This is a genomic window from Cognataquiflexum rubidum (assembly GCF_022538115.1).
Classification (GTDB): domain Bacteria; phylum Bacteroidota; class Bacteroidia; order Cytophagales; family Cyclobacteriaceae; genus Cognataquiflexum; species Cognataquiflexum rubidum.
In genome coordinates this window covers 1-57,671 of the sequence record NZ_JAKZAL010000009.1, presented here as the reverse complement: position 1 = coordinate 57,671, position 57,671 = coordinate 1, and the positions used below count along the sequence as shown (strand labels likewise).

At 41.1% G+C, this 57,671-nt stretch carries 55 protein-coding genes (1 of these 55 running past the window's edge); 26 read left to right on the top strand and 29 right to left on the bottom strand.

All coding sequences use genetic code 11. From position 1 onward, the window contains the following. Nucleotides 1–1,387 carry the 3' portion of a hypothetical protein gene (locus tag MMU05_RS11360; protein ID WP_241141804.1) on the top strand. Its footprint begins 224 nt before the window's first position, so the window shows 1,387 of its 1,611 coding nt (coding positions 225–1,611); its start codon lies off the left edge, out of view; its stop codon occupies nucleotides 1,385–1,387. 20 nt (nucleotides 1,388–1,407) lie between these two features. On the opposite strand, the gene MMU05_RS11355 is transcribed toward MMU05_RS11360, so the two are convergent. The 4 genes from MMU05_RS11355 to tilS form a co-directional block, all read right to left on the bottom strand. Further along, the gene (locus tag MMU05_RS11355) at nucleotides 1,408–4,131 is read right to left on the bottom strand and encodes a hypothetical protein (protein WP_241141803.1); all 2,724 of its coding nucleotides are present in this window, start codon (nucleotides 4,129–4,131) and stop codon (nucleotides 1,408–1,410) included. Between the two features lie 101 nt (nucleotides 4,132–4,232). Then, nucleotides 4,233–5,171 carry a malate dehydrogenase gene (gene mdh / locus MMU05_RS11350; protein ID WP_241141802.1) on the bottom strand — a complete coding sequence of 313 codons (939 nt, stop codon included), beginning with the start codon at nucleotides 5,169–5,171 and terminating at the stop codon, nucleotides 4,233–4,235. A gap of 222 nt (nucleotides 5,172–5,393) precedes the next feature. Beyond that, entirely contained in the window at nucleotides 5,394–5,918 is a 525-nt protein-coding gene (locus tag MMU05_RS11345; protein WP_241141801.1) for a Crp/Fnr family transcriptional regulator, read from the bottom strand. Nucleotides 5,919–5,921: 3 nt separating this feature from the next. Beyond that, entirely contained in the window at nucleotides 5,922–7,238 is a 1,317-nt protein-coding gene (gene tilS / locus MMU05_RS11340) for a tRNA lysidine(34) synthetase TilS (RefSeq protein WP_241141800.1), read from the bottom strand. A 122-nt stretch (nucleotides 7,239–7,360) separates the two neighbouring features. Between tilS and MMU05_RS11335 the strand changes: the two genes are divergently transcribed. The 8 genes from MMU05_RS11335 to MMU05_RS11300 all read left to right on the top strand — a co-directional run bounded on the left by MMU05_RS11335 (nucleotide 7,361) and on the right by MMU05_RS11300 (nucleotide 16,172). Beyond that, nucleotides 7,361–8,905 carry an OstA-like protein gene (locus MMU05_RS11335; RefSeq protein ID WP_241141799.1) on the top strand — a complete coding sequence of 515 codons (1,545 nt, stop codon included), beginning with the start codon at nucleotides 7,361–7,363 and terminating at the stop codon, nucleotides 8,903–8,905. Nucleotides 8,906–9,128: 223 nt separating this feature from the next. After that, nucleotides 9,129–9,797 carry a T9SS type A sorting domain-containing protein gene (locus MMU05_RS11330; RefSeq protein ID WP_418884469.1) on the top strand — a complete coding sequence of 223 codons (669 nt, stop codon included), beginning with the start codon at nucleotides 9,129–9,131 and terminating at the stop codon, nucleotides 9,795–9,797. A 70-nt stretch (nucleotides 9,798–9,867) separates the two neighbouring features. After that, a complete protein-coding gene (locus MMU05_RS11325) occupies nucleotides 9,868–10,776 on the top strand; it encodes an outer membrane protein assembly factor BamD (RefSeq protein WP_241141797.1) in 909 nt (302 codons plus the stop codon). Nucleotides 10,777–10,803: 27 nt separating this feature from the next. Further along, nucleotides 10,804–11,115 (top strand): DNA-directed RNA polymerase subunit omega, encoded by a 312-nt coding sequence (locus tag MMU05_RS11320; protein ID WP_241141796.1) that lies wholly within the window; start codon nucleotides 10,804–10,806, stop codon nucleotides 11,113–11,115. After that, nucleotides 11,115–12,323: a bifunctional phosphopantothenoylcysteine decarboxylase/phosphopantothenate--cysteine ligase CoaBC gene (coaBC, locus tag MMU05_RS11315; RefSeq protein WP_241141795.1), complete on the top strand. Its 1,209-nt coding sequence runs from the start codon at nucleotides 11,115–11,117 to the stop codon at nucleotides 12,321–12,323. The genes MMU05_RS11320 and coaBC overlap by 1 nt, the downstream gene beginning before the upstream one ends. A gap of 41 nt (nucleotides 12,324–12,364) precedes the next feature. Continuing rightward, a complete protein-coding gene (gene porD, locus MMU05_RS11310) occupies nucleotides 12,365–13,270 on the top strand; it encodes a type IX secretion system protein PorD (RefSeq protein ID WP_241141794.1) in 906 nt (301 codons plus the stop codon). A 47-nt stretch (nucleotides 13,271–13,317) separates the two neighbouring features. Beyond that, a complete protein-coding gene (gene recN / locus MMU05_RS11305) occupies nucleotides 13,318–14,970 on the top strand; it encodes a DNA repair protein RecN (RefSeq protein ID WP_241141793.1) in 1,653 nt (550 codons plus the stop codon). A gap of 386 nt (nucleotides 14,971–15,356) precedes the next feature. Continuing rightward, nucleotides 15,357–16,172, top strand: coding sequence for an enoyl-ACP reductase FabI (locus tag MMU05_RS11300; protein WP_113925107.1), 816 nt, complete (start codon nucleotides 15,357–15,359; stop codon nucleotides 16,170–16,172). Nucleotides 16,173–16,260: 88 nt separating this feature from the next. Here MMU05_RS11300 and truA read toward each other — a convergent pair whose 3' ends face one another. The 10 genes from truA to ilvD form a co-directional block, all read right to left on the bottom strand. Beyond that, the gene (gene truA / locus MMU05_RS11295; protein ID WP_241141792.1) at nucleotides 16,261–17,037 is read right to left on the bottom strand and encodes a tRNA pseudouridine(38-40) synthase TruA; all 777 of its coding nucleotides are present in this window, start codon (nucleotides 17,035–17,037) and stop codon (nucleotides 16,261–16,263) included. Nucleotides 17,038–17,148: 111 nt separating this feature from the next. After that, entirely contained in the window at nucleotides 17,149–18,210 is a 1,062-nt protein-coding gene (leuB, locus tag MMU05_RS11290; RefSeq protein WP_241141791.1) for a 3-isopropylmalate dehydrogenase, read from the bottom strand. Beyond that, complete coding sequence (locus MMU05_RS11285) at nucleotides 18,179–19,798, bottom strand: alpha-isopropylmalate synthase regulatory domain-containing protein (protein ID WP_241141790.1); 1,620 nt, start codon at nucleotides 19,796–19,798, stop codon at nucleotides 18,179–18,181. Before MMU05_RS11285 ends, leuB begins: the two co-directional genes overlap by 32 nt. A 206-nt stretch (nucleotides 19,799–20,004) precedes the next feature. Next, nucleotides 20,005–20,595 carry a 3-isopropylmalate dehydratase small subunit gene (gene leuD / locus MMU05_RS11280; RefSeq protein ID WP_241141789.1) on the bottom strand — a complete coding sequence of 197 codons (591 nt, stop codon included), beginning with the start codon at nucleotides 20,593–20,595 and terminating at the stop codon, nucleotides 20,005–20,007. A gap of 17 nt (nucleotides 20,596–20,612) precedes the next feature. Continuing rightward, complete coding sequence (leuC, locus tag MMU05_RS11275) at nucleotides 20,613–22,013, bottom strand: 3-isopropylmalate dehydratase large subunit (RefSeq protein ID WP_241141788.1); 1,401 nt, start codon at nucleotides 22,011–22,013, stop codon at nucleotides 20,613–20,615. A 6-nt stretch (nucleotides 22,014–22,019) separates the two neighbouring features. Continuing rightward, a complete protein-coding gene (locus tag MMU05_RS11270) occupies nucleotides 22,020–23,531 on the bottom strand; it encodes a 2-isopropylmalate synthase (RefSeq protein ID WP_241141787.1) in 1,512 nt (503 codons plus the stop codon). 7 nt (nucleotides 23,532–23,538) lie between these two features. Further along, a complete protein-coding gene (gene ilvC, locus MMU05_RS11265; RefSeq protein ID WP_241141786.1) occupies nucleotides 23,539–24,582 on the bottom strand; it encodes a ketol-acid reductoisomerase in 1,044 nt (347 codons plus the stop codon). A gap of 11 nt (nucleotides 24,583–24,593) precedes the next feature. Continuing rightward, on the bottom strand, nucleotides 24,594–25,103 hold the full coding sequence (gene ilvN, locus MMU05_RS11260; protein ID WP_241141785.1) for an acetolactate synthase small subunit: 510 nt from the start codon (nucleotides 25,101–25,103) through the stop codon (nucleotides 24,594–24,596). A gap of 16 nt (nucleotides 25,104–25,119) precedes the next feature. Next, nucleotides 25,120–26,802, bottom strand: a complete 1,683-nt coding sequence (gene ilvB / locus MMU05_RS11255; protein ID WP_241141784.1) for a biosynthetic-type acetolactate synthase large subunit — start codon at nucleotides 26,800–26,802, stop codon at nucleotides 25,120–25,122. Between the two features lie 18 nt (nucleotides 26,803–26,820). After that, a complete protein-coding gene (gene ilvD, locus MMU05_RS11250) occupies nucleotides 26,821–28,497 on the bottom strand; it encodes a dihydroxy-acid dehydratase (protein WP_241141783.1) in 1,677 nt (558 codons plus the stop codon). Between the two features lie 645 nt (nucleotides 28,498–29,142). Between ilvD and ispE the strand changes: the two genes are divergently transcribed. Then, entirely contained in the window at nucleotides 29,143–29,949 is an 807-nt protein-coding gene (ispE, locus tag MMU05_RS11245; protein ID WP_241141782.1) for a 4-(cytidine 5'-diphospho)-2-C-methyl-D-erythritol kinase, read from the top strand. Between the two features lie 40 nt (nucleotides 29,950–29,989). On the opposite strand, the gene MMU05_RS11240 is transcribed toward ispE, so the two are convergent. After that, nucleotides 29,990–31,195: a 6-bladed beta-propeller gene (locus tag MMU05_RS11240; protein WP_262917663.1), complete on the bottom strand. Its 1,206-nt coding sequence runs from the start codon at nucleotides 31,193–31,195 to the stop codon at nucleotides 29,990–29,992. Nucleotides 31,196–31,222: 27 nt separating this feature from the next. Next, the gene (locus tag MMU05_RS11235; RefSeq protein WP_241123831.1) at nucleotides 31,223–31,420 is read right to left on the bottom strand and encodes a hypothetical protein; all 198 of its coding nucleotides are present in this window, start codon (nucleotides 31,418–31,420) and stop codon (nucleotides 31,223–31,225) included. Between the two features lie 482 nt (nucleotides 31,421–31,902). On the opposite strand from MMU05_RS11235, the gene MMU05_RS11230 reads away from it, so the two are divergent. Both MMU05_RS11230 and MMU05_RS11225 read left to right on the top strand, forming a co-directional pair. Beyond that, the gene (locus MMU05_RS11230; RefSeq protein ID WP_241141780.1) at nucleotides 31,903–32,145 is read left to right on the top strand and encodes a ribbon-helix-helix domain-containing protein; all 243 of its coding nucleotides are present in this window, start codon (nucleotides 31,903–31,905) and stop codon (nucleotides 32,143–32,145) included. Beyond that, nucleotides 32,132–32,464, top strand: coding sequence for a type II toxin-antitoxin system PemK/MazF family toxin (locus tag MMU05_RS11225; RefSeq protein ID WP_241141779.1), 333 nt, complete (start codon nucleotides 32,132–32,134; stop codon nucleotides 32,462–32,464). Before MMU05_RS11230 ends, MMU05_RS11225 begins: the two co-directional genes overlap by 14 nt. Before the next feature lie 98 nt (nucleotides 32,465–32,562). Here MMU05_RS11225 and MMU05_RS11220 read toward each other — a convergent pair whose 3' ends face one another. The 4 genes from MMU05_RS11220 to tgt form a co-directional block, all read right to left on the bottom strand. Continuing rightward, nucleotides 32,563–33,690 carry an ATP-binding protein gene (locus MMU05_RS11220; RefSeq protein WP_241141778.1) on the bottom strand — a complete coding sequence of 376 codons (1,128 nt, stop codon included), beginning with the start codon at nucleotides 33,688–33,690 and terminating at the stop codon, nucleotides 32,563–32,565. 147 nt (nucleotides 33,691–33,837) lie between these two features. Next, nucleotides 33,838–34,755 carry a DMT family transporter gene (locus MMU05_RS11215; RefSeq protein WP_241141777.1) on the bottom strand — a complete coding sequence of 306 codons (918 nt, stop codon included), beginning with the start codon at nucleotides 34,753–34,755 and terminating at the stop codon, nucleotides 33,838–33,840. 1 nt (nucleotide 34,756) lies between these two features. Beyond that, nucleotides 34,757–35,830, bottom strand: coding sequence for an LptF/LptG family permease (locus MMU05_RS11210; protein ID WP_241141776.1), 1,074 nt, complete (start codon nucleotides 35,828–35,830; stop codon nucleotides 34,757–34,759). Nucleotides 35,831–35,832: 2 nt separating this feature from the next. Then, nucleotides 35,833–36,963, bottom strand: a complete 1,131-nt coding sequence (tgt, locus tag MMU05_RS11205; protein WP_241141775.1) for a tRNA guanosine(34) transglycosylase Tgt — start codon at nucleotides 36,961–36,963, stop codon at nucleotides 35,833–35,835. A gap of 132 nt (nucleotides 36,964–37,095) precedes the next feature. Between tgt and MMU05_RS11200 the strand changes: the two genes are divergently transcribed. Beyond that, nucleotides 37,096–38,232: a glycosyltransferase gene (locus MMU05_RS11200; protein ID WP_241141774.1), complete on the top strand. Its 1,137-nt coding sequence runs from the start codon at nucleotides 37,096–37,098 to the stop codon at nucleotides 38,230–38,232. Further along, nucleotides 38,223–38,834, top strand: coding sequence for an RNA polymerase sigma factor (locus MMU05_RS11195; RefSeq protein ID WP_241141773.1), 612 nt, complete (start codon nucleotides 38,223–38,225; stop codon nucleotides 38,832–38,834). The genes MMU05_RS11200 and MMU05_RS11195 overlap by 10 nt, the downstream gene beginning before the upstream one ends. A gap of 15 nt (nucleotides 38,835–38,849) precedes the next feature. On the opposite strand, the gene MMU05_RS11190 is transcribed toward MMU05_RS11195, so the two are convergent. The 5 genes from MMU05_RS11190 to MMU05_RS11170 form a co-directional block, all read right to left on the bottom strand. Further along, nucleotides 38,850–39,692, bottom strand: a complete 843-nt coding sequence (locus MMU05_RS11190; protein ID WP_241141772.1) for a hypothetical protein — start codon at nucleotides 39,690–39,692, stop codon at nucleotides 38,850–38,852. A 170-nt stretch (nucleotides 39,693–39,862) separates the two neighbouring features. Further along, a complete protein-coding gene (nadD, locus tag MMU05_RS11185; RefSeq protein ID WP_241141771.1) occupies nucleotides 39,863–40,429 on the bottom strand; it encodes a nicotinate (nicotinamide) nucleotide adenylyltransferase in 567 nt (188 codons plus the stop codon). 13 nt (nucleotides 40,430–40,442) lie between these two features. Then, a complete protein-coding gene (gmk, locus tag MMU05_RS11180; protein WP_241141770.1) occupies nucleotides 40,443–41,015 on the bottom strand; it encodes a guanylate kinase in 573 nt (190 codons plus the stop codon). A 6-nt stretch (nucleotides 41,016–41,021) separates the two neighbouring features. After that, on the bottom strand, nucleotides 41,022–41,294 hold the full coding sequence (locus MMU05_RS11175; RefSeq protein ID WP_241141769.1) for an anti-sigma factor: 273 nt from the start codon (nucleotides 41,292–41,294) through the stop codon (nucleotides 41,022–41,024). Between the two features lie 65 nt (nucleotides 41,295–41,359). Then, nucleotides 41,360–41,953 carry a sigma-70 family RNA polymerase sigma factor gene (locus MMU05_RS11170; RefSeq protein ID WP_241141768.1) on the bottom strand — a complete coding sequence of 198 codons (594 nt, stop codon included), beginning with the start codon at nucleotides 41,951–41,953 and terminating at the stop codon, nucleotides 41,360–41,362. 122 nt (nucleotides 41,954–42,075) lie between these two features. Here MMU05_RS11170 and MMU05_RS11165 point away from each other — a divergent pair, with 122 nt between their 5' ends. Beyond that, on the top strand, nucleotides 42,076–42,909 hold the full coding sequence (locus MMU05_RS11165) for a lysophospholipid acyltransferase family protein (protein ID WP_241141767.1): 834 nt from the start codon (nucleotides 42,076–42,078) through the stop codon (nucleotides 42,907–42,909). Nucleotides 42,910–42,977: 68 nt separating this feature from the next. Here MMU05_RS11165 and MMU05_RS11160 read toward each other — a convergent pair whose 3' ends face one another. Beyond that, a complete protein-coding gene (locus tag MMU05_RS11160) occupies nucleotides 42,978–43,445 on the bottom strand; it encodes a hypothetical protein (RefSeq protein ID WP_241141766.1) in 468 nt (155 codons plus the stop codon). A gap of 176 nt (nucleotides 43,446–43,621) precedes the next feature. Between MMU05_RS11160 and MMU05_RS11155 the strand changes: the two genes are divergently transcribed. Genes MMU05_RS11155 through murA form a run of 3 tightly spaced genes read left to right on the top strand, consistent with a single transcriptional unit; the run spans nucleotide 43,622 to nucleotide 47,922 of the window. Continuing rightward, nucleotides 43,622–45,874, top strand: a complete 2,253-nt coding sequence (locus MMU05_RS11155) for an ATP-dependent helicase (protein WP_241141765.1) — start codon at nucleotides 43,622–43,624, stop codon at nucleotides 45,872–45,874. 56 nt (nucleotides 45,875–45,930) lie between these two features. Next, nucleotides 45,931–46,617, top strand: a complete 687-nt coding sequence (locus tag MMU05_RS11150; RefSeq protein WP_241141764.1) for a DUF4290 domain-containing protein — start codon at nucleotides 45,931–45,933, stop codon at nucleotides 46,615–46,617. After that, nucleotides 46,618–47,922 carry a UDP-N-acetylglucosamine 1-carboxyvinyltransferase gene (gene murA, locus MMU05_RS11145; protein ID WP_241141763.1) on the top strand — a complete coding sequence of 435 codons (1,305 nt, stop codon included), beginning with the start codon at nucleotides 46,618–46,620 and terminating at the stop codon, nucleotides 47,920–47,922. It abuts the gene before it with no gap. A gap of 115 nt (nucleotides 47,923–48,037) precedes the next feature. Here murA and MMU05_RS11140 read toward each other — a convergent pair whose 3' ends face one another. The 3 genes from MMU05_RS11140 to MMU05_RS11130 form a co-directional block, all read right to left on the bottom strand. Then, nucleotides 48,038–49,057, bottom strand: coding sequence for a TolB family protein (locus MMU05_RS11140; protein WP_241141762.1), 1,020 nt, complete (start codon nucleotides 49,055–49,057; stop codon nucleotides 48,038–48,040). An 8-nt stretch (nucleotides 49,058–49,065) separates the two neighbouring features. Further along, entirely contained in the window at nucleotides 49,066–50,199 is a 1,134-nt protein-coding gene (locus tag MMU05_RS11135; RefSeq protein WP_241141761.1) for a hypothetical protein, read from the bottom strand. 144 nt (nucleotides 50,200–50,343) lie between these two features. Continuing rightward, a complete protein-coding gene (locus tag MMU05_RS11130) occupies nucleotides 50,344–51,303 on the bottom strand; it encodes a TolB-like translocation protein (protein WP_241141760.1) in 960 nt (319 codons plus the stop codon). A gap of 377 nt (nucleotides 51,304–51,680) precedes the next feature. On the opposite strand from MMU05_RS11130, the gene MMU05_RS11125 reads away from it, so the two are divergent. The 8 genes from MMU05_RS11125 (at nucleotide 51,681) to MMU05_RS11090 (ending at nucleotide 57,621) form a co-directional block, all read left to right on the top strand. After that, on the top strand, nucleotides 51,681–53,396 hold the full coding sequence (locus tag MMU05_RS11125) for an IlvD/Edd family dehydratase (RefSeq protein ID WP_241141759.1): 1,716 nt from the start codon (nucleotides 51,681–51,683) through the stop codon (nucleotides 53,394–53,396). A gap of 11 nt (nucleotides 53,397–53,407) precedes the next feature. Beyond that, nucleotides 53,408–54,172: an SDR family NAD(P)-dependent oxidoreductase gene (locus tag MMU05_RS11120; RefSeq protein WP_241141917.1), complete on the top strand. Its 765-nt coding sequence runs from the start codon at nucleotides 53,408–53,410 to the stop codon at nucleotides 54,170–54,172. Nucleotides 54,173–54,297: 125 nt separating this feature from the next. After that, nucleotides 54,298–54,741: a DinB family protein gene (locus MMU05_RS11115; protein ID WP_241141758.1), complete on the top strand. Its 444-nt coding sequence runs from the start codon at nucleotides 54,298–54,300 to the stop codon at nucleotides 54,739–54,741. A gap of 2 nt (nucleotides 54,742–54,743) precedes the next feature. After that, the gene (locus MMU05_RS11110) at nucleotides 54,744–55,406 is read left to right on the top strand and encodes an acetoacetate decarboxylase family protein (protein WP_241141757.1); all 663 of its coding nucleotides are present in this window, start codon (nucleotides 54,744–54,746) and stop codon (nucleotides 55,404–55,406) included. Continuing rightward, nucleotides 55,390–56,172: an SDR family NAD(P)-dependent oxidoreductase gene (locus MMU05_RS11105; RefSeq protein WP_241141756.1), complete on the top strand. Its 783-nt coding sequence runs from the start codon at nucleotides 55,390–55,392 to the stop codon at nucleotides 56,170–56,172. The genes MMU05_RS11110 and MMU05_RS11105 overlap by 17 nt, the downstream gene beginning before the upstream one ends. 78 nt (nucleotides 56,173–56,250) lie before the next feature. Beyond that, a complete protein-coding gene (locus MMU05_RS11100; RefSeq protein ID WP_241141755.1) occupies nucleotides 56,251–56,898 on the top strand; it encodes a hypothetical protein in 648 nt (215 codons plus the stop codon). A gap of 37 nt (nucleotides 56,899–56,935) precedes the next feature. Next, nucleotides 56,936–57,154: a hypothetical protein gene (locus tag MMU05_RS11095; RefSeq protein WP_241141754.1), complete on the top strand. Its 219-nt coding sequence runs from the start codon at nucleotides 56,936–56,938 to the stop codon at nucleotides 57,152–57,154. A gap of 11 nt (nucleotides 57,155–57,165) precedes the next feature. Then, complete coding sequence (locus MMU05_RS11090) at nucleotides 57,166–57,621, top strand: type II toxin-antitoxin system VapC family toxin (RefSeq protein WP_241141753.1); 456 nt, start codon at nucleotides 57,166–57,168, stop codon at nucleotides 57,619–57,621. Nucleotides 57,622–57,671 lie beyond the last annotated feature (50 nt).

Here is a 57,671-nt window from a genome sequence, read left to right as displayed (position 1 = left end):
CCCACTCTATCTTGGAAAATCCGAGGGATATATTGAAATCCCCAATGACCTGGAATCAGACCATTACCTGCTTAGATTCTATACCCGAATCAGTCCCAAGATGAGTGAAAAAGGAGTTTTCAGCCAGTTTATCACTGTCATCAATCCAAAGAAACCCACCAAGTCCAAGGCTACGGTACAAACAGGGAAAATATATCCACCGATAAAACCTTCAACTTTGGATCAAGGAGAGAGGATCTCCCTGCCCAAAAAATCAAAAACAGAACTTGATCTTTCCAATTCAAATTTGGGGGAAGTGTCTTCGATTTCTATATCAATTTCAAATCCATTCTTGCCCGAAACCCATTCAGGCTATTACCAAAGGGAGATTTACCAAGAAATAAAAGAAAACCTCGAACTCATTCCTGAGCCTTATGGCCATATTGTCCATGGAAAAAATTTGAATCCGGAGATCGATACGACAGAAACTTTCTTCCTATCGGCGCATGGTGTCCAGTCATTTTTAAGCTCAGCCAAACCCAAGGAAAACGGGGATCTTTATTTTGAAATCGGAGCCCTTAAAGCATATAACTATCTGATCGCCCAATCATCGGATATCGAAAAACAGCTCAATTTCTCTCCCGAGTTGCCGTTTCTACCCCTGGAGTTCAAAAAGGATTTTAGTTTCCCTGTTCTGAAGTTGGAAGAGAAGGACCGGGATTTTCTTTCTGATTTGATCACTTCAGGTCAGGTCAGCTCTTATTATTATGCCAATGACTCTGTGGAGTTTGCTCCGATTGTGATCGGATTTGATGCTGATAAAACCTATTTGTTGGACGATTACACGCGATTTGAAAATCTTGAAGTTACCCTTAGAGAATATGTGCCTGAAGTATTGGTGAGAAAGCAAGACAAAAAAACACTGTTTAAAGTTTTGAACAGTCCCCTAGGCTCAGTATTTCAGGAAAATCCACTCATTATGATCGATGCCATGCCTGTTTTTGACACGGATGCCTTGGCCGCTTTCGATCCTGCCAAAATCCAAAAACTGGAGGTAATGACCCGGGAATTTTCATTCAATCAGGACAAATACTCAGGAGTGATGAGCTTTACTTCTTTCGCAAATGATTTTGGGAGTTTTCAGCTTCCCTCCAATGCACTTTATCTCAACTACCCTGAAATCCAAAAAACCAAACGCCCGACATCTTCCCATTTGAATCCGGATCCGGCAGAACCTCATTTTCCGGATTTCAGAAGTACTTTGTATTGGAATGCCGGTCCGGATATTTCCGTTCCGTTTACCATCTTTAGCTCCGAAATTTCGGGGAATTTTGAAATCACCATAGGATATAAAGAGGCTTCCGGCAAGATAAAATTTGCATCACAGGCGATTCAGGTAAAAGATTGAGTTTGTAACTTTATAAAAACCTAAAGCGGTAACTTATACGCAGCAAATCCATTAGACCCAATCGCATAAATAGTATACTCATTTTGGCTTTCCGAAAATTCAATTTCTACCTTATTGCTTCCATTGATCGGTATCGGATTCAAAAGTTCCCCATTCAGACCATAAAGGAAGATAAACTCTTGGATGGGATCTATTACCACGAGGATATCCTTATCAGCTCCAAAAGAAAAATACTGAAACTGCAGATCACCGGCCATCAAGGGTTTTGAAAATACCTCCCGATAATCTGAATCCAGCACGGTGATCTTACCGTATTCATGGACCACGTACAAATACCTCCCCTCCTTCTGATCCTTGATGAGATAAAACCTGCTTTCAAGATCAGGCCTCAATAATTGATTTCGGAAAGTAATCTCCCCAAGCAGGTTGACCATGACCACCTCTCCTACTTTGGTCACTGTTACGAGTTGCGTCTCATTGGCTGTCCCTCTTTCCAATAATACATAATCCGAACCCAATTCACCATTGATTTGGATCGGACTTCCGGGCTCTACTTCTCCCCTTCGGCTGAAAAAGTGAATGCTTCCCTTACTCCCCATTGCCACCATTCTGTCTCCAATCCCTGCTACACGATGATGGGCAGGTTTTGTAGCCAATGGCGAACCGATTGATTTGGTATCCCATCCTTCCAAAACAGTCCCGTTTTTATCAAACAGATAAAGGGTTCCTCTGTCTGAAGATGCAAAAATCCTGTAGTTGCGGTTTCCCTCATAATCCAAAAGATTCAAATGAGAAATGGTTTCACCCGCTATTTGAATCGGAAATTCAGGCAGGGAAACCCCAGTCCGGTCCATTGCATAAATTTTTTCTTTGGTAGCAAAGAGAAGTTGTAGTTTTCCATTTTTATAATAATCAAACTGAAAAACTTCGGAAATAACCGGTCCGTCCAAGTCTGACGAAAAAACCTCCTCCCCTTCATTGGTCAAAAGGTAAATCCTGTTCAACTCATCCTGAACGACAAATTCAACACTGTTGTCATTGAAGTTACGGATACTCGCAGGGCCATAGATCAACCTGTTTGGAAATGAAACAGAAACAATTTCAGTCAGGGACATCCTTTCCTCAGATGGCCCTGGATTTACCTGCGCATGACTGATTCCGATATGCAGATTGGTTTTATTGCCATTCTGACCGGTCTTTATATACAACCTGTCAAAGGTTTTTAATTCTTGTTCATGCCTTTTGAAAAAGGACTTCCATCCGGCGGAACTTGCCGTTTCGATGTTGGGCCAAAATTTTTGGATATCCAAAAACATACTGAATCCAGATTCCTCCCCCAACTTTCTGACAGTATTCTCCTGGTTGGCAGCCTTTCCCCAATTCCTTCCGCTTTTCCAATCCTCAATAAAAAGTTTGATGGCTTTGCTGCTGTTGGCCAATACTATGACATCTTCTATTGAGGTGAAATAGGTGTCTCCAAATCCTACAAAACTTCCATTAAAAAGGTGTGCAGGAAATTCATCTGTTCCAATTATGAAAATATCCTTCCCTTGATGGATGTCCGTCAACTTAGAAACATCTGTTCCCTGATTTTCCCCAAAAGCAAACTTTTTGAGCAACTCAAGCTGGACATTCGGATTTTCAGTTTGGAGTAACAATACCTTGTCCTGAGGCTCATTGGGGAGTTTTTCCATATTCAGGAATGCCATATGGCCGGTAAGGTACTTTTTGAAATCTTTTTGGATCAGACCAGTTTCGATATCGCCCATGACTATACTATTGAAGGGAAATTCAGTTTCCAATCCTGAAAAAAGTTGGAATGGTTTCTCGAGTTGGTATTGAAAATACGTTGCAGTCCTGCCGGAAATCAGATTTTTGAAAGAATTAATTGCCGGAGAGGCTAGGTTTTTTAGACCGTTATTTCCTTTTCCGTCAAAAAAAAGCGCACCGATGAGTAGTACACTGTCCTGCTTAAATTCCAGTTGGAGATTTGCAGAGACTTTGCTCTTTCCAAAATTCCAGACATTGGACAAATTCTTGTTTGCGGCAATCCCATCGATAATTCCGGAAAGCCCACTTCCTCCTATTCTTAAAATTCCCAAGCCATTTGCCCGAGGAGAATCTTCAAAAAGTTCTTCATAAAATTCACTGAAAACAGAAAGACTGCCATTTTGGGAATGTCGGATAGCATCTTCCACCAAGAACGAAGTAAAACTTACCGCCAATAGATTATCGATAATGGCATAAGTCAAGGTAATCCCGTTGCTTTTTATTTTCAGTTCACTGATTTCTATCCCGCTGTAATTCCTGGAGGTTAATTTGCCGCTATCCTTAATCTTATCTTCAATATCGTGAAGCAAAGAAAAACTCTCAGGATCTTGATAGGCCAAGACATACAAAAAGTCAAACTCTTCTTTCCCTGTGGGATGGAGGGAAACTGTGAGTTGATTTCCTTTGAGATTTTTTTGTAGGATTCCGGATTTTCCCGCTAAGCTATCCAAAACCAAAAGGTTCCTTTCGGCATTTTCCAAAGCCGGTATCGAGGATATTGATTTCCAAAAGGATTGGCTTACCAGCTGATTCCAGGCCAATACCGGTTCGGTAGTTTCAAACACAAACAATGCTTCCGCTGAAATGACATCAACAGCATTCCTGTTTGAATCCCGAATGAAGAATTTCCAGATCAGTAAAGCTCCGATCCCGAAGAAGACCAAGAGGGAAAGGAGAATGATTCTTTTTTTCAATTTTCAATCATTTTGGGGAATGGCTATTTATCCCCTGAAAGCAATAAAATAAAAAATCCCGATAATCGATCGGGATTTTTTCAATAAAATCAGATTTTGAATTATTTGGATGAAAGTTTGTCCAAGACATTCATAACTTCTTTCACATGTCCTCTTGATACTTCAAGCATGGCTTTCTCTTCAGCATTCAGATCGAGTTCTAAAACTTTCTCGACACCGTTTTTTCCCAAAATAACAGGTACACCAAGATAGCAGTCATCGATACCATATTCACCGTCAAGTTTGATACAAACCGGGAATACCCTTCTCTGATTTTTGAGGATGGCTTCTACCATTTGAGCAGCTGCTGAACCCGGGGCATACCATGCAGATGTTCCCATCAGTTTGACAAGCTCGCCGCCACCAAATTTGGTTCTTTCAATAATGGCATCAAGTTTTTCTTTTCCGATAAGTTCAGTCACAGGAATACCTGCTACTGTTGTATATCTTGGAAGTGGAACCATGGTATCTCCATGGCCTCCCATCAAGATTGCCTGGATTTCTTTGGAAGAAACATTCAGCTCCTCGGCGATAAATGCCCTGTATCTCGCGGTATCAAGAATTCCCGCCATACCGATTACTTTGTTTCTTGAAAAACCAGAAGTAATATGTGCCTGATAAGTCATTACGTCCAAAGGATTGGAAACTACAATGATGATCGCATTTGGGGAATGTTTCACCACGTTTTCGGTAACAGACTTCACGATACCGGCATTGGTCTCGATCAAGTCATCTCTTGTCATTCCCGGCTTTCTCGGAAGACCTGAAGTGATCACGATCACATCAGAATCAGCGGTTTTGGTGTAATCATTGGTGCTGCCGACAGTCCTGCTGTCATATTGATTGATCGGCGCTTTTTGCCAGATATCGAGTGCTTTGCCTTCGGCGATGCCCTCTTTGATGTCCACCAATACAATCTGTTCTGCAATCTCTCTATAGGCCAATACGTCAGCACAGGTGGCTCCGACATTACCGGCACCAACTACAGTTACTTTTGTCATGATATAAGGTTTATTTTTAGTGTTAACATTGATTTCAGATGTGGCGCTAAGTTATTAAACAAAGGTTTCTAAATGAAGCATTACATATGAATACTTAAAAATAAGACCTGATGTTTTATCAATGAGAAACAGAATGAAAGCGGTATTGAAAAAAAAATTTTATGCTGCACTAATTTTCATAACGGTGCCAAATGCCAGGCAGAAATAATAGTCCTGAAGATTTTATTGGGGGGTTTCAAACATCTCCCCGAGATTAAAAAAGCCAAAGGAATTTTTGTAAGATTTGAAAAGGCGCCTGTTATTTTCATTGTAGTACTCTGCCAGTGAAGTCATCATTTTGGCTTTGATTTTAGGATTACTGTCAAAAACCTCCTGAATCGCAAAATGGGGAATGACCATCAATTCTGCCTGATCGGTACTCACGATGGCTGTGTAAATCCTTTTGGCATTTTCCAGAAGGGAATTCTCTCCAAACACCTCGATTTTTCCCAATTCTTTGATTACTTCAAAAGAATCTTTGATATCGATGGTAAGGTTGATTTTTCCGCTTTTGATAATATAAAAAGCCTGACTTGGATCTCCTCTAAAAAATATCACTTCATCCTTTAAGTATTTTCTTTGGTGGATGGCGGGTAAAAACCTCGCCATCTCGATGTTTTTGAGTTTCTCAAAAAAACTGACCTGGGACAGAAATTGAAAAATTTCTAGTTCACTTTCATTGAAAGTTCTGGAAAAAGGATTAATCATCGCTTACCTGTTTTTGAAATAAAGTACTCTTTTAGTATTTGTCCCACATTTGAAATGCTCACTGATTCTTCGACCCACTACCCAAGCAATTTCGTTACCTGACCACAGCACCAAAACCTGCTTTTTTTGGATCAAAGGCACTTTCAAATCTACTAATAAATCACTGATTTTTTTTGGTTTGTCCATCCCTAATGGAATAATCCTGTCTCCAGGTTCCCATTTTTTGAGAACAAGTGGAAATTGAAGCTTGTCCATATCAAGCATGGCATTTTCTTTGGATTTATCGGTTTCTATCTCACCCTCTAAGTGAAGAAGGTCATAAATTTTATCCTTGATCCGGATTGAAATTTCGTGTTGCTCAATTTTTTTTTCTTCCCAATCAAAATCACTTTTTCCCAAAATCAAATATTCCCTGTCCTTGTTTAACATTAAACTTCCGGCATGGAATGTTTTTCCTGACTCCCCTTTATCAATAGAAGAAAAAATATCCTGAACATCTGCAAAAGAAAACCCAAAATCCCTCAACCAATAATACAACATGGAATGCTTTCCCGGGATATTGTTGATTTCTTTTATAGCCAGATACTGGTAGTCTCCTTCAGTGGCTATTGCTTCCGATTTCCATTTTTCAAAAAGAGAGAAAAATGCCCTTCCGGTATCTTTCAGTCTTTTGAAACTCGTCTCCATGACTTGAAGTCCATCAGGGAATTCTTTCTCAATCGATGGAAAAACCAAGTTTCGGAGAACATTTCTTTTGTAATCATTCTTTTGGTTACTACTGTCCTCCCTCCAGGTATGCGAGTTTTGGATCATATATTGAGTGATCTCCGATCTTGAAAATCCAAGCAAAGGCCGGATGGTATCACCCCTTTGCTCCGACATTCCATAGATCCCTTCGATGCCTGTCCCTCTTAGTAAATTCAGAAAAATAGTCTCTAACTGGTCATCAGCGTGGTGGGCCACCAATAGCCCTGCGTAACCATATTCTTTTAGGACTTGCTCAAACCAGCCATATCGGAAGTCCCTTGCCGCCATCTGGACAGAAATTCCAACTTGGTTCATTTCTTCTTTGCTTGTATGAATCAGGTGGTGGACAACCCCCCATTCATTTGCCAATCGAATGACAAAATCCTCATCTCCCTTACTTTCGGATCCTCTTAGTCCAAAATTAACATGAGCAAGTGCAAAAGTGATTCCTGCGGTCTTTAATAAATACCCCAAGCATACACTGTCAATTCCCCCACTGATGGCTAAGAGATAGGTTTTACTTTCATCCAAAAGTTTTTTTGAACGTATATGGTTTTTAAAAAGCTCTTCCATAAATCAAAAATACCATTTTTGGTTAATTTGCGCCCTGATTCAATATACCAATGAATAAAATCCCTTATTTTCTTACCCTTCTTTTTTATGTTGGACTCCAATTTGGCCTCCAAGCCCAAAACATGTTGGAGATCCAGAATGCAGAACTGCTTCAGGGTGCCCAGGGATTTGAGAGGTTACTGATTGATGTCCGGATGAAACATCAAAATTCACTGATTTATTGCGACTCTGCCCATTTTTTTAGGGCCGAAAATCGGGCAATCCTTTATGGAAATGTCCGCATTGTCGATACCGAAGACCCTATTACCACCACAAGTAGGTATGCTGAGTATGACGGCAATACCAAAACTGCCAAACTTAGAAACAACGTCGTTTTCAAAAATCAAACTACTACCCTGACAACAGATTTTCTTGACTACAACAGAGCTACAGGTATTGCGAATTATTTCAATGACGGGAAAGTGGTGGATAGCACAAACGTCCTAACGAGCGAAAACGGGACTTATGAAACGCTTTTGGAAAAAATCACCTTTACCGATAAGGTCATTTTGGTCAACCCTGATTATACCTTAAAAACAGATTTTCTAATATACCTGACTGTCCCAAAAACCGCCGAGACTGTTGGGATAACCAATATTGTCTCGAAAGAAGGTCATCTTCTCAACGCCCAAAAAGGAAGTTTCTATAATACCGAAAGCAAAGTCTTCAGGTTTTATGAAGGGGATGTGGAGACAGAAAATAGCCTCGTCTACGCAGAGACGCTATACTATGAAGAAAAAAACAAATACTACGAGGGAAAAGTAAATGTAAGCCTTTACAATAAGGAAAGGCAGATTGAAATATTTGGGGATGAAGGGAAATATTGGGAAGACCGCAAATACAGCATCGTATATGGAAACGCGCTAGTCAGAAAATACATGGAAACTGATACCATGTACGTGGCAGCAGATACACTGATCTCAGAAGAGAAAGGGGAAACAGAAGAACGGTTTTTGTATGCGTTTCACAATGTCCGCCTGATCAAGTCATCCATGCATGGAAAATCAGATTCATTGGTTTACATCAATTCTGATTCCTTGATTCACATGTACAAAGACCCAATTATCTGGGAAAATAAAAGCCAGATTACCGCCGACAGTATAAGTTTCTATATCGTGAATGAAGAAATAGACCGAGTCAATTTAATCCAAAATGCTTTCACAGTAAACCGGGATACCCTTGGTAATTACAATCAGATGAAAGGAAGGAGGATGACCGGGTATTTCAAAGAACAAAAGATAAGCAGACTGCATATCCAAGGAAACGGGGAATCGATTTACTTCGACCTTGTCAGCGATACCTTACTTAGGGGAATGAATAATATGCTCTGCGCCAATATCATGATGTTCTTTGAAGATGGTGACATCAAGAAGATAAATTGGCTGGTAAAACCTGAGGGCAACTTCAAACCTCCGCACTTGATAGAAGAAAAAGACAAACAATTGGAGGGGTTTGCATGGCGGGGGGATGAAAAACCGACCATGGCAGCCATCAATGAGTGGCGGACGCCGAAAAAAAGAGACAATAAAAGATTTAATTTTTTTAATGAACCTGACGCGGTAATTCCTGTTCCCAGTGATGAGGAAATACAAAAACTTTTAGAGGAAAAACTAAAATCAGGAACTTAAATGAATCCTGAGAAAATCCTGAGACAAAAAAATCCGCTTAAAACGGATTCTATTTAAAAAAATTTTATAGAAGGTTAACAATTTTTAACCGCCAATGTATAAAAACACCAAACCTATTTGGTAAATTTATACGTAACAAGTTTTATTGAGACTCAGCTTATTCGGCCTATTGATAGAAATTTACATGAAACGGATTTTCTTACTTTTTTCCTTCTGCTTGATAATGCTTCCTATATTTTCGGAAGCGCAGGTAAGGGTGTTGTCGGAAACCATCGAATTCAGCGGAACAATCGGAAGTTCTCAACGAAAATCCCTGATTATCCAAAACGAAAGCACACAAGTCAGGGAGTATAGTTTGAAATTCCTCAGGGGAAACATCGGATCTTCGCAAAATGTGAAAATCTGTATTGAAGATAAATGTTTTGATCCAAAAAGAGACCTTTCCAAAATAAAGATCACCCTCGGTCCGGGAGAAATCTTCACTGAACTTTATTTAGAATTTGAAATGGGCATAACAGAAACCAAAGGAAACTTTGACCTTCATTTCTATAACAGTACCAACATAAGGGATGTGTTCGTGATCGAATCTGTATATGAAGTATTTAGTCCAAGTGCCGACGAAACAAACCACAAGGACATAAGCATCGGCAGTGCCTATCCAAATCCAACCCACAGAACAGCACAGATAGATTATCTTATCAAAAACCCGAATGCAATTGTGAAAATCAGCATCAATAGTTTCATCGGAAACCCTGTGGCCGAATACCAATTAGACCCCCTCCAAAAGAACCTGGTTATCAATGTCGCCGATTTTAATCCGGGAGTTTATTTTTATACATTATTCGTAGACAATAAAAATATTGTCACCAAAAAACTCGTTGTCAAGAAGTAAGCCCCTCCTGCATTTGATAAATAATTGGTTTCAAATGAAAATTCCTTTATATTTGCGCCTCCAAAAAGCAATGAAAAAATCCTCTTTACACATAATCCTATTAGTGTTTCTTATTGCAGTTTCAAGTTGCTCAGGATTCTATAAGTTAGAAAAAAGCACCAACTGGGAAGAACTATATGAGGCCGCCAATAAGTATTACAACGAAGGGGAATTCAGTAAAGCCATCATACTTTATGACAAAGTCCTTCCGGTAATCAGGGGAAGTGAAAAGGCAGAATTGGCAGATTTCAATTATGCCTATAGTCATTTCAAATTAAAGAGATACATCGAGTCGGCTGGTTACTTCAACACCTTCTATCAAACCTATAATAGATCGCCGATGGCAGAAGAGGCATTATTTATGAATGCCTACTCACTTTACTTAGATGCACCGGATTATAACCTGGATCAAAAGAGTAGCCATGATGCGGTAAATGCCATCCAAATATTCCTCAATAGATTTCCTGAATCCGACTCTTACGAAAGAGCCACGGCAATGATAGAGGACCTTCAGGTCAGGTTTGAGGAAAAGGCATACCAAGAGGCCATGTTGTATTTGAGGTTGACAGATGGCTTGTACCCGGGTGATTTCTACCGTGCCTGTATCATCAATTTTCAGAATTTTGCAAAAAATTATCCCGACAGCAAGCACAACGAGGAACTTGGATATAAATTGGTAGAGGTTTCTCTGGCATATGGGGAAAGAAGTGTTCCTGATAAAAAAGAAGAGAGATTGAAAGATGTTTCCAAATATGCTTCTCAGTTTAAAAGAAAATATCCTGAAAGCAAATATTTGGGAAGCATTGAAGAAATATTAAAAAAATCACAAGCCGAAACCCTCGCCTTTCAGAAATTAAAGAAGGATTACGAGGACGAACTTGCAAAAGCCAAAGCTGAAGAGGAAGCGGCAAAAAGTGAAAATCTCAGCAAAGACAAATAAAAAAGCAGCAATTTAAATCAATCAAATATGGCAGTCAATCCGTCAATCATCACTAGAGATTTGGACAAAATTTCAGAAAAAACAGGAAATCTGTATGAGTCTCTTCATATTGCTTCCCAAAGGGCAAAGCAGATATCTTCAAGCATGAAGGAAGAATTGAACAACAAACTTTCTGAATTTGCTTCAACCGTAGATAATTTAGAGGAAGTTTTTGAAAATAAAGAGCAAATTGAAATTTCAAAATTCTATGAAAGAATGCCTAAGCCATCTTCTTTGGCGATGGAAGAATTTTTGGAAGATAAATTGTATTACAGACGTCCTGAAGCGCCAACAGAATAATGCTTTTAAAGGGGAAAAAAATTTTATTAGGAGTTACGGGAAGCATAGCAGCCTATAAGTCAGCTATACTCACCAGACTTCTTGTCAAGGAAGGAGCAGAAGTACAGATCATCATGAGTACTTCTGCTCTTGACTTTATTACCCCTTTAACTTTAGCCACACTGTCCAAAGGACCTGTCCACCATCAGTTTCATGATCCCAAATCAGGAGTATGGACCAATCACGTGGACCTCGGTTTATGGGCAGATTTATTTTTAGTAGCGCCCATAAGCGCTAATACATTAGGCAAATTTGCCAATGGTATCTGCGACAATTTGCTTTCCGCCACCTACCTTTCCGCTAGGTGCCCCGTCATGGTAGCTCCGGCGATGGATCTGGATATGTACCAACATCATTCTGTAAGGGAAAACCTCTATAAAATCCAGACATTTGGAAACATCATCCTTGAAGCCGAAACCGGTGAATTGGCAAGTGGACTTTCCGGTCAGGGAAGGTTAATGGAGCCCGAACATATTCTGGAATATGTGATTGGCCATTTCTCAAAGAACCAAGATTTCAGAGGAAAAAAAGTCATGATCACCTCTGGCCCGACACAAGAGGCCATTGATCCTGTCAGGTTTATCAGCAACCATTCTTCAGGTAAAATGGGAGCCTCTATTGCAGATGCATTTGCTGAGGAGGGAGCCGATGTCTATTTGGTATTGGGACCGGGTGCAGTGAAACCTGTAGATCCCAAGATTAAAATTTTCAATGTGAAGAGTGCAGAAGATATGTTTCAGGCATGTGACAATCTCCACAAACAGATGGATATCTGTGTATTTGCAGCCGCAGTCGCTGACTACGCTCCAACACATGTCGCCTCCGAAAAAATCAAAAAAGAAGGTGATGGCATGACTATCGAGCTCACCAAAAATATAGATATTGCCTTTATCCTTGGAAAACAAAAATCCCCATTACAAATTCATGTGGGTTTTGCTTTGGAAACCGAAAACGAGGAGTTTTACGCAAAGTCAAAACTCGAAAGGAAAAATTTTGACCTCATCGTCCTTAACTCTATGAGAGATGCAGGTGCGGGTTTCCAACATGACACCAATAAAGTCAGGATATTTACCGAAGAGGGGAAATCTTTGGAATCAGCGGTGCTTCCAAAAAATCAAATTGCCGAGATGATACTCAAGGAAATTAAAAATCTTCCTGTAAAAATCTGACCATAAGATTATCGTTATCTTTAAAAGAAAACCCATTCTACATGAAGATTCGACTGACGATACTCCTTCTACTTTTTTTATCCCACCATTCTGTATTTTCCCAAGAGCTTAATTTTTCGGTTATTATCAATAGTGAAAGAGCGCGTACCCAAGAAACTGCCATTTTTGATAACATGAAAAATAGCTTTGAGCAGTTTCTCAACGGAAGAACATGGACGGGAGACCAATTTCAGGCATTTGAAAGGGTTAAAGGCAACATCCTCATTACCATTTCCGATATGCCCCAGATAGGTGTCTATAACGCGACAGTTCAGATCCAAACAGTCCGGCCGGTTTATGGTACTAATTATGAAAGTATGGTCATCAATTTTATTGACCGAAACTGGGGGTTTGAATATCTCCTTTCCCAACCCCTCGAATTCAATAGGTTTGCTTTTCTCAACAACATCAGTTCATTATTGGCGTATTACGCCTACATCGCTTTGGGTTTTGATTATGATAGTTTTTCTTTAAGAGGAGGAAACCCTTACTTTGAAATAGCGAATGGAATCGTCAACAACGCCCAACAATCCAATAGAGCAGGTTGGATGCCCAACCCAAATGACAGGAGAAACAGGTATTGGCTTATCAATGATATTTACACTTCGTCTGTCTTTGCACCGATAAGGGAAGCGATTTATCTCTACCACCGCAAAGGACTTGACATGCTTCTCAACAATCCTCAGGAGGCCTACCAAAATATGATTACAGCATTCCAATTGGTAGAAAGTGCCAACACCGCACAGCCAAACAGTATTTTTGTAATTGCATTTTTGGATGCAAAAAGAGATGAAATAATACGGGTTTTCCAAAATGCCCCAAAAGAAGTCCGCACAGAAGCGGTAGAAGTACTCCTTAAAATTGATCCAAACAACTCAAAAAGGTACAATGACCTACTCAAAGGTTGATCCCTTAATTTGTTAGATTTGTCCAATAAAATAATTAAACCCATTAAATGCTCCGCTCACTCAGCATTGCCAATTACGCCCTGATTCAAAGCTTGGAAATGAAGCCAAGCCAGTTTCTAAACATGATTACCGGCGAAACCGGAGCAGGGAAATCCATCATGTTGGGTGCTGTTGGACTGCTGTTAGGAAACAGGGCCGACACTAAAGCACTGCTGAACCCGGACAAAAAGTGTGTGGTCGAAGGTAATTTCGGAATCGGAAGTTATGGACTGGAGGATTTTTTCAAAAATGAAGACCTTGATTTTGATCCTGAGTGCATCATCAGAAGGGAAATCAGCCCGAACGGTAAATCCCGGGCATTTATCAATGATACTCCCGTAAAGCTTGAAACCTTGAAAGACCTTGGTAAGGCACTGATGGATATCCATTCCCAACATGATAACCTTCAACTCGGAGAAGGTGAATACCAATTGGACTTGGTAGATGCATTTTCAAAAAGCCATCAAGAAAAAGCTTCTTATTTATCAACTTTCAGGTCATTTCAGTCTGCAAAAAAGGCATTTGAAAAGCTAAGTCAAGAAGCTTTGGAAATGAAGAAAGAAGCAGATTTCAATAGATTTCAGCTCGAAGAACTTTCTGAAGTAAGACTTAGGGAAGGAGAGCAAACTGAGCTGGAAAGTGAACAGGAAATCTTGGAAAATGCAGAGGACATCAAATCCAAAATTCAGGAAGTCCTTTCCCAAATGGAAGACGAACAATTTGGCGCCTTGAAGCTTTTGGCTTTGGCCAATCAAGGTGTACAACAGCTTTCAAAATATGCGCATAGATTTGAGACCTATGGTGAAAGATTCCAAAGCGTTTTGATTGAATTGAAGGATATCGCAGCAAGTCTGGAAGAAGAAGATGGACAGATTGAAGTTGATTTTGCCAAACTTGAAACAGTAAGGACGAGGTTAAGCAAAATTTACCACCTGCAGAAAAAACATGGTTTTGATACCGTTGAAGCGCTCATTGCTTTGGAAAACGAACTCGCTGATAAAGTCTTTTTGGTGGAGAATCTGGATGAAGAACTGGAGAAACTGAAAAAAGCCAAAGAAACTGCAGAGAAAGAATTGACCGAAAAAGGCAAAGCCCTTTCCGAAAAAAGGAAATCAGCATTTCATCCATTTGCCTCCCAACTTGCAAAACTTTTGCATCAATTGGGTATGGAAAATGCGCAGGTTGAATTCTACCATCAAATCATTTCCCCAACCAAAAATGGTTTGGATCAGATTGATATCCTTTTTTCAGCCAACAAAGGAGTCAAACCACAGGCATTGAAACAGGTGGCCTCAGGTGGTGAATTCTCAAGATTGATTTTTGCTATCAAATATATCATGGCTGATAAAATGGCACTACCGACATTGATTTTTGATGAAATAGATACAGGTGTTTCGGGTGAAATCGCGCTACAGATGGTCAGGATGATGCAGGATATTGCCAAACAGCACCAAGTCATCTGTATCAGTCATCTCCCACAGGTGGCTGCCAAGGGCGACCAACATTACTTTGTATATAAAGACAACAGCGCTGAGAAGACCATCAGTAAAATTAAGCTATTGGATGGGGAAGAGCGGGTTTTGGAAATTGCCAAAATGATCGCCGGTGCCAATCCATCCGTAAATGCTTTTGAAAGTGCTAGGGAGTTGCTTGGGAGTTAATTGGTTATTTGGTTATGGGTTAATGGTTATTTGGTTAGAGGTTAATTGGTTATTTGGTTAGAGGTTATTTGGTTAGAGGTTAATTGGTTAACTGACCTTTGCCCTTGTTCCCTTTTTCCTCTTACCTTTCACCTCTCACCATCTACTTATACCTCACTTCTTCGTATTTGGTACTTTGTACTTGGTACTTGGTACTTAGTACTTGATACTTGATACTCGCTTCTTGATAGTTGGCACTTGGTTCTTCCAACCTCCCCCACCTCTTACCTTTCACCTCTAACCATCTACTTATTCCTCGCTCCTACATACTTGATACTTTGTACTTGGTTCTTGCTTCTCCAAATCTTATTTTTACACAATATTTGACCAAATCAAAAGAACATATCATGCCAGAGAATTTATTGAAAGGAAAACTCGGAATAATCACAGGAGCTTTAGATGAAAACTCCATTGCTTGGAAAGCCGCACTCAAAGCACACGAACAAGGTGGAAGGTTTGTATTGACCAATGCACCAATCGCCATGAGAATGGGGGCAATCAAGGAATTGGCAGAGCAATGCAACACCATCGTCATCCCTGCAGACGCCACTTCTTTGGAAGATATCGAAAAACTATATACCGAAGCCCGTGAGTATTTGGGTGGTAACTTTGACTTTTTGCTTCACTCGATTGGTATGTCCCCAAACATCCGAAAAGGACGCTCCTATGGCGACCTCAATTACGAATGGGCAGCAAAATCCTATGATGTTTCTTCTGTGTCATTTCATAAAATGATGCAGGTGGCAGAGAAGATGGACGCCATGAACGAATGGGGTTCTATCCTTGGACTTTCTTACATCGCAGCACAAAGAGTATATCCCTTCTATACAGACATGGCTGATGCCAAAGCACTTTTGGAAAGCATCGCAAGAGGATATGGATACAGATATGGCAAGCTGAAAAAAGTTCGGGTTAATACCATTTCCCAATCCCCTACCAAAACTACGGCAGGAACAGGAATCGGCGGATTCGATACCTTCTATAATTTTGCAGATTCCATGTCACCACTTGGAAATGCTTCAGCTGAGGCATGCGCTGATTATATCATTACCATGTTTTCAGATTTGACCAGAATGGTCACAATGCAAAACCTCTTTCATGACGGCGGTTATTCCAATACAGGGATTTCTGAAGATATCATGAACAAGTTTATGGACTTATAAAACTTGTTTACCTTTTTTGAGACAAAATAAATTGAAGGTATCCATTGAGGAAAAATAAAATAAGGGCTGATTAATTTCAGCCCTTATTTTATTTGAATTCAACCCTTTCTAAAACCAATCCATTTGCAGGAACAGCAACTGAAATGGGACTTGTTTGGTCTGAATCCAAGGCGTTATTCAAATCTTCCAATGTTATTTTTCCCAATCCCAAGTCCATCAAAGCCGCCATCATTATCCTAACCTGATACCTGAGGAACCCCTTTCCCTTTACGGAAAAAGTGAAGGCTTTTTCCGGAATAAGGCCTTTTCCAGCCTGAGAATGGGTACAAATGTCAGCCTCCAAAACTTCTCTTACATAATCATCTGTCACTTTATCGATGGAGCAGAATCGCCGGAAATCATGTTCCCCCACATAAAGTTTTGCTCCCTTTTTCATCAAATCAAGATCAGGTATTCCTTCAAAAAATGTAAGGTTTCCTGCCGCAAAAGGATGGAATTTTTCTCCAATCGCAAAGTGATAATGGTATTCCTTCCACGTGACATCCTGAATAATATTAAAGGTCAATGGAACAGGCTCAAACCCTAATAGCCTGATATCTGACGGGAGAAATGAATTTAATGTACTGAGAAGATAGGGAGAGATTTCATGTTTCAAAAACAACTCAAAGGCTCCACGATTACAGGAAACATCTGCATCAGTCCGGCTTGCTCCAAGTATGGTGAAATCCTCATGGCTCAAGACATACCGGAAAGCTTTCTCCAATGTACTTTGAATTGTTTTGACTCCGGGCTGCTTTTGCCAACCGTGATACCGAAGCCCTAAATACTGTAGGTAAAAAAGGTAAGTGAATGGTCTGGTTTGCATTTTGGAATACTGGGGAAATGACAAATAAAGGGATCATGCTTTCCAAATACAAAACCCTCAAAAAGATTTGAACTTTTGGAGGGTTTATCATAAGAATCAATTATATCTATTTTAAATATTAGCCGCCAACCAATCCCCCACTTCCGAGGTTTTGTAAGCTTTTCCGCCTTCAGCGATGTCTTCTGTGACGATTCCTTCCGCCAATGATTTATTGACCACATCAGAAATGGCTTTTGCTTCTTCCCTTAAGTCGAATGCATACTCAAACATCATCGCTGCCGAAAGTATCGTGCCCAATGGATTTGCGATGTCCTTGCCTGCAGCTTGGGGATAAGAACCGTGTATCGGTTCGAAAAGCTTGTTGTCAGTACCCAATGAGGCAGAAGGCATCAAACCCATAGAACCCGAAATCACTGAGGCTTCGTCTGTCAGGATATCTCCAAATAGATTCTCCGTAATCAGGACATCATACGCTTTTGGCCATTGGATCAAACGCATGGCGACTGCATCCACAAATTCATATTCCACTTTGACATCAGGATATTCCGGAGCCAATTCCTGCACCGTCTCTCTCCAAAGTCTGGAAGTAGCCAAGACATTGGCTTTGTCCACACAGGTCAATAACTTCCTTCTCTTTTGGGCAGCTTCGAATCCCATTCTTGCCAACCTCGTGATTTCTTCTTTGGAATAAACATTTGTATCAAAAGCTTTGGTACCCTGCTCATTTCTTCCACGAGGTTCTCCAAAATAAATCCCTCCGGTCAACTCCCTAAAGAAAACCAAATCCACCCCTTCGATCCTATCCAATTTCAAGGGAGATTTATGTACCAAAGAAGGAAAAGTAAAGGTCGGACGTACATTGGCAAACAATCCCAACTTCTTCCTCATTGCCAATAATCCCTGTTCAGGTCTTACTTTGGCTTTTGGATCATTGTCGTATTTGGGATCACCTATTGCTCCAAAAAGTACAGCATCAGCTCTCAAACAAACCTCGTGCGTCTCATCCGGGTAGGGATTTCCGGTAAGGTCAATCGCAGCAGCCCCTACGGGTGCCTCCTCAAAATGGATGGTATGACCAAATTTCTTAGCTACAGCATTTACAACTTTGACTGCCTGTGCAATCACCTCCGGGCCAATGCCGTCACCCGGCAATAGCGCTATATTCATTTCCATAGAAATTCTTTTTATCTAGTTCTGGGTTTTCATCCGGGATAGTTCCGATTCCCGGCTCTGTATTTTTTATTTTTTCAATGATGTTCAGCATCTTTTCTGTGGCCTTCAAAGCAGCCACAGTCTGATCGCTGTCTAGACCTTTGGTTTTGAATATCTTTCCAAAATCCCAGGTAATAACTGTTTCCACAAAAGCATCAGTCTTTCCTCCGGGAGGAATAGTCACACTATAATTGGTCAAAACCGGCAATTCTTTATTCAAAGATTTGTAAATCTTTTTCAATGCCTTCATGAAAGCATCGTATTGACCATCTCCTGAAGATCCTTCTTCATAGCTTTCTCCGTTGATGTTGATCTTCAATTGAACGGTGGGTCTCAAGCCCTTTGAATGGCTGAGGTTATAACCTTCAATGAATATATCATGGGAGATGGAGTTGTTCTGCAACACATCAGAAATGATATAAGGAAGGTCCTCTGTGGTCACCCTTTCTTTCTTGTCCCCCAATTCAATGATCCTTTGGGTAACTTTTGTCAGTTCATCAGGTTCTAGAGAGATTCCCAATTCCTGCAGGTTTTTGACAATATTGGCTTTGCCTGATGTCTTACCCAAAGCATATTTCCTTTGTCTACCAAAGCGCTCGGGGAGCAAATCATTGAAATAAAGATTTTTCTTATTGTCCCCATCGGCATGGATTCCGGCAGTTTGGGTAAATACATTTTCACCTACTACCGGTTTGTTGGCGGGGATATGCTGACCGGAAAATTGCTCTACCAACTTGCTGACGCGATATATTTTGTTCTCTTTGACGTTCAGCTTAAAGTCTGTAAAGTCCTTCAAAACAGCAATCACTGATTCTAATGGCGCATTACCGGCCCTTTCCCCCAATCCATTGACCGTGGTGTGGATACCGCCTACGCCGTTATAAATTGCCTCGAGCACATTGGCCACGGACAGATCATAATCGTTGTGTGCGTGAAAATCAAAATGGGTATCAGGATATTCGCTCGTAATAAGCTTGAGAAAATGGGAAACTTCTCTGGGATTGAGCAATCCCAAAGTATCGGGAAGCATGATTCTCCTTACCTGAAGTTGTACCAATACCCCAATCAAATCCATGGTGTAATCCATGGAATTTCTCATGCCATTGGACCAATCTTCGAGGTAAACGTTGACCGAAATACCGTTTTCACGGGCATAGAGCACGCTTTTTTCAATATCCTTGAAATGTTGCTCCGGGGTTTTTCGAAGCTGATGGGTCAGGTGGTTCATAGAACCTTTGGTCAAAAGATTGAGGACTTTCCCTCCTGCTTCCTTTATCCAATTTATAGAATCAGGGGTATCGACAAAACCCAACACTTCTACCCTATCGAGATATCCTTTTTCGGCAGCCCATTGGGTAATCCTTTTCACTCCCTCCATTTCCCCTTCAGAAACCCGGGCAGAAGCCACTTCGATCCTGTCCACCTTCATTTCATCCAATAGCAGTTTGGCTATCTGAAGTTTTTCTGAAGGAAGAAAGGAAACTCCCGAGGTCTGTTCTCCATCCCTCAGAGTGGTATCCATGATTTCTATTTTCCTGTGATGACCCATTTTTTGGAGTTTGGCACTATGTATATACTCGCGCTTTTGGAATTAATAATTATGAATCAATGTCGTTTAGTTGGGGGATTCGGAAAACTTTTCCAAAGTTCGGAATGGATGTTTTAAGATTTTCATGGTCTGGTCCCAACTTTGGAAAAGGTTTGTATAACGCAAAAGCCTATCCAAACGACGTTGAATTATGAATAATGAATCAGCTATCTGTTTTCTGCAAAAGCAGCGATTTCATCTTTGATGTTCAACAGGTAATCGATATCATCAAATCCGTTTTTCATATTTTCCTTTTTATAGGAATTAATATCAAAAGATTCAAATTCTCCTGTACTGAGCAAAGTGATGGTCTGTTTGTCAATATCGATTTCCACTTCAGTTTTTGGATCCGCGTCCACTGCTTTGAATAGGACTTCAGCAAATTCCGCACTGATTGTCACCGGCAAAACACCGATGTTCAGACAGTTATTTTTGAAAATATCAGCAAAGAAACTCGAAACAACTGCCCTGAATCCATAATCATAGATCGCCCAAACCGCGTGTTCACGGCTAGAACCTGATCCGAAATTTTTTCCTGAAAGAAGAATTTTCCCTGAGTAAGTGGGATTGTTAAGCACAAAATCCTTTTTGGGATTTCCTTCTACATCATATCTCCAATCCCTGAACAGGTTGTCTCCGAAACCTTCCCTTTCGGTCGCTTTTAGAAAGCGGGCCGGAATGATTTGGTCCGTATCGACGTTTTCGGCAGGTAAAGGAACAACTGTGCTGGTAAGTATATTGAATTTATCGTAAGCCATTTTTTCTTTCTTTTTGATTAAAATACTTCCCTTGGATCTGCGATTACGCCTGTTACGGCTACCGCCGCGACCGTAAGTGGACTGGCCAAAAGCGTTCTTGCACCAGGTCCCTGTCTTCCTTCGAAGTTTCTGTTCGAAGTCGATACCGCATATTTCCCTGAAGGAATTTTGTCATCATTCATCGCAAGGCATGCCGAACAGCCCGGCTGTCTCAATTCGAAACCGGCATCTTCCAATATTTTCACCAAACCTTCTTCATGCGCCATCTTCTCTACTTCTCTTGAACCAGGGACAATCCAAGCGGTAATGTTAGCGGCTTTTTGTTTTCCTTTGACAAAAGCAGCTACAGAGCGGATGTCTTCTATGCGACCATTGGTACAGCTTCCTACGAAGACGTAATCCACTTTTTTTCCTTTGATGGGTTCACCCGGGGCAAAGCCCATGTACTCCAAAGATTTGAGGTAGGAGATTTTATTGCTTCCTTCCATTCCTTCGGTTGTCGGGATGTTGCCTTTGATTTTGATACCCATACCAGGATTGGTACCATAGGTTATCATTGGCTCAATATCAGCGGCATCGAAAGCATATTCTTTGTCAAAAATAGCACCTTCGTCAGTTTTCAGTGTTTTCCAATAAGCTACAGTTTTGTCCCACGCTTCACCTTTTGGTGCGTACTGTTTTCCTTTGAGGTAGGCAAAAGTGGTTTCATCAGGAGCGATCAATCCTCCTCGGGCACCCATTTCGATGCTCATGTTACAGATGGTCATCCTTGCTTCCATGCTCAGGCTGCGGATAGCCGAACCAGCGTATTCCACAAAATAACCAGTTGCTCCTGCGGCAGAAATCTTGGCAATGATATAGAGGATGATATCCTTAGAAGTCACTCCGGAGCCTAATTCACCGTCTACGGTGATTCGCATTTTTTTGGCTTTGGTCTGCATAATGCACTGTGTTGCCAAAACCATTTCCACTTCAGAGGTTCCGATTCCAAATGCAATCGCCCCAAAAGCGCCATGGGTAGAGGTATGGCTGTCTCCACAGACGATGGTCATCCCCGGTTGAGTAATGCCCAATTCAGGACCAATCACATGGACAATACCATGGTGGTCTGAACCCAAATCGTGCAATTCAATGCCATATCGCTGACAGTTTTCCCTTAGTCTTTCAACCTGCATGCGGGAAAGCTTGTCCTTGATGGTTTTGTCCTGATCGACGGTAGGTACATTGTGGTCCGGCGTACCGACTGTCCTGTCTGGATGAAGAACACCAATGCCTCTTTTTTCCAGATTCAGAAATGCTACCGGGCTTGTCACTTCATGGATAAAATGCTTATCAATGAAGAAGACATCGGGACCATTGGGTACAGAACGCACCACATGTGAATCCCAGATTTTATCGAATAATGTATTTTTTTCCATCTTAACTTACGCTACAATCACTTTTTCTTTGACAGGAATCTTATTTAAAGCATCTACAAATGCCTGGGCTGATGCCAATACGATATCTGTATTCGATGCAAAACCATAATATGGTCTGTCACCCTGAATAATCCTCATGTGTACTTTTGCCACGTCATCACTTCCATGCGTTATTGCTTGGATGAGGAATTCCTCCAATTCTATCTGAGGTTTGACTATGGATTCTATCGCCTTCAATACCGCATCCACAGGACCATTGCCGGAAGAGTCTGCCTCAAAATTTTTCTCTCCAACCTTCAGTTCCACATGGGCTTTGATTTCACCATTAGATTGATAGCTTACTTTCCCCAGTTCTATAAAGGAGGAACCATCCATAAATTTTCCGACAAGAGAAAGTAGGTCCTTGGTGCCGATATCTCTTTTGGAATCAGCCAAAAGCAAGAACTCCTCATATACTTCCCTCAAAGGTTCACCCTCAAGTTCCACGCCCAAAGCATCCAAATGATGCTTGAGTGCTGCCCTGCCGCTTCTTGCAGTAAGAACAATGGTAGATTCATGGACGCCAACTTCCTTGGGATCGATAATTTCATAATTTTCTCTATGCTTGAGAACACCGTCTTGATGAATTCCAGAGGAATGGGCAAATGCATTTCTTCCTACTATCGCTTTATTTGGCTGCACCGGCATGTTCATCAACTTTGAGATCAACCTACTTGTGCCATAGATCAATTCGGTTTTGATATTGGTATGGACCGGAATGGCATGGTGACATTTGATCGCCATCACGACTTCTTCCAAGGAGGTATTACCTGCACGTTCTCCGATTCCGTTGATGGTAAGTTCAGCTTGTCTTGCTCCGTTTTGTACACCTGCTATGGTATTGGCAGTTGCCATTCCAAGGTCATTGTGGCAATGTGTCGCAATGATCGCTTTGTCGATATTGGACACATTTTCCTTCAGGTAGCGGATGATGGCGCCATATTGCTCCGGAAGACAATAACCGGTAGTATCCGGAATATTGACCACAGTTGCTCCTGCTTTGATGACAGCTTCAATGATTTTTGCAAGGAATGGCAACTCAGCCCTTCCTGCATCTTCTGCGTAGAATTCAACATCCTCCACAAAGCTTTTGGCATATTTCACCGCCCTGACACCTCTTTCGATGATATTGTCCGGCGTGGATCTCAGCTTGAATTGGATATGATATGGGGAAACGCCTATGCCTGTATGAATTCTGCCTTTTTTGGCATATTTCAAAGCATCGGCAGCTACTTCAATGTCTTTCTCCACCGCTCTCGATAGTGCGCAGATGATAGGATTAGAAACTGCCTTGGAAATTTCCACTACCGAATTGAAATCGCCTGGACTGGAAATAGGAAATCCCGCCTCAATGATATCAACCCCAAGTTTTTCTAAAGCTTGCGCCACCACTATCTTTTCCTGGGAGTTCAACTGACATCCCGGTACCTGCTCTCCATCCCGGAGGGTAGTATCAAATATCCATAGCTTTTCACTCATAATTATCTCAGTTATTTTCTGGTCTCAATTTTCTGACAGTAGCGCCTGCTTGCCACATTTCAGAATCTCTCAATTCTTTCAATTCAACTTCCAATTTTTCTCTGTAATCAGGCTTGCTGTTAGAGTCAATTGATTTTTGGGCTTCTTTTCCGGATTTTACACTGTTATACAATTCCTCAAAAACAGGCTTGGTGGCATCTCTGAAAGGTTTCCACCAGTCCAAAGCACCTCTTTGGGCAGTTGTGGAGCAATTGGCATACATCCAATCCATGCCGTTTTCGGCTACCAATGGCATCAAGCTTTGAGTCAATTCTTCCACTGTTTCGTTGAATGCTTCAGATGGCGTATGTCCATTTGCTCTCAATACTTCGTATTGTGCTGCAAAAATTCCTTGGATCGCTCCCATCAAAGTACCTCTTTCTCCGGTAAGATCGGAAGTCACTTCTCTGTAGAAATCTGTCTCGAACAAGTATCCTGATCCCACACCTATTCCCAAGGCTACTACCCTGTCTTTGGCTTTGCCTGTTCCGTCTTGGAAGATGGCATAGGAGGAATTCAACCCTCTACCTTCAACAAACATTCTTCTCAAGGAGGTACCTGAACCTTTTGGTGCAACCAAGATTACATCCACATCTGCAGGGGGAATAATGCCGGTTTTTTCTTTATAAGTGATTCCAAATCCATGGGAAAAATACAAGGCTTTTCCAGGAGTAAGGAATTTTTTAACGGTTGGCCAAAGGGCAATCTGACCCGCATCAGAAAGAAGGAATTGGATGATAGTGCCTTTTTCACAGGCTTCTTCCAATTCAAATAAAGTTTCACCGGGAACCCAGCCATCAGCAACAGCTTTATCCCAGGTTTTGGAATTTTTCCTTTGTCCGACAATGACGTTGAAACCGTTGTCCCTTAGGTTAAGTGCCTGACCTGGGCCCTGCACACCATATCCCAATACTGCGATGGTTTCATTCTTCAATACTTCTCTTGCTTTCTCCAAAGGAAATTCCTCTCTGGTGACTACGTTTTCTTCTACTGATCCGAATTTCAGTTTCATAGTGTGATAAATTAGGTTTGATTATTTAAATATTCTGTGATGGAAAATTTGGGTTTGGCGATCGCCACCCTTCCCGAACGGGAAAATTCCAACAGGTTAAATGGTTTCAAAATTTCTAGTAGGGCCTGCGTGTCTTCTTTGTGACCGGTAAACTCCAGTACCACAAATTCCTTTTCGGCAGCAATGATATGGGCGTTGAATTGCCTGATGACTTTCTCCAAGCCGGGATCCAAACTTTCAATCGGAATTTTATAAAGTGCGATTTCTTGATAGACTACTTCATCATCCATGAAATAGTACACCTTGATCACATCCACGACCTTTTCAATCTGCTTTGAAAGCTGAATAATCTGCTCATCGGTAACCGTAACCTCAATGGTTATTTTATGGATCCCATCCAAGCGGCTTTCCGATGCTGTCAACGCATCAATATTTATTCCTCTCCTGGTGAAAATGATAGTGATACGGTTAAGTATCCCTATAAAATTTTCGGTATATACTAATATGGTATATCGGTTCATAAATTCAGTTTCATTCCTAGCTTAACCTTACCTCTTCAACCGAGCAGCCGGTCGCAATCATCGGAAACACGTTGTCTTCTTTCTCCACGACAACTTCAAGGAAAAACGGCCCTTCATGCAAAATCATTTGGGCGACTGCCTCCTTCAATTCGTGCCTCTCGGTTACCTTCACCGCTCTGAGTTTGTAAGCTTCAGCTATTTTGATAAAATCAGGATTTTCAAGTTCTGTAAAAGAATACCTTTTATCAAAGAAAAGCTGCTGCCACTGCCTTACCATTCCCAGGTAATTGTTGTTAAGAAGGACTACTTTGACAGGGGCTTTAGTCTGCATAATGGTTCCAAATTCCTGGATGGTCATCTGAATCCCTCCGTCCCCAACCACACAGATTACCTGTCTTTTGAAATCATGTAACTGCGCTCCCAAAGCCGCAGGAAGGGCAAAACCCATTGTACCCAGACCACCTGAAGTGACTTGAGTTCTTGATTCTTTGTAATGAAAATACCTCCAGGAGATCATTTGATGCTGACCTACGTCCGTCACGAGAATGGCGTTTTCATCCTTGAACTGATTGATCAATTGGATGACTTCACCCATATGCAAGCCTCCATGGGTAGATTCCAGGTCGTAGGACATGACGGCTGCTTTTTCCTCTTTGTCCAATTCCCTGAATTTTTGAAACCATTCATGGTGGGTATTGGAGTTGACAGCATCGGTCAACAGTGGTAAGCTTTGCTTGCAATCCCCCAAAACAGGAACTGCGCATTTTACATTTTTATCAATCTCCGATGGATCCAATTCCAGATGGACAACTTGGGCTTGCTTTGCATACCGCTTCAAGTCACCGGTAACCCTGTCATCAAACCTCATCCCGATGGCAATCAGCACATCACATTGGTTGGTCAGAAGATTTGGTGCGTAGTTGCCATGCATCCCAAGTTTGCCTACATACGAGGGGTGATCCTGGGAAAGGGCACCTGAACCCAAAAGTGTGGAAGCGGCAGGTATCCCTGATTTATCCAAAAATCTTTTCAATTCCTCTTCTGCATTGGCAAGTATCACACCTTGGCCGTAAAGCACATAAGGTCTTTTTGCATCATTGATCAATTGGGCGGCTGCAGCGATGGCTGTTGGATTGATGGTGACATATGGCCTGAAGGACCTTATCCCGAAACAAGGTTCATAATTGAATTCACCGAACTCTACCTGTGCGTTTTTGGTAATGTCTACCAAAACGGGACCAGGTCTTCCGGTTTTTGCGATATAAAAAGCCTTGGCAATAGCAGGAGCTATGTCCTCAACCCTTCTAACCTGAATATTCCATTTGGTACCGGGCATAGATAGCCCGATCACATCAGTCTCCTGAAAAGCATCTGAACCCAAAAGATGGGCAGCTACCTGTCCAGTAATGCAGACTAGAGGAGTGCTATCGATCTGAGCATCAGCCAGACCCGTGATCAGGTTGGTGGCGCCGGGACCTGAAGTCGCAAGCACGACTCCTACTTTGCCGGAAACCCGTGCATAACCCTGCGCAGCATGGATTGCTCCCTGCTCGTGACGCGTCAGCACATGCTTGATCTGATCGCTATAATCATACAAAGCATCATAAACCGGCATGATTGCTCCACCGGGATAACCGAAAATGAATTCTGCATTTTCGGCGATCAAGGATCTCACTACGATGTCTGCTCCTCTAACCATAGAATTGGATGATTTAATTTACTTATCTGTCACACATCCTTCCGAAGCGGAGGACACGAGTTTGTTGTATTTCTTGAGTGTTCCCTGGAGATCACTCAAATCCTTATTTTTCCAATGCTTCTTCCTTTCAGCCATTTCGGCATCACTGACCGCACAGCTCAAAGTCAGGGAATCTGCATCAATGGTAATGATATCCCCGTTTTGAAGAAGACCAATAGGTCCTCCGGAATATGCCTCGGGAGTCACGTGTCCAACAACAAATCCATGCGTTCCACCTGAAAACCTTCCATCAGTAATCAAAGCAACATCCGAGCCCAAACCTGCACCGATAATCATGGAGGTAGGCTTTAGCATCTCAGGCATCCCAGGACCGCCTTTTGGTCCGATGTAGCGGATGACGATCACTTCTCCTTTATTGACTAATTTATTTTTGATCCCCTCATTGGCTTCCAATTCAGAATCAAAAACATTCGCAGGACCGGTAAAGGATTTGCCTTCTTTACCTGTGATTTTGGCCACCGAACCTTCAGGGGCAAGATTCCCTTTGAGGATGCAGAGGTGTCCCGTTTCTTTCAGTGGCGTTTCCAAAGGATGGATTACATTGACCATCGATGGGACCACCGGATCAATATCCGCAAGATTCTCTGCGATGGTTTTTCCGGTAACTGTCATACAATCGCCATGAAGCATGCCATTATTCAATAAATATTTCATAAAAGCAGGAAGTCCACCCTGCTCAAAAAGATCTTCCATGAGGAATTTGCCGGAAGGCTTGAAATCACCCAACAATGGGGTCGCATGGTTTACTCTTTCGAAGTCCGCAAGTGTAAAATCCACTCCTGCTGTTTTGGCAATGGCTAAAATATGTAATACAGCATTGGTACTTCCTCCAAGCGCAACGGCTACACGGACTGCATTTTCTAAGCTTTTCTTGGTGACGATATCCTTTGGCTTGATATCTTTTTCCAAAAGAATGGTCAGGTATTTGGAGATATCTCTGCACTCAGCCATTTTTTCATCTGCTGTGGCTGGAGTCGAGGAGCTGTAAGGCAATGACATGCCCATGGCTTCAATGGCTGAGGACATGGTATTGGCAGTGTACATCCCGCCACAGGCACCTGCACCGGGACAGGCATTCTCAATCACTCCCTGATAATCCTGATCGCTGAGTTCACCCTTTACCCTTTTGCCATAGGCTTCAAAAGCAGATACGATGTTCAGCTTTTCCCCTTTGTAATTTCCGGAACGGATAGTGCCACCATATACCATGATCGATGGCCTGTTGATCCTTAACATCCCCATGATGGCTCCCGGCATGTTTTTATCACAGCCGGCCACTGCGACACAGGCATCAAATGAATGACCAAGGATAAAAGACTCGATGGAATCGGCAATGATCTCTCTCGACACCAATGAATACCGCATCCCGGAGGTTCCCATAGAAATTCCATCAGAAATCCCGATGGTATTAAAAACCAAACCGGTCAGACCATGAGCTCTTGTAGCTTCCTTGATCAGACCGGCAAAGTCATTGAGGTGCATATTGCAGGGGTTACTTTCATAGCCGCAACTCGCTATCCCTACAAAGGGCTGGTTCATCTGTTTATCAGACATTCCCGTGGCATATAGCATGGCTTTGCCTGCGGGATGTTCTTCATTCTGACTGATTTCCCAACTGTGTTTTTTCAAACTCATGGTTACTTCAGGTTGGTTTAATAGGTTTATAAAAAAAGTGCCCCATCATCTGAGGCACTTAACATTGTATGGTTGTAGGTCAAATATGTCAGGTGCCTCAGTGTTTATTACAAATGAGAATAATAAAGCTTAGAGGAGTGACTATTTGAAACATGTGGTGTGGTTCTTTTTTGTTTGGCTAACGTGCTACAATATTAAACCTCTATTTCCAGAGATACAATATTTAATTTCATTTTTTATGCCAAACATATATTTATAATGAATGAAAAAGTTTTATGTATAGTATTTTATTTGGCAAAATGGACATATGTAAAACTTTTACCTATCCTAGACTCATATTTATTCACAAATCAAAAGAATGTATTGATTTCACATATCACTAACCAAAAGTTAATTTTTTTGAATTTTTTTCAAAAGAAAAATAATCGGGTATCAAATTCAACAATGGATATGGATAATTACTATTCAACCCCCAAACAAGCAAAAAAACGACATAACCGAATCGGGAATCTCATTTTCACAAATTGTCAGAATATCAAAAATTTCATTACCCTAAGCGGAGAAAGAATCAGCAAATCCAATTTTAAATTCTAATTTCAAAGCTGAAAAATCCGATTCAAAAACCAACAAAACCTGTTTTCTCTCATGATTTCATTTCCAAATGCAAAGATCAACCTAGGACTTCACATCACCGCCAAGAGGAAAGACGGTTATCATGACATCGAAACCTGCATGGTCCCCATCCCGCTGTATGATGCCTTGGAAATGATCCTGTCAAATAAAACGGTGTTTGATACTTCCGGACTTTCCATTCCTGGAGAGGAGAAAGACAACCTGATTTTAAAAGCCTTGAAATTGTTAAGGAAAGATTTCAATGACCTGCCCAATGTCCATATTCATTTACACAAAAACATCCCCATGGGTGCGGGTTTGGGGGGAGGTTCTGCTGATGCTGCTTTTGCTCTGACGCTGATGAACAACCTCTTTGACCTGCATCTGGAAAACTGGTTTTTGGAGGACTATGCGGCTCAACTTGGAAGTGACTGCGCTTTTTTTATCGACAATACCCCAAAAATCGCAACAGGCCGAGGCGAAATCATGGAACCTGTCGAAGTGGACCTCAAAGGAAACCACCTATTGCTCGTCAAGCCTCCCGTCCATATCGGCACCAAGGAAGCTTATGCAGGGGTAAGTCCCAAAAAACCTGGGAAAGACCTTGCCCAAATCCTGAAGGACAAAACTCTTTGGAAAACCGAACTGCAAAATGATTTTGAGAAAAGTATTTTTCCTCAATATCCTGAATTGGCAGCCATCAAAAAATCCTTGTACAACATGGGGGCCTACTACGCCGCGATGTCCGGTTCGGGTTCTACGGTGTTTGGCTTATTTGACCATAAGCCTGAGGCAAAAGAATGGGACAAGGAATATTTCGTTTTTGAAGGGGTGATGTAGATTGGAAATAGGATTTTTTTATGAATTTGGCTTGTCTTTGTTAGAGCTTGAATTTAATTAGGATTGGATTGTCATCTTTTCCTAAAGCATCAATATCAATTGACTTCAAGATTGGATGGTTACTAAAATCCTCTCCATTTTTGTAATACTCCTTCAAAAATTCAGGATAAATGAAACAGTAAAAGTTATCTCTATCAGAAAGAATGATATTTGGAAGTAGGCTTTTTGACCTTCCTATAGATATTATCTCATTCCTGGTTTTATCCATCAGTACATAATAAGCAGTTCCTTTTCCTGCAAACTGAAAAAATATGTGTTGTTTTGTTTCTCTGATATTTGTCAAAAACTTAAAATAATCATTCTCTAACATCTGTATAGCGCTTCCTTGCCAATTTTCAAATTCCGACAAAGGCATGGATTTATGATCTTCAAACTTAAATTTAAAACTTATAAAAACACTGTCTTTTTTAACTCTAAGAATGTTGTTATTTCCCAAAACCGGTGAGATATTATATTCGCCCGGCTCGTCAGCAGAATAGAATCTCTGATCGCCCAATATCCCAAACTCTTTTTGAACAAAATATGAAGTGGAATCCCCATCCTTCCTGACAAGATGGAAATTAGCTAACCTTCCAAGATCATTTTGAATATTCCTTTGATTTTGAGGAATATTGGTCCAGAGATAATAAACTCCATCTATATTGACAAAATACCTAAAATTGACATCTCCTTTGACTTCCCTCAATGATACCTCTCCTATGTATTCAAAAGTATTCAGGTCGTATTTTACAATTCTTCTGTAATCAATCAATTCTAAAACACCTTCTACGAAATTGACCTGAAAATCACTGATGTCCAAATATTCATCCGGTCCAGGACCTTTTTTATCTAGGACTCTATTCAAATTACCCTTTCGGTCGAAAACCAAAATTCTTGATTGCTTACTATCCCAGATAAAGTATTCTTCTTTGTCGGGAGAAACAACTAGCTTTTGAAATGTGCCTATAATAGAAGCCGCTGTAGTCTCAAGAGGTGTTACAAACTCCAATTGCAACGAATTTGGAAAATTAAAACCAAACTCATTTTCCACCTTAAGCAAAAAAACCTCCAAATCTTTTTCATTCTTTAAATCATTTACAGAATTAGTATTTGATTGACACGAAAAGAAAAAAACACATGTTAATAAGCAAATTCCGGAAATAGAAAAACGCAAAAGATTTTGGAGATTTTGAATTATCAGACTCATATTTAGATTTAAAAATAAGGTCCTAAATCAATTTTGAGGACCACCATCCCCACAAAAGCCCGGCCCATAATAACAAACATCGTATACCAAATAGCTTCCATTAGGCTGCCATACTATCTCTTGCCTATCTAAAATCAAAAGCCTTTGTGCCTTTGCGTCAGTAAAAGAAAGAAAAGGTAACATCATAAAGATGTTTAAGAAAATTGAAAACACTAGTTTTTTCATAATTTTTGGAATTTATGTAGAACAATAATTTGTTGAAACTAAAAAAAAAAAAACCGAATAAACGAAATGTTTCTCAAACAAAGTGGAAAACAATAATGAAGTCTCAAGGATACCGCCCATTGCAGTGTATTCACCTCCAACATGAAAATAGATGATATTTCAAATTCAAAATAAAAATTTCCCTCAAATGGAAAAGGAATAATTTGTGACATAGAATTATATGAGTATCCGCAATGTTGCACGTTGGGCTATAAGAGACTATCTCGAATGCGGATACTCGTCCACGGACGACAGACCACAGTCCACTGAGCCTATAATCGATCCTATAACCAATTTTTGTTTGGCTACGTGAAAGAAAGTGGATACACATATAGAATTAATAACAAACAATGGGATACAGAATTTTGTTTGAAGGTTAATTTTAAATAGGATTCGTATTTATATTTTATAAATATTATTTTTGAATATCAATTCAAAAAATCATGTCAACATTTACAAGTTCACTGCCTGACGACTTGCTTGAAATGCTTTCTGACCAAGCAAAAAAACTCTCCTTGCCCAAAAACAAGCTGATCGAAAATGCACTCAGGATTTATCTTGAACATCTCCGAAGGGCAGAATATGTCAAATCCTATAGGACTTCATCGGAAGATGAAGAAATGATCAGCCTTGCTGAAGAAGGAATGGCTGATTACCTTAAACAACTGCCTGATGAAGCAAGGTGAGATTTGGTATGCAAGTCTTGACCCTGTGCAGGGAAGCGAACAAGCCGGCTATCGCCCGGTGGTGATTATCAGTGGCAATTTGCTGAACAAACACCTGCAAATAGTAATCGCTGTACCACTTACAACGAAAATCAAAAACTATACCGGCAACCCCATTATTTCTCCAAATCCTGAAAACGGGCTGAAGGATGTTTCTGAAATGTTGGTTTTCCACATCCGATCAATTTCAAAACAAAGACTGATTCAAAAAATCGGAAATATCACAGACGAAGAATTGAAATTGGCATTGACTACTTTGAAAGAGATTACCACTTTTTGAGCTCTATTCTCACTACTCATTTGAAAATTCTTTTGCCCTTGGCTTGACTTAATTGCTAAATTGAATAGCCCCAAAAATGCCACTGACTTTAGGGCATTTCAATTCCCCACAAACTCTCTGAAATTCCCTCTGTTTACCAAAAGGTTATTGCTGTTATATTCTTCTGTAAAGGTTTTGGGGAAAGTTACATTTCTCTTGGGATTCCATTTGAATTCATAGGCTGTTAATTTACCTGCCAATTCTTCCACATAATCGATTTCTTGTTGTTGCTTGGTTCGCCAAAAATAGCTTCGTGCCAAACTCTGGTAGTAGGAATTTCGCTTCACGCGTTCACTGACCAAAAAATTTTCCCAAAGACCACCCACATCTTGCCTTAAAGCCAATGGTGTGAAGTCTCTTATTATTGCATTTCGAATACCATTGTCGTAAAAATAAATTTTTCTCGCCGTCTTAATTTCTGTCCTCAGATTTTTGCTGTAAGAAGAAAGGCTAAATACCACAAAGGCTTTTTCAAGTACTTCAATATAGGAAGCCACTGTTTTAGGATCGGCTCCAACAGTTTCAGCCACCTCTTTGAATTTCACCTCATGGCCAACTTGATAAGCCAAAGCTTTTAAAATATCCTGAATCAACTTGGGCTTTTTCAAATTCCCATACATCATCACATCTTTGTATAGGTAACTCTCCGCCAATTCAATTAACACCTTCTCTTCTTGGCTTGTTTGGTTGATGACATCAGGGTAAAACCCATAAATCAACCTGTTTTCCAAGCTTTGCTCGGACTTCAAAAATCCTACTTCCTTTTCATACTCAGCCCAAGAAATGGGCCATAAATTAAAGGTCCATTTCCTTCCGGTAAGGGGTTCTTGGATCTGTTGGTTAAGTTCAAAGGAAGAGGAACCGCTGATCAAAAGCTGTACTTCTTTAAATTGATCTACTATTATTTTTGCTTTTATACCAATTTTATTGATTCGTTGCGCCTCATCAATATATACAATCTGATTGTCTGCAATCAGACTCCTTAAAGTCTCAGTATTGGCATTTTCCAAAATCTCTACGACCGTAGGATCATCTCCGTCAAGATATAAATGCTTTTCCTTTCTGTTTTCCAATATTGCTCTGAGCAAAGTTGTCTTACCAACCTGTCTTGGACCAAGCAATAAAATTGCTTTCCCTGAAAAGAATTTTTCTTCAATAGAGGCTTTGATGATTCGGTTAAATTTCATTGGGTTTGAAATTATCTTATTACAAATATATAACTTTAAAGGATTACATTCCCGTAAAGTTATAACTTTAAAGGATTACATTCCCGTAAAGTCAGGAATTTGTACTTAAAAAGCAAGACGACCTTGGGAAAATCTCCCCGTTTTGAGCTAAGATCCCAACATTCTCTTGGCCATTCTCCTTTTTAGAATGTAATTATATATCGGATAGATCAGCACCGAAATCAGAATAATCAAAGTCCCCAAATAAAACCCTCCGGTCATTTTTTCCCTTTCTCCCAAAATCAATACCGCCAGCATTATCCCATAGACAGGTTCAAGGTTGACAGTCAGGTTGACTGCAAAGGCTGTAATCCTCCGCATCAGTTCTACCGAAACAGAAAAGGCATAAACCGTACAGATTCCACTCAAAATCAACAACCACAACCAATCCATCGGTGCAGGGATGAGCTGAAGCCCATTTTCGGCAAAGAAAAAAGCATATACCGGAAGCATCATGAATGCAAAAACACAGGCGCCAAACATCTCATAGAATGTCAGGACATAAGGACTGTGTCTTTTTGTAAGCCTTCCGTTGATAACCGAAAACAATGCCCCCATCAGCGCAGCACCGATCGCCATCGACAATCCCAACCAATATCCCCACTCAAATCTGAAAATCACATAGATCCCAGATATCACCAACAGTCCCAAAAAAACTTCAAATCCTTTGATCTTTTTCTTGTTGATAATAGGCTCGAGAAATGCCGTCCAAAGGGAAGTCGTCGCCATCCCTGCCAAGCAAACTGATGCCGTAGAAACCCTTGCCGCCCAGAAAAACAGAATCCAATGGATAGAAATGAGGAAGCCTGTGCCGATGATTTTGATCAGCTCGGATTTGGAGACCCTAATGGAAGTTTTTTTCCAAAGGAAAATAAGTCCCAACATGGCTGAAGCAATCAGCGTCCTGTAAAACACCAATTCAATGGAAGCGATACTGATCAATATCCCGAGAATGGCAGTAATGCTCCAGATTGCCACGATAAAATGGAGCATGAGGTAATCCTTCACAGAGGCATTTTCTGACATATTACCTTGGTACAGTTTTATACAAAACCAATCCTGTTGCCGCAAAAACGATATTTGGGATCCATACTGCTAGAATCGGATAAGTTGTCCCTGCCTCGGCGAAAGTCCTTGAAAGCAAAAAGAGAATGATGTACACAAAGGCCAACATGAATCCCAATGCTATCTGAAAACCCGATCCTCCACGGGTCTTTTTGGAGGAAACTATCACCCCGATAAAAGTCAGGATTACCGCCGCAAAAGGTGACATAAAGCGGACGTATTTTTCTATTTTATAAAAATTGACATTGTCAGCTCCCCTTTCTTCGAGTACCTTGATCTGCCTGCTGAGGGCGGGAAGTTTCAGCGTCTCGTGGTGGTTTATCGGTAGGTCAAAGTCATTTGGCGTGATTGAAAGCAGGGTATCCAAAGACTCCCCTACGGTATAATGCTCTCCTTCTTCATGGAGAACCCTCATCCTCCAGTTTTTGGCTGACCAGGTATTCAAAGCGGTATCCCACACAATCCGGTCTGCGGATAGCTTGGCGATCAATTTCCCCTCCCGGATTTCTTCCAGAGTAAAATTATATCCGGTGTTGCCTGAAGTATAGTATCGGGAAATATAAGCGTAGACATCGGGCGCTACCTTGATATGGATATTTTGTTGGGTAAAAAACTTATCGTCCTCTAGCCACCTTGATTTGAATTCTGTCACCCCTGCAGTAGCTCCGGGAAGGATCCATCCATTCATGAGGAAACTCACAATCCCGATCATGGAAGCTGAAAACAGAAAAGGGAAAAGCATCCTGACGAAACTCGTCCCGCTGCTCAAAATGGCAATGATCTCTGTTCGTCCGGCCATTTTGGAAGTGATGAAAATGACAGAAATAAAGACAGTGATCGGAGTAAGGAGGTTGTTAAGGTAAAGCCCATAGTTGCCTAGGTACCTCAGAATGTCTTTGGCAGGGACTTTATTACGGATAAATGCATCGTTTTTCTCGGTGAAGTCCAACACCAATACAATCATGATCAGCATCAAAACCACGAAGAAGTAGGTTTTGAGAAAATCTTTGATGATGAGCTTGTCGAGAATTTTCATGTTTATAACCTTCTGCTTACTTTTTCTACCATCTCATTTTTCCAAGCCAAAAATCCACCTGACTTGATTTTTTCCCTTGCCTGTCCGACAAGCCAAAGGTAAAAAGCCAGATTATGGATGCTCGCAATCTGCGCCGCAAGTATTTCCTTGCCGATCACAAGGTGTCTCAGGTAGGCTTTGGAATAGAATGTACTTACGTAAGAATTGATATTTGGATCGATAGGACTGAAATCGTCTTTCCACCTTTCATTTTTGATATTGATGATTCCTTCAGAAGTAAAGAGCATGCCGTTTCTTGCATTGCGAGTCGGCATCACACAGTCAAACATGTCGATGCCCAAGGCAATTCCTTCAAGAATATTGGCAGGTGTACCTACTCCCATCAGGTATCTCGGTTTGTCTTTTGGGAGAATATCCGTGACCATGTCTGTCATTTCGTACATCATTTCCACCGGTTCTCCTACCGAAAGTCCCCCAATGGCATTGCCTTCCATTTCGCAGGAAGCGACAAATTCCGCTGATTGTTTTCTCAGATCTTTGAAAACACTGCCCTGAATAATCGGGAAAAGTGTCTGACTATACCCATAAATCCCCTCTGTACTGTCAAATCGCTCGATGCATCTTTTGAGCCACCGATGTGTCAGGTCCATGGACTTGCGCGCATAAGTGTAATCACATGGATAGGGAGGGCATTCGTCAAAAGCCATGATGATATCCGCCCCGATGATCCGCTGGATATCCATCACTCCTTCGGGTGTAAAGGTATGTTTGGAACCGTCAATATGTGACTTGAAGATGGCTCCTTCTTCGGTCAGCTTTCTATTGGCTGCCAAAGAAAAAACCTGATATCCGCCGGAATCCGTCAGGATCGGTTTGCTCCATCCGTTGAATTTATGAAGGCCACCGGCTTTTTTGAGAATATCCAATCCCGGTCTCAGGTACAGGTGGTAGGTGTTCCCAAGGATTATCTGTGCCTTGATATCGTACGTGAGTTCCCGCTGATGCACAGCCTTGACCGAACCCGCCGTACCGACAGGCATAAAAATCGGGGTTTCGATATCCCCATGGTCTGTTTTGAGTAATCCCGCCCTCGCTTTGCTTTCAGAGTCGGTAGCTTCTAACTTAAACTTCATTCTTTGTGAATTCACCTCCGGCTTCAAACCTGTACCGGAGCTGCCTCTTCATTTTTTGAATCACAAAAATATAAGCTTATTCTTAAATGAATGCTCAATTTGATTTTATATTTGCCCCACAATAACAAGCGGATGTTTATACAAATTTTGTGGATCGTTTTTTTTGTCAGCCTTGCCATACAATTATTTTACCTGCTGATACTATTCGGTCGATTCGCATTTTTTTATAAAAAGAAAACCGAAACACCTTCCTCTGAAAAAGAACCGGTGACCGTGGTTATCGCCGCCCATAATGAGCGGACAAACCTTAAAAAAATCATCCCGCTGCTTTTCCAACAAGATTATCCCAATTTTGACGTGATGGTCATCAATGACAGGTCCTTTGATGGCACCAAAAAAGTCCTTGAACAATTGATGGCCATTTATCCAAAATTAAGAACTGTCACTGTCAATTATACCCCCGGGCATGTGACTCCAAAAAAATATGCACTCACACTCGGTATCAAAGTTGCCAAAAACGACGTCCTGCTTTTGACGGATGCAGACTGCACTCCCAAAACTGACAAATGGATTGAATTGATGACAGCACCTGTAAGGCTCGACGGAAAAGATTTTGCCTTGGGATTTTCCCAATATGAATCACAAACTGGATTTCTTAACAATTGGATCCAACTCGAAACCATCTGGACTGCCATCCAATATGTTTCTTTTGCTTTGTGGAAATCACCCTTTATGGGAGTTGGGCGAAATCTCTGCTACAGAAGGAGTTTCTTTATGGCCAAAAAAGCATTTAAGGGGCTTTGGGACATAGAATGCGGGGACGATGACCTGTTTGTAAACCTCCACGCAAACAGCAACAATGTGGCTGTGGTAGTTGACCCGAACAGCATTACTTATTCTATACCAAAAAATACCTGGGAGGAATATTTCACCCAAAAGAAAAGACACTTTCACGCCGGCAAATACTACTCGACAGGAAACAAACAAAAAGTGGGATGGTATGCCTTTTCCCATTTTCTGTTTTGGGTGTCAGGGATGGTATTACTTATATTTTCTGTAATTGATCAAAAATGGGAACAAATTTTGGTAATTATGGGTATTATGGTAGTCCGGTCTATAATAATCACCTCTGTATTTCGCTCGGCCAGAAAAAAACTCGAAGGGAATATCCAGGTTTTTTGGTCGCTGATTTTCGATGTCATGTACATGGGGTATTTTTGGATTCTGGGTTCAATGGGGTACCTGTCAAAAAAAGTTAAATGGAAATAAACGAAAGAGGATTTTCAAGCAAGGCCTTAGAGGACTTCGAACTCATAGACAAAGCTGTTATCGGGTTGGACCAACAGGCCTATGCCATGCTGATGAAGCGGTACAAAAAGGCTGTTTATTTCATGATTCTCAAAATGATCAGGGACACGGATGATGCTGAAGACCTGACCATGGAAGCTTTTGCCAAAGCTTTCAAAAACCTCCATAAATTCAAAAAAGACTATACTTTCAGTACTTGGCTATTCCGAATAGCTACCAACAATGCCATTGATTTTATTAGGAAAAAGAAACTCAAAACCATGAGTCTCAATACCTCTATGACAGATGATGGGGGCAATTCGGTCACCATTGATGTGGAGGACGATGACAACAATCCACAGGATGAATTTATCAGATCCCAACGCATCGAGATGGTGAGGATTTTTGTGGACAAGCTTCCCGCCAAATACCGGAAATTGGTAGAGTTACGCTACTTTGATGAACTGTCTTACGAAGAAATTGCGCAGGAATTAGACAAACCTCTTGGAACTGTGAAGGCCCAACTTCACCGGTCAAGAGAGTTATTATATGAAATTGCCTCGGGAAAAGAGGATCATATTTAGAAATCTTACCTGTTTTTAATCCGCCACAAACATCGCATTCACCTTAGACTTGGGATTCCTGAGTTTTAGAATATTATTTTCCAAAATATAATCTAATGTATCAGTAGAAAGTAAACGTAGAAGACTGTCTGATTTTTGTTTGGTTTGCAGCGTCCTGGGACCATCATGCATTACGTAATTTCTAAATCCTGGAATAAAGTAGGGCGAGGACAAATATTTTAAAATGATCTTGTTGCTGTTTTGATTGACAGAATAGCTTATTGCTCTTCCTGAGAGGGAAAACAAATAATCACCGGTTGTTATATCCACTCTTTTTCCGCCAGGCAAGTTAAATGGATAATCATCCAATAAAACATCCGAAAATCGTATCCACATATTATTTGATTCACATGCAGGATGAGAATAAATCTGGTCATCGTTATCTACAAACCCTATCATTTTCCAAACTTTTTCATTTATAGCAATTTCTCCCGGAACTATTTGATAATCAACAGCACAACTCAAAATTCTTTCGGCTTTAGTCAAAACAAAGGGGTTTCCTTCTCTAATTTCTTTGGGGTCAGGCGACAGAACCTCCCCGGAAATTCTGTACCATAACTTCATCCCTTGTCTTCTTGGGTAAGCACTATGCCAACCATGGCAATCCCCGACATCCATTGAACCACAGATAAGATCGGATTCAATTACTGAAAGAAAACGAAAGTCGCTTGGCGATTGTAATTCAAAAATAAAACCAAGGCTATCCGCATTGATCCGTTCCATATCCAAAAATGCCACCTCATCATTAACAAAGCCGATGGTCTTTTGCTTGTCAAAATCTTCGTTGCAGCCTATCAAAAATCCCAAAATAAAAATCAAACAAACCTGTCTCATAGCTTAAACTTTTATATAAAACTACTTATTATCAGTAACTTATAAAAAATAACAGATCATAAATTTTAGAAAAAATCAATAATTTGGAATTTTAATTCAGCGTAAAGCTTTTCAAGCTCTTCAAAAACTCAAAGTTGATTGCCAGACACAATCTTTTATAAAAACAACTTCTTATCCCTGATATAATCCTCTACAGATTGGGGAATAAGATACCTTACCGAGTTCCCGTTTTTGATTGCGTCCCGGATAAAAGTCGCAGAAATATCCATCAGCGGCGCCTCTACAAACCTGATGTTGGGATGTGTCAAAACCTGTTGCTCTCCCGGACGGGGATAGACGTAGAGCCCGTACTGCTCCAAGATAACTTCAAAATTTTTCCATTTGTGAAAGTGTGTCAGGTTGTCCCCTCCCACTATAAGTCTAAATTGATGATTGGGATGCTTCTCGGAAAGGTAAGTAAGTGTATCGATGGTATAGCTTGGCCTTGGCATGTGAAACTCCACATCGGAGGCCCTAAAATAAAAATGATCGGCAATGGCGAGCTCTACCATCTTAAGCCGATCAAATTCATGTAACAGTGACTTTTGCTTCTTGAAAGGATTCTGTGGACTGACGATAAACCAGATTTCGTCTAGATCAGTCCTGTCCTGCATCACATTGGCGATGATCAAGTGGCCGATGTGAACAGGATTAAAAGATCCAAAAAACAATCCTATTTTCAAAATTACGGTATAATTATTTGGCTAGAAAATCTCCTACAAGCCTCTCTGCCTCAGCAAAGGATTTTTCCTTTTCGTCATTCAATATGATGACATCAAATTTATCCTGAAAGGTACTTTCAAATTTTGCTTTGTACAGCCTTCGTGAAAGGCTTTCTTCTGATTCTGTACCGCGGTCTTTCAGCCTTTCGTGTAGTACTTCCAATGATGGTACCTTGACAAAAACAGCCAACGCTTTGTCCCCAAAATACTTTTTGAGGTTGATTCCTCCTTTGACATCCACATCAAAGATGACATGCTTGCCTTCATCCCAAAGTCTTTGGATTTCTTCTTTTAGAGTACCGTAGAAATTGCCTTCATAGACCTCTTCCCACTCGATAAATTCATTGTTGTCAATTTTGTTTTTGAAATCTTCGGGTGTCAAAAAGTAATAATCTTTTCCGTTTTCTTCTGTTCTGCCTCTTTTGTCGCGCGTCGAGGCGGATATGGAAAAGCCCAAATTGGGAAATTTACTTAAAAGATGTCTGACGATGGTGGTTTTGCCCGATCCGGATGGGGCTGAAAAAATGATGGCTTTTCCTGAGGACATGGCGGGTTATTTTTTATCCTGAATGATCTCTCTGATACTTGCCTCAAGTTCACTCGGGACGGCCTGCTTGGTACATTTTGTCTTGAGTACATCACGGATTGCCTGTTCGAGGTGAAAATGCTTGAAACACGGTTCACATTTGGCCAATTTTTCATTGAGCATTTCCTTTGAATTGGGCATGTTCTCCCCGTCTAAAATGCTCTCCAGTAACTGGAAACATTTACTGACATCAGAACACGAGAGTTTCCTATCTCCGGAGGGTGTTGAATTATCGTCCATTTTAATCTTACTTGATAAACTGAATTAATTATTTTTTCCTTGGTGAAGGGTATATCGATTCGGGATTACTCCTCCTCGTCGGTGCTATATCCCATTGTCGATGCATAGGAACGCAATTTGTCTTTCAATAAGTTCCTAGCCCGGTGTAATCTTGACCTGACTGTCCCGATCGGTATGTCTAATATTTTGGCCATCTCTTCGTAGGTGAACCCTTCAAGATCGCACAGGATGATTACCGTCCTGAAATCTACCGCCAGACTGTTGAGCGCGTTGGATATTTCGTCGCCCAGCATATCCTTGACAGCATCTACCCTCAGGTCAGTGGTACTCGTGTAGTCAACATCATCCGAATTGTAATAAGTTTCAACTTCCTGATAATCAATTTTTGCAGGTTGCTTGCTCTTCTTTCTATAATCGTTGATGAAGGAATTTTTCAAGATACGGAACAGCCACGCTTTGGCATTGGTTCCCTGCTCGAAAGAGTTGATAAACCGAAAAGCTTTGAGGTAGGTGTCCTGTACCAAATCTTTGGCATCATCCTCGTCAAATGTCAGCCTGTAGGCAAAATTATACATGGAATCTATGTTTGGCATAAACTCCTGATCGAAGATTTTACTCTTTTCCTGTTCGGAATATTTTTTTCTCTGAACTTCAGACATAAGATTCAAAAGTAAGCATTGGAAGAATTTATCACTAATGTTTTTGAATAAAGTCCATGCTTTTGGCTTATTTTGAGCTTTGCAAAAAATAACGCAGAAATCTTACTTCCAGATTTTAACGCATGTACCTATTCAAACTGATATCTTTTTTACCCCTTTGGGTATTGTATATCTTTACCGATATCTTGTATCTAATAGGATACCATCTTTTGAAATACAGACAAAAAGTCATCTTTGAGAACCTCGCATATTCATTCCCAGAAAAATCGGAAGCAGAAAGAAAAGCCATAGCTAAAAAATTTTTTAGAACCCTGACCGATTCTTTTGCTGAAACCATCAGGTTTTACAGCATGACCCCATCAGAAGTCTCAGAAAGATTTAAAGTCAGTAATTCAAAAATGGTCATTGAGAAAATCGATAATGGAGAAATTGTAATTTTGGTCAGCGGCCATTTTATCAATTGGGAGGGTCAGGTGATTGCATTCAAAAATCTCGTTGACCCGAGGCTAGAGGCTGTTTACCTCCGGATCAACAACCCATTTTTTGACCGTCTGATGCAGAATATCCGGGGGAGATTTGGGGGTACCTTGGTAGAAAAAGCGGAATTTTCACGCAATTACCTCAAAAACAGGAAAACCCCAAGAGCTATTGGGTTGGGTGCTGACCAAAGACCAACCCATGCTGAGACAAGATATTCTGCTCAATTTATGAACCGGAAAACCGCGTTTTTTGAAGGACCTGAGAAACTTGCCAAGCGCTATGGACACGCTGTTTTTTATGGACATATCAAAAGACCCAAAAGAGGGCACTACTCCATCAATTATGAGCTGATTGCCGCTCCTCCCTACGACAATTCACCCGAACACAGCATCACTGACTTATTTATCAAATTGACTGAAAAAGGAATCCGCGAACAGCCTGAGATTTATCTCTGGAGCCACAACAGGTGGAAGTAAGTTTCTAAAAACTTCAATGACACTAAATCTCTCTAGGGGAAAAAAATCCTAAAGTATTATTGGTTTCTCTATAAATTAGTGTTGACATTGAAATTAATCTTTGTGTTAACCAGATTTATAGGAACAATTGCAAATGAATAAATTGTAGTAATTAATTGAAAATCTGTTACCTTCAGTTTTACTTCAAGTGCGTAATCACCATGGCAATTGCGTACAATTTTTTGCCCTTGCACTACTCCATATTGATGGTGTTGGATTCTCGCTACGAATAAAAAATTTTTTTCAAAATCAATCTCTTGAAGCCCTTCCACACAACCCAATAAAGGTTCAAGATCGGATTGCCTTCTAATCCTCAATGTTCTTTGATCATCCAATTCAATATTGGAATTTAGGGAGCAGTCGGCATTATTTTTCCAAGTTGATTCTATTGGAATCTCAGCCTCTAAACATTCAGATTTTTTAGAATTGCAGCCAATAAACAAAAGACCACCTAAGACTCCTAGAAATATAATAACGGAATAAATGGGATTTCTCATAATTCTTACATTTTATATTTCTGTACTCTCAGTGATTTTATCAGTTTGACCTGACAACAATTTATTTTGACTAAAGTAATAAATTTAAATTGGAAGACAAAGTAGGATATCAAAACTTAATTTCAATTGCCCATCCAAAATCCTTAACTTTGAGACTTGTTGGATTAAATTGACGCATGGATTATTTAAAAGGACTCAATCCCCCCCAAAGAGACGCAGTAGAACATACAGATGGCCCGGTGATGATCATCGCAGGTGCCGGTTCAGGAAAGACAAGGGTACTCACTTACCGGATTGCCCACCTGATCCATGCCAAAGGAGTCGATCCTTTCAATATTCTCTCCTTGACTTTTACCAATAAAGCCGCTGCGGAAATGAAACTCCGCATCGAAAAACTCATCGGGCTCGATGCCCGCAATACCTGGATGGGAACTTTTCACTCCACTTTTGCCAAAATCCTCCGGGTAGAAGCTGACAAAATCGGTTATCCCTCCAACTTCACCATCTATGACACCGATGACAGCAAGTCGTTGATCAGGACCATCGTCAAGGAGATGAAGCTGGATGACAAAGTGTACAAACCAAGTACAGTCCTGTCTCGGATTTCCGGAGCCAAAAACAGGTTGATCGCCTGGGAAACCTACCTCAATGATCCCTTCATCAAATCAGACGATGATGCGGCAATGAAACCCCGCATGGGAGAAGTATACAAAAACTACCAAAAACGGCTTTTCAGATCCGGCGCCATGGATTTTGATGACTTGCTTTTCAATACCAATGTCCTTTTCAGAGACCACCTAGATGTGCTCAACAAATACCAGCAGCGCTTCAAATATGTGATGGTGGATGAGTTTCAGGATACCAACGTTTCCCAATACCTTATTACCAAAAAACTCGCAGCAGTCCACCAAAACATCTGTGTGGTAGGTGACGATGCGCAGAGTATCTACGCCTTTCGCGGTGCAGACATTCAGAATATCCTGAATTTTGAGAAGGACTATCCGGATCTATTTGTCGTCAAACTCGAGCAAAACTACCGCTCTACCAAAAATATCGTACAGGCTGCCAACAGCATCATTGCCAAAAATAAAGCCCAGCTCAAGAAAGACATCTGGACTCAAAATACGGAAGGTGACTTGATCGAACTTATCAAAGCCAGCTCGGATAATGAGGAAGGCAGATTGGTGGCCACCACAATTTTCGAAGAGAAAAACAACAAAAAACTCAACAACAGCGACTTTGCTGTACTCTACCGCACCAACTCCCAATCCAGGTCCATTGAGGAAGCCTTGAGGAAAATGAACATCACCTACAAAATCGTTGGGGGTTTGTCATTTTACCAAAGGAAGGAAATCAAAGACCTTTTGGCTTACCTCCGCTTTGTGGTCAACCATGAAGACGAGGAAGCATTCAAGCGGATCATCAATTATCCCAAAAGAGGAATCGGCGATACGACAGTCGAAAAAATGCTGGTCGCGGCCTATGAGCACGATATCCCGCTTTGGGATGTGATCCAAAACGCAGCCAGTTTCTTGGGTGGACGGGCTGCCAATTCTGTGGATGATTTCTGCACAATGATCAAAAGTTTTGGGATCGAGGTAGAGAGGAAAGACGCTTTTGAAGCTTCATCGAGCATTGCCAAGCAGTCAGGCTTGCTGAAGGATCTGTATGAAGACAAAACCATCGAAGGTCTAAACCGCTACGAAAACGTACAGGAATTGCTCAATGCGATCAAAGAATATGTGGACAATCCCGAAAACCCTGAAAAAAGTCTTGGCGCTTTCCTTCAGGAAATTGCATTACTGACTGACAACGATCGGAATAAAGACACCACGGATGCTGTCACTTTGATGACCATCCACTCCTCCAAGGGATTGGAATTCAAGCAGGTTTTTGTCGTAGGAATGGAAGAGGACCTTTTTCCTTCACAGATGATGATGCAAAGCAGGGAAGACTTGGAAGAGGAAAGAAGGCTCTTTTATGTAGCCTCCACCCGGGCGATGGACAAATTGTACCTGACTTATGCTTTGACACGTTACCGTTTTGGTCGGTTGCTGAATTGTGAACCGAGCCGCTTCCTCGAGGAGGTCGATCCGATGTGTATCAAAGTCAACAAAAGAATGACTTCTGCACTTGCGGGAGCTTTGAGAAATGAGTCAAGCGAAGGAAGAGCCGGTTTTGTCGGCATCAAAAACCAAAGCCAAAGACCGATGACAACGGCCAAAATCCATACGCCAAGCCCTGATTTTAAACCCTCCAACACCAACAACCTCAAGGAAGGGGCCAAAGTGGAGCATCCAAAATTCGGTTTTGGACTTGTGAGCAAAATCGAAACTGAAGGAATTAACAGAAAAGCGAGCATTCAATTCGATAATTTTGGAGAGAAGACATTATTACTTAGCTTTGCGAAGCTTCGAATCATCGAATAGACCAATCCCACTTTAAAAGTTTTTTTACTTTAACAATCGTGCAAACGGGAGACATTATGAGCAACCAGGAAATCACAGATAAGCATTCAGTCATATTGAAAGAATACGGAAAAAACATACAGCGTCTTTCCATTTACATTTCCGAAATGGAAGACAGGGAGAAGCGCACCCAAAGTGCTTACCTTTTGGTAGAGATGGTGAAGCAGCTCAACCCATCCATGAAAGCAGAAAACGACCAAAAAATTTGGGACGACCTGCACATCATGTCTGATTTTGCACTCGATGTGGACGGACCTTATCCAAGCCCTCAGAGGGAATTGCTTAACAAAAAGCCAGCTCCAATTGGCTATCCAAAAGGAGAAATCAAATTCAAACATTACGGCAGAAACATTGAAAAACTGATCGAAAAAGCAGTTGAAATCGAGGACGATGAAGAGCAGGAAGCTGCGATCATTTATATCGGTCAGCTGATGAGAAGTTTTCACTCGACATGGAACAGAGAAAATTTTGATGACGGCATCATCCTGGACGATATCAAAACCCTATCCAAAGGCAAATTGCACATCGACTTGGAGAAAGTCCGTGAGATGGGACTTTTTGAAACCAACACCCGAAGAGATTTCAAATTGCCATCTGAGCCCGAGGCCACTTCCAATAACAACAGAAGAAAGTTTACTTCTAGCGGAGGCAATGACAGAAGAAGAAACAATAACAGCGGCGGCCATTCCAAAAAGCGTAGATAAATGTCTTCATTCAAAGTAAAAGGCGGCCTCAAACTGAAGGGGGAGATCGTTCCCCAAGGCGCAAAAAACGAAGCACTCCAAATCCTTTGCGCGGTGCTTCTTTCTCCCGACAAAATCACCATCCACAAAATCCCTGATATCAGAGATGTCAATAAGCTCATTGAGCTTTTGTCTGACATGGGGGTCAGAGTGGAAAAAATCGGTCCAGAATCTTATACTTTTCAAGCAGATAATGTTGACCTGAAGTACCTCGATACGGATGATTTTCTCAAAAAAGCATCTGCACTCCGAGGTTCTGTGATGATCCTTGGCCCACTTTTGGGAAGGTTTGGACATGGAAGATTATCTAAGCCCGGAGGTGACAAAATCGGTCGTAGGAGAATGGATACCCACTTTTACGGTTTCCAAAAACTCGGGGCCGAATTTCACTACGACAGCAAAAGAGAGATTTTTCATATCGATGGCAAAAACCTGAAAGGTGCCTACATGCTATTGGATGAGGCTTCCGTGACCGGAACAGCCAATATCGTCATGGCCGCAGTGATGGCAGAAGGCAAAACCACCATATACAATGCCGCCTGCGAACCTTACCTGCAGCAGCTTTGCGATATGCTCAACCGTATGGGTGCAAAAATCACCGGTGTGGGTTCCAACCTTTTACATATCGAAGGAGTCAAATCTCTCAAAGGCACAGAACATACCATGCTTCCGGATATGATTGAGATCGGATCATTTATCGGCCTCGCTGCCATGACCCAATCCGAAATCACCATCAAGGACGCCCAAATCCATCGATTGGGTATCATTCCCGATACTTTCAAAAGAATGGGAATCAAAATGGAATTCCGTGGAGATGATATTTTTATCCCCGCACAGAAGCATTACGAAATCGAAACGTTCATCGACGGTTCGATCCTGACTGTCGCCGATGCGATTTGGCCGGGATTCACTCCTGATTTGCTCAGTATCATTTTGGTCACCGCCACACAGGCAAAGGGAACTGTTTTGGTACATCAGAAGATGTTCGAAAGCCGTCTCTTCTTTGTCGATAAGCTGATCGACATGGGTGCGCAGATTATCCTTTGCGATCCTCACAGAGCTACTGTTATCGGGTTGGATAGAAAATATCCACTCAGAGGAATCCGCATGACTTCTCCTGATATAAGGGCAGGGGTTTCTTTGTTGATCGCAGCTCTTTCTGCTGAAGGCACATCCATCATTGATAATATCGAGCAGATCGACCGCGGGTATCAATTTATCGATAAGAGATTGAATGCACTCGGTGCAGAGATTGAAAGATTGTAAAATTGGAAGATTGAAAAATTTGAAGGTTGGAAGGTTGGAAAGTTGCTTTTCTAAAACCATCACAAGAAATAGATTAAAAAAACCTGAGCTCATTACTCAGGTTTTTTTGGTTTTGTCAATTCTTAGGAATCCCCACATAATACAGATCAAATCCACCTTTTCCTCCAGGACGGTCAGAGGAGAAAATCATCAGTAAATTTTCAAAGCTTCCATGATCAAAATAAACAACAGGTCTGAATTCATCACTTGCAGAATTTATTCTTTCCCCAAAGTTTACCGGAGAAGTCCAAGTTCCATTTTTGAATTGGGAGTAATACAGGTCATATCCCCCGAATCCCCCCGGTCTGTCGGAAGCAAAAACCAAAATATCACCAAAAACAGCAGGTGCATGGTCATTGGAAGAACTGTTTATTGTTAATTTTCTTGGTTGAAAATTTTGTTTGTCCTGCATAAAATCGGAAACAACAACTCCCTCAGGAATATCAACCTCATAAATATCGAATTTACCATCTGCGTCCGAAGTAAAAATCAATTTCTCGGGTTTCCCATTCATTTCCTCCGCATGATCAATTGTCTTCCTAAAATTCTTCCCATAAAGGCTTGGGTACATTTCGTTGCTGTCTTCTTCCATAAATCTCAATTTTTCATTGGTTTTTCGGGAATTTGCAGAAGTAATACCTTGCGTATTCATAGCTATTTTACTAAGTCCATCACAGTCGGATGAGTACAGAAAGACATAATTACCGTTGCCTTCCTGGAAAGAATAAGGCCCGCGTTGGTTACAAGGGTCGTTGATTTGATACAGTTGCTCGCTCAGTTTTATTGAATGATTATTTACCGGACCATGTTTTTCTTTGAAAAATAAATTTCCATTTTCTTGATCAAAAGAAAATTCAATGACCTTACTTATCAGGTCAAAATGATTCCCAAAGTTTGGATAGTTTGATGAATATACCATGATGGTACTCCCAAAAATCATCTTTAAATCCATGTTCATCTCATCATATTGGGTGTTCAATATATCAAACGAAGTTACTTCCTCAGGGAATTTTCCGGTTTTGTATTTGATTTTTGGAAAGCATCCAGCTACCAAAAAAAGAATCATTGTTATCAGAGCTAAACTTTTATACTTCATGGGACAGATTATTTTTGAGTTAAAAACTTATCAAGAGGTTTGTAGAATCCACCACTGCAGTTATTCCCAAGAGCTTCGCAGCCTGTGGTAACGAAGACCGTTGAATTGTCAAGTAGACTGATAGATGTTAAGTAGGTACCTATAAGACCTACATTGTCGAGCGGGAACAATTTTATAGCTTGGTCATTCATGGACAGACGAAAAATCGATTCCTCTTCGATGAGGACAATGGTGTCGTTTATACTTGATATGTTATCAAAGTAATACCCAATACGTCTTCGGTCTTCTTTGGAGACTTGGTCGGAGTTATAAGTACCGATCAACTCAGGGGTTTTTCCTGACAGGTCGGATTTATAAACCATCAAGGGAAATGTTTCAAATCCCGCACTAGCAAATGTGATGATGTCATTTCCTACCTGTACGGATTTGGTATAAGATTCAAAACGCAGTTCCATATTTCCGTTTTGATCGAAATCAAAAGTCTTATTTCCGATCGTGACTCTTATAAAATTATCAAATACCTTAAAATTATAAATACTTACCCAACCATCGAAAAATTCTTCTTTGATTAGTTTCTGTTCCAATATCTCAACCTTGCCGTCAATGACTGCTGTCTTGAGCCAAAGGAAATTAGGAGTGTATTTTGATACTCCGGGACTTTTTGGTGAGTCGTAAGGTACCAGCACATGGCCATTTGGATCAATACCTATCTGGTCACCGTATCTAAAATAGATTTGGGTGAAACCACTAAATAATGGGTCAAGATCCTTCATCTTAATTATAAGAGCATCTTCTTCAAAAGGCTTTCCAAGGGGCATGAGGATCAGCTCATCGGAGTTGATGGTCGCCATGAGTTGGTCTGAGATTGGAAGTCTGTAGGAGAAATTGTTAGGTAAAAAAGGACTCAGATCATAATATTTGTTAATTCCAAAAAGGGTCGCATCACTGTATATTCTGGTTTTCGACGCAGCGAAAAGCTTTCCGTTGATTTCTTTGGCATGTGTAAGTCCTTCTTGGAAACTTAGCGACTGTTTCCAAAAAACAGCCACTTCTTCTTTTGGAGTTTCAAATGTGCTACAGGAAAAAAAAGAAAAGATGCCAATGAAGATCAAAAGTATCGGAAAATGGGCTAAACTTTTCATAATATGAATCCAGGTCTTGGGTTTAATCTCCAAACGCTTAAAACTAATGATTATTATTAAGAACATGACTAACCAAAACTGGGCAAAAACAAGAACCAATAGATAAAAAAACCTGAGCTCATCACTCAGGTTTTTTTGGTTTTGTCAATTCTTAGGAATTCCCACATAGTACAGATCAAATCCCCCTTTTCCTCCTGGTCTGTCGGAGGAGAAAATCATCAATTGGTTTGTGAATCCAAAATGTTCAGAATTAACAACAGGTCGAAATTCATTATATGCTGAATTGATTCTTTCCCCAAAATTGATGGGTGAAGTCCAAGTACCATTAATATTTTTTGAATAATATAAGTCATAACCACCAAACCCACCCGGTCTATCAGATGCAAAAACCAAAAGGTCTCCAAATACGGATGGTGCGTGGTCGTTGCCTTCACTATTAAGTGACAATTTTGTAGGATTTGCAGCTATTGACTGGTCAAAGAGGCTTTCAAATTCACCATTCAATGGGAGGTCAACTTCATAAATGTTGAACTTACCCTCTACATCTGAACAGAATATCAATTTCTCCGGAATACCATTCCGGTCATGACCAATCGGAATGGATTTGAGAAAATTTTTGCCAAAAAAACTCGGATACATTTCATTGCTCTCTGATTCAAACAATTTTAGATTGTTTGAATCTTTATCAAAAGCGGACAGTTCGTTATCCCCATGATAAATTTTGTAGGTTCCATTGCAATCAGTCGAATAAAATAAACTTACACCTCCTGTTTTGCTCCTGACCGTGTAGGGTCCTTTTTGGTTGCAGGGTGACTTGGCTAGACGTTCAACATTGACAGGACCTTGGCCCCATTCGGCAGCTAACCTTAACACCCCTGTTTCTTGGTCCCAAATAGCTAAAAAACTTCTTGCTACAAGTTCAAACCTACGTCCTTGGCTAGGCCCATTTGAAGAATAGGTAAGCATAAAACCATCGTTATGTGTGGATATATCACTGTTGACATCATCAAAAGGGGAATTCAAAAACTCTAAATTGGCGACAGTTTCAGGGTAAATTCCATTCCTATACTTTGGGTCACAGCCGGCTATTAAAAAAAGAATCATTGTTATCAGAGCTAAACTTTTATACTTCATGGGACAGATTATTTTTGAGTTAAAAATTTATCAAGAGGTTTGTAGTATCCAAATCTTGGATTTCAATCTTCCAACGCTCAAAACTAAGGAAAATTACTAAGGATATAAATAACCAATACTGGGTATTTTCAAGGATCAATTATGTAGTATACTTATCTCTTTATTTCCATTTTGAGATTTTTTTCTTTACCAACTCATTTTGAAATATGAATAGCCAACAATAGAAAATAAGAAGCGAGTGCTATAAAACCATTTGCCTCCGCAGGTAACATTTTTACCTATCTTTTCCTTTTACTCCAAAACATTTCCTAAATTCTCCACCAATTCAAACCAATAAACCCATTGTCATGGAAGAAAAGAAATTGCGCAGCCAAGAGTGGTTTGGCCGCAAAGGAAAAGACGGCTTTATCTATCGCGCATGGATGAAAAACCAGGGATTTCCCCACCACCTTTTTGAAGGCAGGCCGGTCATCGGCATCTGCAATACCTACTCCGAACTCACTCCCTGTAATGCCCATTTCCGCGAACTTGCCGAAGCCCTCAAGCGGGGAATCTGGGAAGCCGGCGGATTTCCATTGGAATTTCCGGTAATGTCTTTGGGAGAATGCTCCATCAAACCGACCGCCATGCTATTCCGAAATCTCGCCAGCATGGACGTGGAGGAAAGCATCCGCGCCAATCCCATGGACGGTGTAGTCCTGATGTGTGGTTGTGACAAAACCACACCTTCACTGGTTATGGGTGCTGCCAGTGTCAACTTGCCCACCATCGTCGTCTCAGGTGGACCGATGCTCGCGGGAAGATTCAAAGGAAGAAAAATCGGCACTTCAGATCTTTGGAGATTTGCTGAGGAATTCAAAAAAGGGGAACTCTCTCAGGAAGATTTCACCGCAGCAGAAGCTGCCATGGCGAGGTCGCAGGGCCACTGCGCCCCGATGGGAACAGCCTCCACGATGGCTGCCATGGTTGAGTCATTAGGATTGAGCTTGCCGGACAATGCCACCATTCCTGCAGCCGATTCGAGAAGGAAAGTCCTGGCGCATATGTCAGGAATCAGGATTGTAGAGATGGTCAAAGAAGACCTGAAAATGAGTGATATCCTGACCCGGAAATCTATTGAAAATGCCATTATGGTCAATGCTGCTTTGGGAGGTTCTACCAATTTCATCCTCCATTTGTTGGCGATCGCAGGAAGGATGGGCATAGAACTTTCCATTGATGATTTTGACAAACATTCTACCCATATCCCTTTGATTGCCAATGTGCAGCCATCAGGGGAAAACTTTGTAGAAGACCTCTTCTATGCCGGCGGATTGCCTGCCGTGATGCGGGAAGTTTCTTCCTTATTGCACCTCGATACCATCACCGCGAATGGGAAGAAACTCGGCGAAAACGTCCTAAATGCCGAATGTTGGGACAGAAACCTGATCGGCACTTTAGAAAAACCTTTCAAACCCGAGTCAGGCATTGCGGTCCTAAAAGGTAATCTCTGTCCGGAAGGAGCCGTTTTGAAACCTTCCGCAGCCACTCCTTCCCTACTCCAACACCGTGGTCAGGCAGTAGTATTCGAAGATATCGATGATTATAAGAAAAGATTGGACGATCCCGACCTGGATGTCACTCCTGATTCTGTTTTGGTGTTGAAAAATGTTGGACCAAGAGGCTATCCCGGTATGCCGGAAGTAGGCAATATGCAACTGCCAATGAAAATCATCCAACAGGGAGTCAAAGACATGGTGAGGATTTCGGATGGCAGGATGAGTGGAACCGGTTACGGTACCGTAGTGCTTCACGTTTCCCCCGAATCAGCGATTGGCGGCAACCTCGCCTTGGTGCAAAACGGGGATTGGATCCAACTCGACGTGCCTAACCGTACTTTGAATTTGGAAGTTTCGGACGAGGAATTGGCAAAACGGAGAGCATCCTTTCAGCCAGTACAGCTAGGTTATGACAGAGGATATGTCAACATGTTTATACAGAATGTAACCCAGGCGCATGAAGGCGTAGATTTTGATTTTCTCAAAGGAGCATCAGGGCCTGTAGTGAAACGAGATTCACATTAAATCCAACAATGATGAAAAACCATGATAAAGTTGCCCTGATCACCGGAGCCGGTCAGGGCATCGGCTTGGAAATCGCCAGGGTTTTGGCAAGTAATGGGCTTCATATTATTTTGAACGATATTGAGAAAAGCCTGACAGAAGAAGCCGTGGCGGAAATTCTGAAAGAAGCTAAAGGAAAAGTTTTGGGAATATCCGGGGATTCGGGAGATACGGTATTCATTCAGGAAATGGTCGGTTTGGCAGAGCGGGAGTTTGGAAAACTGGATATTGTCGTCGCCAATGCAGGAATTACACTGTATGGTGATTTCTTCGGATATTCTCCTGCTGATTTTTTTGAAGTTATGCGTGTCAATGCCGGTGGTACTTTTTTCCTTGCCCAAGCAGCAGCCAGGTTGATGAAAAAACAAAAAACCGGTGGCTCCCTTCTATTTACCTCTTCAGTAACTGCCCATCAGGCCCATAAGAACCTTGCAGCTTATGCCATGAGCAAGGCAGCTATCGAAATGTTGGCAAAGAATTTGGTGATAGAATTGTCAGAGTACCACATCAATGTCAATACCGTCTCACCCGGCGCTACCTTGACATCAAGAACCGCCTCAGATCCTGATTACGAAAAAACATGGTCCCGCATTACGCCCATGGGCCGGCCGGCTACAGTCAAAGACATAGCCCAGACTGCCTACTATTTGGTATCTGAAGAAGCAAGACATATTACGGGACAAAACCTGATCATAGATGGGGGTTGGACCTGTATCAGTCCTTCACCTTACAATTAATTAGGAAAATCATTTCTTGATTTGAAATTAAAACTAATATTGCGCAATAAATGCCAACTAAAGACTCTAAACTATTCTACGACTGATTCGGGAAAATATCCCTGAAATTAAACCAACACCCACACATGAAAATTGCTATCCATGACCTTTTGGAGTACATCCAGAAAAGTAACAGTTCTACCATTGACCTATTGGTCGAAAACAAAGCAAGCCTTCCACCAAAAGCCATCGAGATTTATAGCCATATGATCAATGCACACCACGTCTGGAACGCAAGGATCTTAGGAAAAAAACCATTTTTTAAAATTTGGCAGGTTCACTCTGTAGAAGTTTTCTCAGAAATGAACGAGGAAAATTACCTGATTTCCAAAAAAATACTTGAAAATAATGAGCTTGATAAGATTATTTCCTACCAAAATAGCCAAGGTCATTCTTATCAAAATACCATCAAAGACATCATGTTTCACATCATCAACCATTCAAGCTACCATAGAGGTCAGGTGATGTTGCTTGTGCGAAATGCCGGACTGGAACCGATTCCTACAGACTACATCCTAACCAGAAGATAGCCATGAACGGACCCAAAAAACCCGATTACTACTTTGCAGGACCTTGGAAACTGAAGGGAGAGGGAATCATCCTTGCCTACAAATTCAAGAAAGAATGGGTAGAGCAAAACGGGTTTTTGAAGGAAGAATTAAAAGGGAAATTCAAAGGGGGGCTCGGTTATGTCATGCTAGTCAGGTATACTGAGTCTCCTGCAGGCCCTTATAATGAATTGCTTTTTATTCCCGGAAGATTCAGTCCTGTCAATAGACAGACCATCACCAAAATCTATGTGGATTCCAAATCAAGTACTGAAAACGGCAGGTACAAATGGGGGATTCCAAAGGAAACTGTCCCTATCATCTGGCTCAAAAACGGAAAGACAGAAACCATCGGTGTTGGGTTCGAAGAAGATCCCATACTTTTTTGCAAAATCAGTTCGGGTGGAATACCCTTCCCCGCGACCACCAAATTGCTTCCCATCAAACTTTTTCAGGAATTGGAAGGGAAAACATTTTTGACCGACCCTAAAGGTCATGGGTGGGGAAAGTTTGCCAAAATAGAATCAATGAAAGTGAATTCCGATTATTTCCCTGACATCAGCAAACTCAAACCGTTACTTTGTGTGAAGATCAATCCGTTCTACATGGAGTTTCCTTTGCCCGAACAAAATGGTGATCAGCAATAAGCATATCGTAATCACCGGTGCGGCCTCCGGAATAGGAAAAGAGCTGGTCCACCAACTTGCAGGAAACGGTAATAAAATCCTGGCTATTGACATCAATCAAGAAGGTTTGGAAATCCTCCCCAAAACATCTTCCCAAATCCACACCCTGACTTTAGACCTAACCAAACCGGGTAGTGTCTCGGTGATTTTTGATTGGATCCAACTTAACTTGAACACGGTTGACTACTTTTTTGCCAATGCGGGCTTTGCAAAATTCGGACTCTGGGAAAATACTGACCTAGAAACTTTCTCCAGAATGCTGCAAATCAACGTCCTCTCCCCTATTGAAACAGCCAAAATTCTGAAACCAATGCAGGTGCATCATCCCTGCAGACTGGTGGTGACTGCCTCAGCGATGTCTTATTGGCCTGTTCCGGGGTATGCTGCTTATGCTGCTACCAAAGCCTCTATCCATCAGTTTGTGGAAACTATCAGGAGTGAAGGAGAGGAAGATTGGATTACAATGGTATATCCCTCGGCCACAGATACCGATTTTTTCAAAAGTGCAGGAAAAGAAATCCCAAAAGCCTACCCTGTCCAATCCGTCCAAATCGTGGCCCTTCATATCATCAAAGGTGTATCCAAGGGAAAAAAGAAAATCTATCCTTCCAGGCTTTTTCAGGCAACCATGCTGATCAACAGAATTCTGCCTGTCTTCAAACCACTCTATTTTTTATTAGAAAGAAAAAAACTGAAGAATTGGATGGAGAGCAAGAAGGTTAGCTAATCATACATGGATGGCATCTGTTTTTCCAAAAGAAAACAATAAATTGGAAATGAATCTGTAAGACCAAATCCAACACTTATGAAATCCAGAACCCTGCCCCTCCTCCTTCTTTCCTTGACAGTGATGTTTTCCTGTGCCAAAAAAGAAGAAGATACCCTACCCATGAAAGTTGCCAAAGCGTATGGTTATGAGAATTTTGACAAAATTAACTCTATAGCCTACCAATGGAATGTGCAGCCAAATCCCGAAACCCTACGGACAAGGAATTGGAAGTGGAATATCAAAGAAAGGACTGTGGAATTTGCTGACGCTGACACGAGCTATACCTACAGCCTTGACCTTCCAAAAGAGCAAATGCCGGAAGCTGACGGAGGCTTTATCAATGACAAATATTGGCTGATGTTCCCCTTTCAGTTGGTTTGGGACAAAGGATACACTTTCACTGTGATAGAAAACATCAAAGCGCCAATCTCCGGTTTGGAGACCACACAGTTGACCATTGTCTACAATGATGTCGATGGCTATACTCCGGGAGATGCTTATGACTTGTTTTTGGATGAAAACCACCTGATCAAAGAATGGGTTTTCAGAAGAGGAAATGGCTTGGAAGGACGACCGATAACTTGGGAAAATGAGCAGGAATTCAAAGGGGTCAAGTTTGCTACCGAACATAAAAATGACGCCGGGGTAAAATTTATCTGGTTTTCAGATATCGTTGTCGAATAAATTACAGTTAAATTAGGTGGATTAAAATAGGATAAACATGAAACCTTCCGAAAAAATAGAAGAAATCCTTCATGATATAGATACACTTGGTGACAAAGAACAACTGGAAATTTTGGAAAAATTGATCCTAAAGCTAAGTCCACATACCTCAAGTAATACAGGGATAAAATTATCGGATCTACAAAATCTAGGTTCTGAAGTTTGGAAAGGAGTTGACTTGGACAATTATATTAAAGAAGAACGGGAGTGGGATTAAAACCGGAATTTTTGCAGAAACTTTATTTTTTGGATACTGCTCCATTAATATATTTGATTGAAGGAAATTCCCAATATCAAGAAACATTGAATGTATTTTTTAAAGCCAATGAAGATGGAGGAATCTTAATGGCATCGTCTGTTTTAACTATCACCGAGATTTTAATTCATCCTTTGAAATTGGGTATATATGAATTGGCCTTGAAATACAGGCGAATTCTTTCCGGTTCCGATAATTTCAATATTTTCGATATCAACCAAGAAACAGCTTTTCAAGCAGCAGAATTGAGGGCGAAGTATGGTATAAAAACCCCTGATGCTATCCAAATTGCTTCAGGAATCCAATCAAAATCTGATTATTTTTTAACAAATGACTTTCAGTTAAAAAAAGTGAAAGAGATTGAAGTCATATTAATAAATGAGCTTTCAGAAATTATTTTATATGATTATCCGCAATCATTCCAGTAAGGATAAATTGAAGCAATGATGAGTCTGTCAAAAAGCTTTTGACCGAAATA

Bases quoted from the DNA above. Each gene is read 5' to 3' on its own strand.
- mdh (WP_241141802.1), bottom strand. From the start codon at position 5,171: ATGACAAAAGTAACTGTAGTTGGTGCCGGTAATGTCGGAGCCACCTGT.
- leuC (WP_241141788.1), bottom strand. From the start codon at position 22,013: ATGGAAAAAAATACATTATTCGATAAAATCTGGGATTCACATGTGGTG.
- recN (WP_241141793.1), top strand. From the start codon at position 13,318: ATGCTCCGCTCACTCAGCATTGCCAATTACGCCCTGATTCAAAGCTTG.
- MMU05_RS11100 (WP_241141755.1), top strand. From the start codon at position 56,251: ATGAAATCCAGAACCCTGCCCCTCCTCCTTCTTTCCTTGACAGTGATG.
- MMU05_RS11330 (WP_418884469.1), top strand. From the start codon at position 9,129: ATGCTTCCTATATTTTCGGAAGCGCAGGTAAGGGTGTTGTCGGAAACC.
- murA (WP_241141763.1), top strand. From the start codon at position 46,618: ATGTCTTCATTCAAAGTAAAAGGCGGCCTCAAACTGAAGGGGGAGATC.
- MMU05_RS11215 (WP_241141777.1), bottom strand. From the start codon at position 34,755: ATGTCAGAAAATGCCTCTGTGAAGGATTACCTCATGCTCCATTTTATC.
- MMU05_RS11130 (WP_241141760.1), bottom strand. From the start codon at position 51,303: ATGATTCTTTTTTTAATAGCCGGCTGTGACCCAAAGTATAGGAATGGA.
- ispE (WP_241141782.1), top strand. From the start codon at position 29,143: ATGATTTCATTTCCAAATGCAAAGATCAACCTAGGACTTCACATCACC.
- MMU05_RS11150 (WP_241141764.1), top strand. From the start codon at position 45,931: ATGAGCAACCAGGAAATCACAGATAAGCATTCAGTCATATTGAAAGAA.
- MMU05_RS11105 (WP_241141756.1), top strand. From the start codon at position 55,390: ATGGTGATCAGCAATAAGCATATCGTAATCACCGGTGCGGCCTCCGGA.
- MMU05_RS11095 (WP_241141754.1), top strand. From the start codon at position 56,936: ATGAAACCTTCCGAAAAAATAGAAGAAATCCTTCATGATATAGATACA.
- MMU05_RS11240 (WP_262917663.1), bottom strand. From the start codon at position 31,195: ATGAGTCTGATAATTCAAAATCTCCAAAATCTTTTGCGTTTTTCTATT.
- MMU05_RS11325 (WP_241141797.1), top strand. From the start codon at position 9,868: ATGAAAAAATCCTCTTTACACATAATCCTATTAGTGTTTCTTATTGCA.
- MMU05_RS11165 (WP_241141767.1), top strand. From the start codon at position 42,076: ATGTACCTATTCAAACTGATATCTTTTTTACCCCTTTGGGTATTGTAT.
- tgt (WP_241141775.1), bottom strand. From the start codon at position 36,963: ATGAAGTTTAAGTTAGAAGCTACCGACTCTGAAAGCAAAGCGAGGGCG.
- MMU05_RS11135 (WP_241141761.1), bottom strand. From the start codon at position 50,199: ATGAAAAGTTTAGCCCATTTTCCGATACTTTTGATCTTCATTGGCATC.
- MMU05_RS11170 (WP_241141768.1), bottom strand. From the start codon at position 41,953: ATGTCTGAAGTTCAGAGAAAAAAATATTCCGAACAGGAAAAGAGTAAA.
- MMU05_RS11320 (WP_241141796.1), top strand. From the start codon at position 10,804: ATGGCAGTCAATCCGTCAATCATCACTAGAGATTTGGACAAAATTTCA.
- MMU05_RS11220 (WP_241141778.1), bottom strand. From the start codon at position 33,690: ATGAAATTTAACCGAATCATCAAAGCCTCTATTGAAGAAAAATTCTTT.
- coaBC (WP_241141795.1), top strand. From the start codon at position 11,115: ATGCTTTTAAAGGGGAAAAAAATTTTATTAGGAGTTACGGGAAGCATA.
- leuB (WP_241141791.1), bottom strand. From the start codon at position 18,210: ATGGAAATGAATATAGCGCTATTGCCGGGTGACGGCATTGGCCCGGAG.
- MMU05_RS11200 (WP_241141774.1), top strand. From the start codon at position 37,096: ATGTTTATACAAATTTTGTGGATCGTTTTTTTTGTCAGCCTTGCCATA.
- porD (WP_241141794.1), top strand. From the start codon at position 12,365: ATGAAGATTCGACTGACGATACTCCTTCTACTTTTTTTATCCCACCAT.
- MMU05_RS11155 (WP_241141765.1), top strand. From the start codon at position 43,622: ATGGATTATTTAAAAGGACTCAATCCCCCCCAAAGAGACGCAGTAGAA.
- MMU05_RS11285 (WP_241141790.1), bottom strand. From the start codon at position 19,798: ATGGGTCATCACAGGAAAATAGAAATCATGGATACCACTCTGAGGGAT.
- MMU05_RS11270 (WP_241141787.1), bottom strand. From the start codon at position 23,531: ATGAGTGAAAAGCTATGGATATTTGATACTACCCTCCGGGATGGAGAG.
- MMU05_RS11225 (WP_241141779.1), top strand. From the start codon at position 32,132: ATGAAGCAAGGTGAGATTTGGTATGCAAGTCTTGACCCTGTGCAGGGA.
- MMU05_RS11120 (WP_241141917.1), top strand. From the start codon at position 53,408: ATGAAAAACCATGATAAAGTTGCCCTGATCACCGGAGCCGGTCAGGGC.
- ilvC (WP_241141786.1), bottom strand. From the start codon at position 24,582: ATGAAACTGAAATTCGGATCAGTAGAAGAAAACGTAGTCACCAGAGAG.
- gmk (WP_241141770.1), bottom strand. From the start codon at position 41,015: ATGTCCTCAGGAAAAGCCATCATTTTTTCAGCCCCATCCGGATCGGGC.
- MMU05_RS11345 (WP_241141801.1), bottom strand. From the start codon at position 5,918: ATGATTAATCCTTTTTCCAGAACTTTCAATGAAAGTGAACTAGAAATT.
- leuD (WP_241141789.1), bottom strand. From the start codon at position 20,595: ATGGCTTACGATAAATTCAATATACTTACCAGCACAGTTGTTCCTTTA.
- MMU05_RS11300 (WP_113925107.1), top strand. From the start codon at position 15,357: ATGCCAGAGAATTTATTGAAAGGAAAACTCGGAATAATCACAGGAGCT.
- ilvD (WP_241141783.1), bottom strand. From the start codon at position 28,497: ATGAGTTTGAAAAAACACAGTTGGGAAATCAGTCAGAATGAAGAACAT.
- MMU05_RS11110 (WP_241141757.1), top strand. From the start codon at position 54,744: ATGAACGGACCCAAAAAACCCGATTACTACTTTGCAGGACCTTGGAAA.
- MMU05_RS11175 (WP_241141769.1), bottom strand. From the start codon at position 41,294: ATGGACGATAATTCAACACCCTCCGGAGATAGGAAACTCTCGTGTTCT.
- MMU05_RS11210 (WP_241141776.1), bottom strand. From the start codon at position 35,830: ATGAAAATTCTCGACAAGCTCATCATCAAAGATTTTCTCAAAACCTAC.
- MMU05_RS11195 (WP_241141773.1), top strand. From the start codon at position 38,223: ATGGAAATAAACGAAAGAGGATTTTCAAGCAAGGCCTTAGAGGACTTC.
- ilvN (WP_241141785.1), bottom strand. From the start codon at position 25,103: ATGAACCGATATACCATATTAGTATATACCGAAAATTTTATAGGGATA.
- MMU05_RS11115 (WP_241141758.1), top strand. From the start codon at position 54,298: ATGAAAATTGCTATCCATGACCTTTTGGAGTACATCCAGAAAAGTAAC.
- MMU05_RS11335 (WP_241141799.1), top strand. From the start codon at position 7,361: ATGTTGGAGATCCAGAATGCAGAACTGCTTCAGGGTGCCCAGGGATTT.
- MMU05_RS11230 (WP_241141780.1), top strand. From the start codon at position 31,903: ATGTCAACATTTACAAGTTCACTGCCTGACGACTTGCTTGAAATGCTT.
- ilvB (WP_241141784.1), bottom strand. From the start codon at position 26,802: ATGGTTAGAGGAGCAGACATCGTAGTGAGATCCTTGATCGCCGAAAAT.
- MMU05_RS11160 (WP_241141766.1), bottom strand. From the start codon at position 43,445: ATGAGAAATCCCATTTATTCCGTTATTATATTTCTAGGAGTCTTAGGT.
- MMU05_RS11140 (WP_241141762.1), bottom strand. From the start codon at position 49,057: ATGAAGTATAAAAGTTTAGCTCTGATAACAATGATTCTTTTTTTGGTA.
- tilS (WP_241141800.1), bottom strand. From the start codon at position 7,238: ATGGAAGAGCTTTTTAAAAACCATATACGTTCAAAAAAACTTTTGGAT.
- MMU05_RS11235 (WP_241123831.1), bottom strand. From the start codon at position 31,420: ATGAAAAAACTAGTGTTTTCAATTTTCTTAAACATCTTTATGATGTTA.
- truA (WP_241141792.1), bottom strand. From the start codon at position 17,037: ATGCAAACCAGACCATTCACTTACCTTTTTTACCTACAGTATTTAGGG.
- MMU05_RS11125 (WP_241141759.1), top strand. From the start codon at position 51,681: ATGGAAGAAAAGAAATTGCGCAGCCAAGAGTGGTTTGGCCGCAAAGGA.